Origin of the sequence: Flavobacterium zhairuonense, assembly GCF_004352915.1 — a bacterium.
Classification (GTDB): domain Bacteria; phylum Bacteroidota; class Bacteroidia; order Flavobacteriales; family Flavobacteriaceae; genus Flavobacterium; species Flavobacterium zhairuonense.
In genome coordinates, this window is the sequence record NZ_SJSY01000070.1 from 230,685 (window position 1) to 279,885 (window position 49,201).

General features: G+C 33.6%; 40 protein-coding genes, 1 other RNA gene and 1 pseudogene (1 of these 42 running past the window's edge). 21 read left to right on the top strand and 21 right to left on the bottom strand.

What is annotated here, in order from left to right:
- Nucleotides 1-194, bottom strand: the beginning of a protein-coding gene (locus tag EYY60_RS08680; protein ID WP_132988989.1) for an SIMPL domain-containing protein. Its footprint begins 499 nt before the window's first position; the window shows 194 of its 693 coding nt (coding positions 1-194); its start codon is at nucleotides 192-194; its stop codon lies beyond the left edge, outside the window.
- Nucleotides 195-246: 52 nt separating this feature from the next.
- On the bottom strand, nucleotides 247-894 hold the full coding sequence (locus EYY60_RS08685; RefSeq protein ID WP_132988990.1) for a rhomboid family intramembrane serine protease: 648 nt from the start codon (nucleotides 892-894) through the stop codon (nucleotides 247-249).
- Between the two features lie 111 nt (nucleotides 895-1,005).
- On the opposite strand from EYY60_RS08685, the gene EYY60_RS08690 reads away from it, so the two are divergent.
- The gene (locus tag EYY60_RS08690; RefSeq protein ID WP_132988991.1) at nucleotides 1,006-1,881 is read left to right on the top strand and encodes a lysophospholipid acyltransferase family protein; all 876 of its coding nucleotides are present in this window, start codon (nucleotides 1,006-1,008) and stop codon (nucleotides 1,879-1,881) included.
- A 226-nt stretch (nucleotides 1,882-2,107) separates the two neighbouring features.
- Nucleotides 2,108-3,595, top strand: coding sequence for a glycosyl hydrolase (locus tag EYY60_RS08695; RefSeq protein WP_132988992.1), 1,488 nt, complete (start codon nucleotides 2,108-2,110; stop codon nucleotides 3,593-3,595).
- 68 nt (nucleotides 3,596-3,663) lie between these two features.
- On the opposite strand, the gene glmM is transcribed toward EYY60_RS08695, so the two are convergent.
- Entirely contained in the window at nucleotides 3,664-5,052 is a 1,389-nt protein-coding gene (glmM, locus tag EYY60_RS08700; protein WP_132988993.1) for a phosphoglucosamine mutase, read from the bottom strand.
- A gap of 251 nt (nucleotides 5,053-5,303) precedes the next feature.
- Between glmM and EYY60_RS08705 the strand changes: the two genes are divergently transcribed.
- From EYY60_RS08705 to EYY60_RS08740, 8 genes are all read left to right on the top strand, one after another.
- On the top strand, nucleotides 5,304-5,888 hold the full coding sequence (locus tag EYY60_RS08705; protein WP_132988994.1) for an acyl carrier protein phosphodiesterase: 585 nt from the start codon (nucleotides 5,304-5,306) through the stop codon (nucleotides 5,886-5,888).
- Nucleotides 5,889-5,917: 29 nt separating this feature from the next.
- Nucleotides 5,918-7,600, top strand: a complete 1,683-nt coding sequence (ggt, locus tag EYY60_RS08710) for a gamma-glutamyltransferase (RefSeq protein ID WP_132988995.1) — start codon at nucleotides 5,918-5,920, stop codon at nucleotides 7,598-7,600.
- An 85-nt stretch (nucleotides 7,601-7,685) separates the two neighbouring features.
- Nucleotides 7,686-9,470 (top strand): chloride channel protein, encoded by a 1,785-nt coding sequence (locus EYY60_RS08715; RefSeq protein ID WP_132988996.1) that lies wholly within the window; start codon nucleotides 7,686-7,688, stop codon nucleotides 9,468-9,470.
- Between the two features lie 64 nt (nucleotides 9,471-9,534).
- On the top strand, nucleotides 9,535-10,488 hold the full coding sequence (locus EYY60_RS08720; RefSeq protein WP_132988997.1) for a Fic family protein: 954 nt from the start codon (nucleotides 9,535-9,537) through the stop codon (nucleotides 10,486-10,488).
- A gap of 101 nt (nucleotides 10,489-10,589) precedes the next feature.
- Nucleotides 10,590-13,421 carry an excinuclease ABC subunit UvrA gene (gene uvrA / locus EYY60_RS08725; RefSeq protein WP_132988998.1) on the top strand — a complete coding sequence of 944 codons (2,832 nt, stop codon included), beginning with the start codon at nucleotides 10,590-10,592 and terminating at the stop codon, nucleotides 13,419-13,421.
- Between the two features lie 427 nt (nucleotides 13,422-13,848).
- Nucleotides 13,849-14,577, top strand: coding sequence for an LOG family protein (locus EYY60_RS08730; RefSeq protein ID WP_026730075.1), 729 nt, complete (start codon nucleotides 13,849-13,851; stop codon nucleotides 14,575-14,577).
- A 273-nt stretch (nucleotides 14,578-14,850) separates the two neighbouring features.
- Complete coding sequence (locus tag EYY60_RS08735) at nucleotides 14,851-17,601, top strand: gluzincin family metallopeptidase (protein ID WP_132989031.1); 2,751 nt, start codon at nucleotides 14,851-14,853, stop codon at nucleotides 17,599-17,601.
- 188 nt (nucleotides 17,602-17,789) lie between these two features.
- A complete protein-coding gene (locus tag EYY60_RS08740) occupies nucleotides 17,790-20,201 on the top strand; it encodes an alpha-ketoacid dehydrogenase subunit alpha/beta (RefSeq protein WP_132988999.1) in 2,412 nt (803 codons plus the stop codon).
- Between the two features lie 241 nt (nucleotides 20,202-20,442).
- Here EYY60_RS08740 and kdsB read toward each other — a convergent pair whose 3' ends face one another.
- Both kdsB and EYY60_RS08750 read right to left on the bottom strand, forming a co-directional pair.
- Nucleotides 20,443-21,177, bottom strand: a complete 735-nt coding sequence (gene kdsB, locus EYY60_RS08745; protein WP_132989000.1) for a 3-deoxy-manno-octulosonate cytidylyltransferase — start codon at nucleotides 21,175-21,177, stop codon at nucleotides 20,443-20,445.
- Nucleotides 21,178-21,391: 214 nt separating this feature from the next.
- Nucleotides 21,392-22,204, bottom strand: coding sequence for a class I SAM-dependent methyltransferase (locus EYY60_RS08750; protein WP_132989001.1), 813 nt, complete (start codon nucleotides 22,202-22,204; stop codon nucleotides 21,392-21,394).
- Nucleotides 22,205-22,625: 421 nt separating this feature from the next.
- Here EYY60_RS08750 and EYY60_RS08755 point away from each other — a divergent pair, with 421 nt between their 5' ends.
- The gene (locus tag EYY60_RS08755; RefSeq protein WP_132989002.1) at nucleotides 22,626-23,954 is read left to right on the top strand and encodes an outer membrane protein assembly factor BamB family protein; all 1,329 of its coding nucleotides are present in this window, start codon (nucleotides 22,626-22,628) and stop codon (nucleotides 23,952-23,954) included.
- Between the two features lie 3 nt (nucleotides 23,955-23,957).
- On the opposite strand, the gene ygiD is transcribed toward EYY60_RS08755, so the two are convergent.
- The gene (ygiD, locus tag EYY60_RS08760; RefSeq protein ID WP_132989003.1) at nucleotides 23,958-24,788 is read right to left on the bottom strand and encodes a 4,5-DOPA-extradiol-dioxygenase; all 831 of its coding nucleotides are present in this window, start codon (nucleotides 24,786-24,788) and stop codon (nucleotides 23,958-23,960) included.
- 88 nt (nucleotides 24,789-24,876) lie between these two features.
- On the bottom strand, nucleotides 24,877-26,286 hold the full coding sequence (locus EYY60_RS08765) for an ATP-dependent DNA helicase (protein ID WP_132989004.1): 1,410 nt from the start codon (nucleotides 26,284-26,286) through the stop codon (nucleotides 24,877-24,879).
- Between the two features lie 273 nt (nucleotides 26,287-26,559).
- Between EYY60_RS08765 and EYY60_RS08770 the strand changes: the two genes are divergently transcribed.
- A complete protein-coding gene (locus tag EYY60_RS08770; RefSeq protein WP_132989032.1) occupies nucleotides 26,560-27,381 on the top strand; it encodes a DUF3822 family protein in 822 nt (273 codons plus the stop codon).
- Nucleotides 27,378-27,983: an RsmD family RNA methyltransferase gene (locus EYY60_RS08775; protein ID WP_132989005.1), complete on the top strand. Its 606-nt coding sequence runs from the start codon at nucleotides 27,378-27,380 to the stop codon at nucleotides 27,981-27,983. The genes EYY60_RS08770 and EYY60_RS08775 overlap by 4 nt, the downstream gene beginning before the upstream one ends.
- Before the next feature lie 77 nt (nucleotides 27,984-28,060).
- Here the strand turns inward: EYY60_RS08775 and EYY60_RS08780 are convergent, their stop codons facing one another.
- A complete protein-coding gene (locus tag EYY60_RS08780; RefSeq protein WP_132989006.1) occupies nucleotides 28,061-30,163 on the bottom strand; it encodes a TonB-dependent receptor domain-containing protein in 2,103 nt (700 codons plus the stop codon).
- Between the two features lie 319 nt (nucleotides 30,164-30,482).
- Between EYY60_RS08780 and EYY60_RS08785 the strand changes: the two genes are divergently transcribed.
- Both EYY60_RS08785 and EYY60_RS08790 read left to right on the top strand, forming a co-directional pair.
- Nucleotides 30,483-31,841, top strand: coding sequence for a sensor histidine kinase (locus tag EYY60_RS08785; RefSeq protein ID WP_132989007.1), 1,359 nt, complete (start codon nucleotides 30,483-30,485; stop codon nucleotides 31,839-31,841).
- Nucleotides 31,842-31,851: 10 nt separating this feature from the next.
- Complete coding sequence (locus EYY60_RS08790; RefSeq protein WP_132989008.1) at nucleotides 31,852-32,538, top strand: response regulator transcription factor; 687 nt, start codon at nucleotides 31,852-31,854, stop codon at nucleotides 32,536-32,538.
- 260 nt (nucleotides 32,539-32,798) lie between these two features.
- Here the strand turns inward: EYY60_RS08790 and EYY60_RS08795 are convergent, their stop codons facing one another.
- Nucleotides 32,799-33,347 (bottom strand): hypothetical protein, encoded by a 549-nt coding sequence (locus EYY60_RS08795; protein WP_132989009.1) that lies wholly within the window; start codon nucleotides 33,345-33,347, stop codon nucleotides 32,799-32,801.
- A 179-nt stretch (nucleotides 33,348-33,526) separates the two neighbouring features.
- Here EYY60_RS08795 and EYY60_RS08800 point away from each other — a divergent pair, with 179 nt between their 5' ends.
- The gene (locus tag EYY60_RS08800) at nucleotides 33,527-33,721 is read left to right on the top strand and encodes a hypothetical protein (protein WP_132989010.1); all 195 of its coding nucleotides are present in this window, start codon (nucleotides 33,527-33,529) and stop codon (nucleotides 33,719-33,721) included.
- A gap of 135 nt (nucleotides 33,722-33,856) precedes the next feature.
- Here the strand turns inward: EYY60_RS08800 and EYY60_RS08805 are convergent, their stop codons facing one another.
- Both EYY60_RS08805 and rnpB read right to left on the bottom strand, forming a co-directional pair.
- Nucleotides 33,857-35,104, bottom strand: a complete 1,248-nt coding sequence (locus tag EYY60_RS08805) for a cation:dicarboxylate symporter family transporter (protein WP_132989011.1) — start codon at nucleotides 35,102-35,104, stop codon at nucleotides 33,857-33,859.
- A gap of 31 nt (nucleotides 35,105-35,135) precedes the next feature.
- Nucleotides 35,136-35,465, bottom strand: an RNA gene (rnpB, locus tag EYY60_RS08810) — RNase P RNA component class A.
- A 125-nt stretch (nucleotides 35,466-35,590) separates the two neighbouring features.
- On the opposite strand from rnpB, the gene EYY60_RS08815 reads away from it, so the two are divergent.
- Nucleotides 35,591-35,884, top strand: a complete 294-nt coding sequence (locus tag EYY60_RS08815; RefSeq protein ID WP_132989012.1) for an SH3 domain-containing protein — start codon at nucleotides 35,591-35,593, stop codon at nucleotides 35,882-35,884.
- 56 nt (nucleotides 35,885-35,940) lie between these two features.
- On the opposite strand, the gene EYY60_RS08820 is transcribed toward EYY60_RS08815, so the two are convergent.
- Genes EYY60_RS08820 through EYY60_RS08835 form a run of 4 tightly spaced genes read right to left on the bottom strand, consistent with a single transcriptional unit; the run spans nucleotide 35,941 to nucleotide 38,257 of the window.
- A complete protein-coding gene (locus EYY60_RS08820) occupies nucleotides 35,941-36,420 on the bottom strand; it encodes a cupin domain-containing protein (protein WP_132989013.1) in 480 nt (159 codons plus the stop codon).
- A gap of 51 nt (nucleotides 36,421-36,471) precedes the next feature.
- Nucleotides 36,472-36,921 carry a nuclear transport factor 2 family protein gene (locus EYY60_RS08825; protein ID WP_132989014.1) on the bottom strand — a complete coding sequence of 150 codons (450 nt, stop codon included), beginning with the start codon at nucleotides 36,919-36,921 and terminating at the stop codon, nucleotides 36,472-36,474.
- A gap of 25 nt (nucleotides 36,922-36,946) precedes the next feature.
- On the bottom strand, nucleotides 36,947-37,423 hold the full coding sequence (locus EYY60_RS08830) for a hypothetical protein (RefSeq protein ID WP_132989015.1): 477 nt from the start codon (nucleotides 37,421-37,423) through the stop codon (nucleotides 36,947-36,949).
- Between the two features lie 39 nt (nucleotides 37,424-37,462).
- Nucleotides 37,463-38,257 carry a peptidase gene (locus EYY60_RS08835; protein ID WP_132989016.1) on the bottom strand — a complete coding sequence of 265 codons (795 nt, stop codon included), beginning with the start codon at nucleotides 38,255-38,257 and terminating at the stop codon, nucleotides 37,463-37,465.
- A gap of 137 nt (nucleotides 38,258-38,394) precedes the next feature.
- On the opposite strand from EYY60_RS08835, the gene EYY60_RS08840 reads away from it, so the two are divergent.
- The 3 genes from EYY60_RS08840 to EYY60_RS08850 all read left to right on the top strand — a co-directional run bounded on the left by EYY60_RS08840 (nucleotide 38,395) and on the right by EYY60_RS08850 (nucleotide 40,893).
- The gene (locus tag EYY60_RS08840; protein WP_132989017.1) at nucleotides 38,395-39,051 is read left to right on the top strand and encodes a hypothetical protein; all 657 of its coding nucleotides are present in this window, start codon (nucleotides 38,395-38,397) and stop codon (nucleotides 39,049-39,051) included.
- Between the two features lie 61 nt (nucleotides 39,052-39,112).
- Nucleotides 39,113-40,198, top strand: a complete 1,086-nt coding sequence (dnaX, locus tag EYY60_RS08845; protein ID WP_132989018.1) for a DNA polymerase III subunit gamma/tau — start codon at nucleotides 39,113-39,115, stop codon at nucleotides 40,196-40,198.
- Between the two features lie 350 nt (nucleotides 40,199-40,548).
- Nucleotides 40,549-40,893, top strand: a complete 345-nt coding sequence (locus EYY60_RS08850) for a DNA polymerase III (protein ID WP_235832311.1) — start codon at nucleotides 40,549-40,551, stop codon at nucleotides 40,891-40,893.
- A gap of 103 nt (nucleotides 40,894-40,996) precedes the next feature.
- On the opposite strand, the gene EYY60_RS08855 is transcribed toward EYY60_RS08850, so the two are convergent.
- From EYY60_RS08855 to EYY60_RS08880, 6 genes are all read right to left on the bottom strand, one after another.
- On the bottom strand, nucleotides 40,997-41,575 hold the full coding sequence (locus EYY60_RS08855; RefSeq protein WP_132989020.1) for an NAD(P)H-dependent oxidoreductase: 579 nt from the start codon (nucleotides 41,573-41,575) through the stop codon (nucleotides 40,997-40,999).
- Nucleotides 41,576-41,775: 200 nt separating this feature from the next.
- Entirely contained in the window at nucleotides 41,776-42,336 is a 561-nt protein-coding gene (locus tag EYY60_RS08860) for a Crp/Fnr family transcriptional regulator (protein WP_132989021.1), read from the bottom strand.
- Between the two features lie 3 nt (nucleotides 42,337-42,339).
- Nucleotides 42,340-42,921, bottom strand: coding sequence for a TMEM175 family protein (locus tag EYY60_RS08865; protein WP_132989022.1), 582 nt, complete (start codon nucleotides 42,919-42,921; stop codon nucleotides 42,340-42,342).
- A gap of 127 nt (nucleotides 42,922-43,048) precedes the next feature.
- Nucleotides 43,049-43,939, bottom strand: a complete 891-nt coding sequence (locus tag EYY60_RS08870; protein ID WP_132989023.1) for a Ppx/GppA phosphatase family protein — start codon at nucleotides 43,937-43,939, stop codon at nucleotides 43,049-43,051.
- Nucleotides 43,940-43,970: 31 nt separating this feature from the next.
- Nucleotides 43,971-46,049, bottom strand: coding sequence for a polyphosphate kinase 1 (gene ppk1, locus EYY60_RS08875; protein WP_132989024.1), 2,079 nt, complete (start codon nucleotides 46,047-46,049; stop codon nucleotides 43,971-43,973).
- Between the two features lie 5 nt (nucleotides 46,050-46,054).
- Nucleotides 46,055-46,540 carry a SixA phosphatase family protein gene (locus EYY60_RS08880; protein ID WP_132989025.1) on the bottom strand — a complete coding sequence of 162 codons (486 nt, stop codon included), beginning with the start codon at nucleotides 46,538-46,540 and terminating at the stop codon, nucleotides 46,055-46,057.
- An 821-nt stretch (nucleotides 46,541-47,361) separates the two neighbouring features.
- Here EYY60_RS08880 and EYY60_RS08885 point away from each other — a divergent pair.
- Nucleotides 47,362-49,201, top strand: a pseudogene (locus tag EYY60_RS08885) (hypothetical protein); the annotation flags it as partial.

Sequence of the window (49,201 nt, forward strand, 5' to 3'; positions counted from 1 at the left end):
TTTTCGTCATTTTGTTTTTTGACGTCCTTAGCATTATTCCCTTTTGTTTCAACCGTAGCCGAAATACAAACTTGATCAGGTGCTACTTTTACTTTTCCTTCCCCATTAACATTTATAAGAGGTATTTGTTTGATTTCTTGGCCGTAAGACATAGTCATAAACATGATTGTTAAAAATAATACTAGTTTTTTCATTTTTGTTATATTTTAAATTATTGATAAGGGCATTCCAAAAGTTATGCCAACCTTATAATTTTCCCAATTTTGCCATTCCAAAAAGTATAATAATTGGAATTGCTAGCAGAATCGTCATCAAAGTATGATCTGCAAAAAGCGATGGCATTTTTATCAAAGTAATCAAATAACCGCCCATAGCACCTCCAAAGTGTGCTGTATGCCCAATATTATCATTTTTGGCTTTCATTCCATAAATCGAATACAATAAATATAAGATTCCAAAAAGATATGCCGGCATCGGAAGTACAAAGAAAATTCCTAATGTCATGTCAGGATATAACAAGATTGCAGCATACAAAATTCCGGTCACTGCACCCGAAGCGCCAACTGCGCGATAACTATAATCGTTTTTATGAAAAAACATGGTAAGCAGGTTTCCAAAAATCAAGCTTCCAAAATAAATCATCGCAAAAGAAATGGTTCCAAGCGTATCGATCACTACTGGAGCAAAAATCCAAAGTGTATACATATTAAGAACTAAATGCATTATATCAACATGCAAAAAACCCGAAGAAAGCATTCTGATTTGTTCTCCCGAACGAATGCTTCCAATATGAAATTCATATTTTCTAAAAAAAGCATAATCATTAAAACCTTTATAACTAAAAAGAACATTAGCCACTATAATTCCAACTAAAACAGTATTGAAGGTACCCATAAAAATTATTTAATTTGAAGTGTAAATATAATCATTCCCAATCACAACTTCACCCCAAAGCAAAATATCGGCATCTAATCATTTTTCCTGTATATTTGTAAAAAAAATTACATGCAATTTCTTGTCTATATTTTAGCCTATCCTTTACTTTGGCTTATCTCTATACTTCCATTTCGTTTATTTTACTGGTTTTCAGATTTCGTCTATTTTCTGGTATATCATGTTATTGGTTATCGTCGAAAAGTAGTTCGTGAAAATCTAGCTTTGGCTTTGCCTCATTTAAATGATTCTGAAAGAAAAGTCATTGAGAAAAAATTCTACAGCCACATGTGTGATATGTTTTTGGAAATGATCAAAACCATGAGCATTTCTCCTGAAGAGATGGAAAGACGATTCAAAGTAACTAACCTTGATTTGGTTTTAGATTATGCAAAAAAAGGAAAGAGTGTGATTTTAGTAGCTTCTCATTATGCAAGTTATGAATGGCTGATGACAATAAATCCAAAAATTGGTTTTCAAGGTGTTGCAGTTTACAAAAAACTCGCTAATCCTTATTTTGACAAATTAGTCCGAAAAATTCGTTCTAAATACAAAACCGAAATGATCGAAACCAGAAAAGCAATTCCAACTATGGCCCAAAATCAGCGTGACGGAATATTAAGCATGTATGGTTTGGCGAGTGATCAATCTCCAAAATTAGATCGCATTTTTCATTCTATGAAATTTATGGGAGTTGAAGTTCCTGCGCATACTGGAGCCGAAATGTTGGCAAAAAAATACAACTTGAGCGTTATTTTTGCAGAGGTCAAAAAAACAGGAAGAGGTTTTTATGAAGCCACTTTTATTCCGATTGCTGATAATCCAAAAGATTATCCAGATTTTGAAATCACCGAAATGTATTTAAAAGAAGTTGAAAAGCAAATCCTCGAAAAACCAGAATACTATTTATGGACGCACAAAAGATGGAAACATCGAGTTCAGTCTTAAATTTCATAAAAAGAATCAGAGCCCAAAAAGAAGAAAGACTTTTTGGGCTTTTTTATTTCATGTAAGTTCTCGAAAATCAAAAACTAAGTTTTAAGGCATTAAAACATAATTTTGATGTGTTTTTGTAATGATTTTTCTTGGATTTAAACAAATGCATATTTAGACAAACAATATACATTTGAGGCTGACTAAAACTATCCAAAAAACCATTACAAAATTAATACCCATGATCAAAAAATTATTTTTTACTTTTTTAATAATCTGCATTTCAAAACCCGTTCTCGCACAAAAAAGTCCGAAACGAGGTATTGCCTACGGACAAAACAGCACAGCTGATTTAATGGCTTTAAAACCTGGAATCTCGTGGTGGTACAATTGGGGAAGAATCCCTGAAAATGACACAAATGACAATTACGCTTCTATTGGTATTGAATATGTACCAATGGCTTGGGGGAAATTGAGCGACAGCGAAGTACAGACTTTTATCAACAATATAAAACCAGGTGCGAAATACTTGCTTGCGTTTAACGAACCAAACTTTAATGACGGAGCACGCTTAACGCCACAAGAAGCTGTAAATGCTTGGGCAAATGTAGAAAAAGTCGCTGCCGCAAAAAACCTAGAAATCGTCAGTGCATCTCCTGCTTACAATGGGCCTGACAATTATGGCGGATACAGCGATCCTGTTGCATGGCACAATCAGTTTTTTCTTTTATGTCCTAACTGCAAAGTTGATTATATCGCTTTTCACACTTATGATGCCACGGCAAGTTCTGTTGTAGGTGTTACAGGAAACTTGAAAACGTTCAATCGCCCAATTTGGGTTACCGAGTTTGCAAACCGAGTTATTCAAAGTGAAGCCGACAAAATCAATTTTATGAAAAATGTCGTAAGCAGTTTTGAAAACGATCCAGATATTTATAGATACTCGTGGTTTACTGGTCGTGTTCCTGCAGATTGGACCGATATGCAAGAAGGGCAATTATTAAGTCCCACAAGCGGTGTTTTAAAGCCAATTGGTACTGCATACATAAACGAAACTTATACTGCAAAAAAAATGGACGTTCCCGGAAAAGTTCCTGCAAATAAGCATTACCGCAGAAAAGGAACAGGGCTACAAGCTTCAGGCGATGTTGGCGGTGGCGAGCATGTATCGTCTATTCAAGTTGGTGACTGGAACGAATTTCTATTGAATGTCGCAGATGCTGGAACTTATAATATCACCTTTAGAGTTGCTGCGCCAGTCAACAATGGAAAGTTCGACATACTTGTAAATGAAAATGTTGTAAAAACCGACGAAACTTTTCCTGCAACTGGCGACTGGCAAACTTTTACTAATAAAGATGTAAACGGAGTTTATTTGCCAAAAGGCGAAGTTTATATGAAAATAAAATTCAAATCGGATGGGATGAATTTTAATTATATGAATTTTACTTTGGCCAATTTAGGAATCAATGATCCTATTGCTGAAAAAGATTCATTTACGATTTACCCAAATCCTGTCAAAAATCAATCAACGCTTCATGTAAAATCAGTCAATACTGAGCCTTTATTGATACAAGTTATTGACATGAAAGGAATTGTTTGTTACCAATCAAAAGATCATTTCACGAACGAAGACATTAAAATTGGCGACAGACTTGCATCTGGAGTTTATATTGTAAAAGCCTCTTATGGAAAAATTCGAAAATCAATTAAAATCATTAAATATTAGAACCTCATAACACCAAAAAAGCCTCTTTTGAAATTTCAAAAGAGGCTTTTTGTATTTAAATTGAAAGATTATAATCCTGCAATAACTTTTATTTCGTCAATAATTCTTAATGCTAATTTATCAGCTGCTTCTTGAGAAGACGATTCTGTATAAATACGAATAATTGGCTCTGTGTTTGATTTTCTTAAATGAACCCATTCTTCTGCAAAATCAATCTTAACACCGTCAATTGTTGAAATATCTTCGTTTTTATATTTCTCTGTCATTTGAGTTAAAATCGCATCAACATCAATTTGAGGTGTCAATTCAATTTTGTTTTTGCTCATAAAATATTCTGGATAAGAAGCTCTCAATGCAGAAACTGGCATTTTTTTATTAGCCAAATGCGTCAAGAATAATGCAACTCCTACCAAACTATCTCTTCCATAGTGCAATTCTGGGTAGATAATTCCTCCGTTTCCTTCTCCACCAATAACGGCATTGTTCTTCTTCATTAATTCAACTACATTCACCTCTCCTACTGCGCTTGCCTCGTAGCTACCGCCGTGAGCTTTGGTAACATCTCTTAATGCACGAGAAGATGACATATTCGAAACAGTATTTCCTGGAGTTTTACTCAAAACATAATCGGCGCAAGCAACCAAAGTATATTCTTCACCAAACATTTCACCATCTTCACTGATGAAAGCCAAACGATCAACATCTGGATCAACCACGATACCAAAGTCAGCTTTTTCTTTCACAACCAATTCTGAAATATCAGTTAAATGCTCTTTTAATGGCTCTGGATTATGAGGAAAATGTCCGTTTGGTTCGCAGTATAATTCTACAACTTCAACTCCCATTAATTTCAGAAGTTTCGGAATAATGATTCCTCCTGAAGAATTTACACCGTCAACTACCACTTTAAATTTAGCTTCTTTTACAGCTTCAGCATCAACTAAAGGCAAATTTAAAACCTCGTCAATATGAATATCCATATAAGCGTCATTCGAAATAATTTCGCCCAAACTATCTACATCAGAAAAATTAAAAGCTTCTGCTTCTGCAATTTCAAGAATTTTTGCACCATCGGCACCGCTTAAAAATTCGCCTTTTTCATTTAATAATTTTAAAGCATTCCATTGTTTTGGATTATGAGAAGCCGTCAAAATTATTCCGCCGTCAGCCTTTTCAAGAGGAACAGCAACTTCTACAGTTGGCGTAGTTGAAAGTCCAAGATCAATTACATCAATTCCTAGACCTATTAAAGTATTCACTACTAAATTATGAATCATTGGCCCAGAAATTCTAGCATCACGACCAATTACAACCGTTAATTTTTCTTTTGAAGTATTATTTTTCAGAAATGTTCCGTAAGCTGATGCAAATTTCACAGCATCAACAGGAGTTAGGTTATCCCCAACTTTGCCTCCTATTGTTCCGCGAATTCCGGATATCGATTTTATTAAAGTCATTTTTTCGAGTTAAGGTTATTTTTATTACAAATATAGATAAAGTTGCTAAGGTTCTAAGATACTAAGTTGCTAAGATTTTTTTAAAAGTTGCTAAGGCACTAAGATTCTGGGATACTAAGTTTTTTAATTTATCGTTAAGTATCCATTTTAACAGACACGATTTTATAACAAAATGATTTAAAAAAGTTTTTATACATTTACAAGAACAAGCTCAGATTCTTAGCATCTCAGAACCTTAGAAACTTAAAAAAATGAATTTCCTTGCCCATATATATCTTTCAGGTGATAATGATTTAATCAAAATTGGCAATTTTATGGCCGATGGAATCCGCGGAAAGCAATTTGAAAATTTTCCTGAAGATGTCCAAAAAGGGATTCTTTTGCATCGTTTTATAGATACTTATACCGATTCTCACGATATTTTTAGACAAAGCACTAAGCGTTTACACGAAAAATACCATCATTATGCTGGTGTAATTGTCGATATTGTTTACGATCATTTTTTAGCCAAAAACTGGACTAAGTATTCTGATGAAAATCTGGAAAATTTCATCAATCGATTTTATAAATCATTAGGAGATAATTATTCTATTTTGACTGAAAAAACGCAAGGTTTGATGCCTTATATGATTGAACGAAATTGGCTGTTAAGCTACAGAACTGTCGAAGGAATTCATCAAATCCTCACGCAAATGGACCGACGATCTAAGAACATTTCTAAAATGCAATATGCAAGCGAAGAACTAAAAGAATTTTACAGCGAATTTGAAGACGAATTCACTTTATTTTTTGAAGATCTTCGACTAAATGCACAACAAAAATTAATCTCATTATAAACCAAACCGATTTAAAATACAATCCAGTTATGAAAAAAACTTCGCTTTTACTCTTTTTTATATCCATTTGCGGTTTTAGCCAACAAGCAATTCGTCCAACAGGCTTTACAGCATCAAAAGCGATGGTAGTTTCGGCTCGAGAAGAAGCTTCAAAAATTGGTGCCGAAATCATGAAAAAAGGCGGAAATGCATTTGATGCAATGGTCGCTACAGAACTTGCATTAGCCGTTGCATATCCATACGCTGGAAATCTTGGCGGTGGCGGATTTATGGTTTATAGAAAAGCAAATGGCGAAGTTGGCAGTTTGGATTATCGTGAAAAAGCACCTTTGGCGGCTTCAAAAAATATGTTTTTGGACAAAGATGGAAATGTCATAAAAGGAAAAAGCACCGAAACAGCTTTGGCAATTGGTGTTCCGGGAACAATCGCTGGCGTTTTTGCCGTTCACAAAAAATTAGGATCATTGCCAATGTCTGAAATCCTAAAACCAGTAATAGCACTTGCTGAAAAAGGTGTAATAGTGACCAAAAAACAGCAAAAACAACTTGAAAATTACCATAATGCAATTGTAAAAGCAAATGGCCCAAATACACTTATGGCCAAAGAATTCAAAGAAAATGACACTATAAAATATCCTGCACTGGCCAATACTTTGAAAAGAATTTTAAAAAATGGGCGAGATGAATTTTACAAGGGCAAAACTGCTCAAATTTTAGTTGATTATTTAAAGAAAAAAGGTGGCATTGTAACGCTAAAAGATTTGGCGCTTTATGAAGCAAAATGGAGAAAACCGCTTCAATTTGATTACAAAGATTTAAAAATAACTTCAATGGCTCCTCCAAGCAGTGGTGGAATATGTCTAGCACAAATAATGAAAATGGTTGCCCCATTTTATCTTTCAAAAATGGGACATAATTCGGAACAATCCATTCAGGTTATTGTCGAGGCCGAAAGAAGAGCTTATGCTGATAGAAGTCAGTTTTTAGGTGATCCTGATTTTGTAAAAATCCCAATTAATGGTCTTTTGTCTGATAGCTATTTAAAAGAAAGAATGTCAAATTTCGATTCAGAAAAAGCGACTTTATCATCTGATATAAAAGAAGGAAAAGTGACTTATAACGAAAGTACCGAAACCACGCACTACTCCATTGTTGATGCGCAAGGAAATGCCGTTGCGGCTACGACAACGATCAATGACGGATTTGGATCAAAATATTATTGTGACGAATTGGGCTTTTTCTTAAACAATGAAATGGACGATTTTAGCGCAAAACCAGGGTCTCCAAACATGTTTGGATTGGTTGGAAACGAAGCTAACAGCATTGCACCACAAAAAAGAATGCTTAGCTCTATGACACCAACAATTGTCGAAAAAAATGGAAAACTCTATATGGTTGTTGGCTCGCCAGGTGGCTCTACAATCATAACATCAGTATTGCAAACGATTTTAAATGTTTACGAGTATAATTTGAGCATGCAAGAAGCTGTAAATGCGCCACGTTTTCATCATCAATGGTTGCCTGACCTAATTACTTTTGAGCCAAAAGCTTTTAGTGACACAACATTATCAAATCTAAAAGCGAAAGGATATTTGATCAGCGAAAATACAACGCCAGTAATTGGGAAAGTAGATGCTATTTTGGTTCTTCCTGATAACACTCTTGAAGGAGGTGCCGATTTTCGTGGCGATGACAAGGCTGCTGGATTTTAAACACAAAAGATTTGCATTAAAAAATTAGATAAAATTGAATGTTTAGAGCTAAATTTGCATTTCCCGATAACTTTGTAAAAAAATTATGATAAAGCGACTTTTTCGAAAACTAGAAAGCATTATTGCCTTAGCTCAATCTTTATTGACGCCAAAGCAGTTTATTTTTTTGTCGAGTGTCTTAGTCGGGATTTCATGTGCATTTGCTGTAATTGTTTTAAAGACTTTTGCGCACAGCGTTTTTTCTTTTGCAACCTACATTAATGGGGTTTTAAAATTAAGTTTCATTAACAGTATCTTGCCAATTATTGGTATTCTATTGACTGTTTTTGTTATTAAAAAGGTTTTAAACGGAACGATTGAAAAAGGAACTTCGCAGATTTTATATGCAGTTGCAAAAAAGGCAAGTATCATTCCGAAAAAACAAATGTATGCGCAGATTGTTACAAGCTCTTTAACTGTAGGTTTGGGAGGTTCTGCTGGATTAGAAAGCCCAATTGTGATTACAGGAGCTGCTTTTGGATCAAATTATGCCCAAAACTATAAACTAGCATACAAAGACCGCACTTTATTGATTGGATGCGGTGTTGCGGCCGGAATTGCGGCGGCTTTTAACGCTCCAATTGCAGGAGTGCTTTTTGCAATTGAAGTTCTATTGGTTGATGTGAGTATTTCTGCTTTTACACCAATTATGATTTCCGCAGCTACAGGTGCATTGGTTTCAGCCATTGTTTTAGATGAAACAATCCTTTTATCTTTTAAAAAACAAGAAGTATTCAATTATCACAATATTCCTCTTTATGTCGTTTTAGGAATTTTGACAGGTTTTGTTGCGGTTTATTATGCTCGAAATTTTCAGCGTGTTGAACATTATTTTGCCAAAATGAAAATTGGCCCATACAAAAAAGCTTTAATTGGATCAACACTTTTAGCTCTACTGATTTTCGTTTTTCCAACATTGTTTGGTGAAGGATATGAAAGCATCAAAACGTTATCAGAAAGTGATCCAGGACAATTGTTAGACAACACCTTATTTGCCGATTTTAGAAACAACCAATGGGTTTTACTTTTGTTTGTTGGATGTACAATGATGGTAAAAGTCTTCGCATCAGGACTTACACTCGGAAGTGGCGGAAATGGAGGTAATTTTGCTCCTTCTCTATTTTTAGGCTCCTATTTGGGTTATTTTTTCTCCAAATTAATAAGTCTTACTGGTATATCACATTTGCCAATCAGCAACTTCACTATGGTTGGAATGGCAGGTATTCTGAGCGGATTATTTCATGCGCCACTGACCGCAATATTCCTTATTGCGGAAATCACTGGAGGTTATGGGCTTATGATTCCGCTTATGATCGTTTCGTCTATCAGTTTTGCGATATCAAAACGATTTGAAAAATATTCGCTTGACGTAAAAAATCTTGCCAAAAAAGGTCATGCCTTCACCAGCAATAAAGATTCTAATATTCTATCAACTTTAGATATCGATAGCATCATTCAATGTGATTACCTTACAGTACATCCAGATGAAAATTTAAGCAAACTGGTTGACCTAATTTCGCATTCAAATCAAGTTGTTTTTCCAGTTGTAAACAATGAAAAAGATTTAGTTGGAGTTGTACATTTTAATGATATTCGTGAGATTATTTTTAACGCGTATCGCGTCAAATACACGCAAATTAAAGATGTAATGAAAATTCCAGCTGCTACTATTTCATCATATGACAGCATGGAAATCGTAATGACAAAATTCGAAAACTCAAAATCGGCATTCTTGCCAGTACTTCGAAATGAAAAATACTACGGCATCATTTCTAAATCCATAGCGCTTGAAGCTTACCGAATGAAATTGCGTTCTATGACGATTGAGTAATTTTTAATATCGGATAGGTTGTTTTTTTTGTTTATCCGATATTAAGATGTATCTTTGTAGGATTATGTTTAATATTGATCTAACATACCGAGAAGAATTTCAATCCACTTTTGATAGATTGTATCAAAAAAGGCAGGAACTGCAAAACAGCAGACCATTGCCTAATATTGCTTTAAATAAAATACGTGAAAGTCTTTCTCTAGAATGGACATATAACTCAAACAGTATTGAAGGGAATACACTTAGCTTGCGAGAAACCCAAATGGTTATTCAAGAAGGAATTACTATTAAGGGCAAATCACTTCGCGAGCATTTTGAAACCCATAATCATGATAAAGCTATTGATTATCTCTACTCAATTGTAGATGAAAATTACAAATTACGAAGTATAGATATTCTTTCCATTCATGGTTTGGTAATGCGCTCTATCGAAGAAGATTTTGCAGGAAGAATTCGTAACGGAGGAGTTCGAATTTCAGGAGCCAATTTTATGCCTCCAAATGCCAATAGGGTTTCTGATTATTTAGATGAATTAATAGAATTTATCAATACAAATCCTTTAGGTTTAAATGATATTGAACTTGCCACAATCTATCATCATAAACTGGTCTGGATTCATCCTTTTTTTGATGGAAATGGGCGTACGGTGCGTTTAAGCATGAATTTATTATTAATGCGTTCTGGTTTTCCTCCTGCCATTATTCTAAAAAATGACCGCAAGAAATATTATGAAGCACTCAACCAAGCCAATAATGGAAATTACCAGAAATTGACCCTTTTAATGTGCCAAGCACTCGAAAGAACTCTAAATATTTATCTAGGAGCAATGCCAGGAAGCCCTTATGATTATCAATCGATACAAAATATAGTTAGTGAACCTGATACTCCTTATGGCCAAGAATATGTAAGTTTACTGGCAAGAACAGGAAAAATTGATGCTTACAAAGAAGGCCGAAATTGGTACACCACCAAAGAAGCAATTGAAAACTATATGGCAACCCGAAAAAGAAAACGCTGATTTTAAATCAGCGTTTTTTGTTACTATTTGTAACATAAACTTTTGCTGTCGAGCACTAAAAGAACAAATCAAAGTGGTAACTTTGCGTTTTGCTCAAAATTATGCTAGACAAAGACAATACTATTGAAGTTCTTGGTGCAAGAGTTCATAATCTGAAAAATATCGATATTTCTATTCCGCGTGAAAAACTGGTTGTAATTACCGGTCTTTCAGGTTCGGGAAAATCTTCTTTGGCATTTGACACTATTTATGCCGAAGGTCAGCGTCGCTATGTTGAAACTTTTTCGGCTTATGCCAGACAATTCCTTGGTGGTTTAGAGCGTCCAGATGTTGATAAAATCGACGGGCTTTCTCCAGTAATTGCAATTGAACAAAAAACAACCAGCAAAAGTCCGCGTTCTACTGTTGGAACTATTACTGAAATTTACGATTTCTTAAGACTTTTATATGCCCGTGGAGCAGACGCATACAGTTATAATACGGGTGAAAAAATGGTTTCGTATTCTGATGAGCAAATCAAAGATTTGATTATTCAGGATTACAATGGAAAACGAATCAACATTTTGGCTCCAGTTATTAAAGCCAGAAAAGGACATTATGCTGAACTTTTCCAGCAAATTACAAAACAAGGATTCTTGAAAGTTCGCGTAAATGGCGAAGTTCAGGATTTAGTTTCCGGAATGAAACTAGACCGCTACAAAACTCATGATATTGAGATTATTGTGGATAGAATGGTGATTGAAGACAATCCTGAGACACAAAAAAGACTTTCAGAAAGCATTAATACAGCAATGCATCATGGCGAAGATGTTTTAATGATTTTAGATCAAGATTCAAATGAAGTTCGCTATTTCAGTAGAAATCTGATGTGTCCTACAACTGGAATATCCTATCAAAATCCTGAACCAAATTTATTCTCATTCAACTCTCCAAAAGGAGCTTGTCCGCATTGCAATGGATTGGGAACAGTTCATGAAATCAATGTGAAAAAGATTATTCCGAATCCGAAATTATCGATTAAAAGTGGCGGTTTTGCACCGCTTGGCGAATACAAATCTTCCTGGATTTTCAAGCAATTGGAAACCATTGGAGAAAAATTCGGCTTTAAAATAACCGATCCAATCGAGAAAATTCCAGAAGAAGCAATGCAAATGATTTTGTATGGCGGAAAAGATAAGTTTTCAATCAACTCAAAAGATCTTGGTGTAACCAGAGAATATAAAATTGATTTTGAAGGAATTTCTAATTTCATCAAAAACCAATATGACGAAAGTTCTTCAACAGCTTTAAAACGCTGGGCAAAAGATTTTATGGACGAAATTGATTGTCCAGTTTGCGAAGGATCACGCCTGAAAAAAGAAGCTCTATTTTTTAGAGTCAATGAAAAAAACATCACCGAATTGTGTGATATGGATATTTCAGATCTAACAGCTTGGTTTCAAGATTTAAATAGTCATTTGACAGACAAACAGCTTTTAATTGCTTCTGAAGTGGTGAAAGAAATCAAAGATCGTTTGAATTTCTTGATGAATGTTGGTTTGAATTATTTGGCTTTAAGCCGAAGCTCAAAATCGCTTTCTGGCGGTGAAGCACAACGTATTCGTTTGGCAACACAAATTGGCTCGCAATTGGTTGGCGTTTTATATATTTTGGACGAACCAAGTATTGGTTTACACCAAAGAGACAATGAAAAGCTAATTCAATCTTTGGAACAATTACGCGACATCGGAAACTCAGTTATTGTGGTTGAACACGATAAAGACATGATCGAAACTGCTGATTATGTAATTGATATTGGTCCAAAAGCGGGTAAATATGGTGGAGAAATCATCAGTATTGGGACACCGAAAGAAACTTTAGCTTCAGACACTATTACCGCTCAATATTTGAATGGCAAAATGAAATTTGACATTCCGAAGAAAAGAAGAAAAGGAAATGGCAAATTCTTAAAACTGACTGGAGCAACAGGAAATAACTTAAAAAATGTTTCTATTGAAATTCCATTAGGTCAATTAACCTGTGTTACAGGAGTTTCTGGAAGCGGAAAATCGACTTTGATTAACGAAACGCTTTACCCTATTTTAAATGCATATTATTTTAATGGCGTGAAAAAACCACAGCCTTATAAAAAAATAGAAGGTTTAGAACATATCGATAAAGTTATTGATATCGACCAAAGTCCGATTGGAAGAACACCGCGTTCAAATCCAGCAACATACACGGAGGTTTTTACTGAAATCAGAAATTTATTTACCATGACTTCTGAAAGTATGATTCGCGGTTACAAAGCGGGTCGTTTCAGTTTTAATGTAAAAGGCGGACGTTGCGAAACTTGTGAAGGATCTGGCGTTAGAACAATCGAAATGAACTTTTTGCCAGATGTTTACGTAGAATGCGAAACTTGCCAAGGAAAACGTTTCAATAGAGAAACATTGGAAATCAGATACAAGGGGAAATCAATATCGGATGTTTTGGATATGACGGTTGATGAAGCAGTTCCATTCTTTGAAAACATTCCGAAGATTCATAGAAAAATCAAAACCATTCAGGATGTTGGTTTGGGTTACATTACACTTGGTCAACAAAGCACAACACTTTCGGGTGGTGAAGCGCAACGTATAAAGCTAGCGGGAGAATTGTCTAAAAAAGATACTGGAAATACTTTTTATATTCTGGACGAACCTACAACCGGACTACACTTTGAAGATATTCGCGTTTTGATGGAAGTAATCAATAAATTGGTTGATAAAGGAAATACAATTCTAGTAATCGAACACAACATGGATGTTATCAAACTTGCAGATTATATTATTGATATTGGCCCAGAAGGCGGAAAAGGCGGTGGACAACTTGTTGCAAAAGGAACTCCAGAAGAAGTGGCGCAAAACAAAAAGAGTTATACAGCTAAGTTTTTGAAAAAGGAATTAGCGTAAAGACTATTTCTTGAAAAATGGATGGACCAAAATCTATTCACATCGAACGTCTGACGGATTTCAATCCGTCATTTTTTTGATAATTGCCTAAAAATAAAATTTTAAGTAATAACTAAACATTATCTCTGGATTACTTTTAGATTATAAACCTTCCTTTTTGTAACAATTCTAATAAAAAGTGTTAATTTAGCATCCGCCTTTTTTCAAAAATTTGAGCTTTAAACAAAAATATTTCAATTAAACCAATTGTTCAATTGAAACCAACTCTAGCCCTGATGGGAGCGGCATCTCCCGATTTAGAAAAACAAGGCTTTTGAGCCGTAGCTTTTTGTTTATCGGGAATATAGCGGACAGCAGGAATCAGCTCCTTCTTGTTACTATAAAAAATGACAGCTTTAAATAAAAATAATAAATTAAAATACCTAAAATGAGATTAGAAGATTTTGATAATGATGAAGATAAAGTAATCCAAGACAGTTTAAAACAAAAGACTTGGAATGAAATTAAATCCAATGACAGCTGGGCAATTTTTAAAATTATGTCTGAGTTTGTCAATGGTTATGAAAGCATGGGGCGTATTGGTCCTTGTGTTTCTATTTTTGGATCGGCAAGAACAAAACCAGATGATAAATACTATCAATTGGCTGAGAAAATTGCTTTTAAAATCAGTAAAGCTGGCTACGGCGTAATTACGGGAGGAGGCCCGGGAATTATGGAAGCTGGAAATAAAGGCGCACATTTAGGAGGCGGAACTTCTGTTGGTTTAAACATTGAATTGCCTTTTGAACAGCATTTTAACCCTTATATTGATCACGATAAAAACTTGAATTTCGATTATTTCTTTGTGAGAAAAGTAATGTTCGTTAAATATTCACAAGGTTTTGTGGTTATGCCAGGAGGTTTTGGAACTTTAGACGAAATGTTTGAAGCGATTACTTTAATCCAGACTAAGAAAATTGGAAAATTCCCGATTATATTGGTTGGAGTGGAATTCTGGTCGGGATTGATTGACTGGGTAAAAACGGTTTTGGTAGAAAAAATGCATACCGTTAGTCCAGAAGATTTGAACTTGTTTAAAGTAGTTGACACTGAAGACGAAGTTGTTGAAGCTTTAGATAAATTCTACAAGAAATACGATTTGAGTCCGAATTTCTAAAATATTTTTTTGCCACATAAATCAGTAAGCAATTTGAGTAATCGCTTTAATGCCAACTTATTTTGCTTATAATATGATTAAATTTTAAGAGCTGTTTTTTAAAACAGCTTTTTTTATGCTATTTTTACAAAAATCCAAAAGATCTTGATACACGTAACTTAAGATATAATTATACTATTTTTGCGCCACTACTTGAAATCATTATATAAAATTTTTATCCTGATTTTTGTTTTATTGAGCTCGGTAAAACAATATGCACAACATCAATCTAAGATGGAAGTGGCGGTTAATCTTGACCTTAAAACACTTAATGTTAGGCAAGACATTACGTACTATAATACTTCCAACGATTCTTTGGATGCAATTGTGCTGAATGATTGGAACAATGCTTTTTCTGATAAAAACACGCCATTAGCTCGACGTTTTTCAGATGAGTTTTATAGAGGTTTTCATGTTGCAAAACCTGAAGAAAGAGGAAATACGACTATTTTGAATCTTACTGATTCTGATGATTTAGCACTTGAATGGCAAAGAACAGATAAAAACCCTGATTTTATTATTATCAAACTAAACAAAAAACTGTATCCAGGCGAGAAAATTGATTTACATCTAATTTATATTTCAAAAATTCCAAGTGCAAAATTCACACATTACGGTTTTGACCAAAATGGAGGCATGATTTTAAAAAACTGGTTTTTGAGTCCTGCCCGATTTGAAAATCATTATTTTGTAAAAAACAATAATTTCAATCTTGACGATATTGCAAATGCTGTGGTCGATTATCAGGTTGAAATAAAACTTCCTGCAAATTATTTCATCAGTACTGATTTGGATTCGGTTTCAAAAGACGAGTCAAATTCTTCATTTACAAATTATGTTTTTTCTGGAAACAACAGGACTGATTTCAATGTTATGATTGAGAAACAAAACAGTTTCAGAAGCTATACAAATGGAGATTTGGAAATAGTTTCAGACTTGAAAACAAAGAAATTGAATGAAATTCAAAGAGCCATAATCATAAACAGAGTTGCTACTTTTGCAAATGAATTTATTGGGAAATATCCGCATTCAAAAATCTCAGTTTCACAGGCAGATTATGACCGAAATCCGTTTTACGGACTAAATCAGCTTCCTTCTTTCATCAGTCCGTTTTCAGACGAATTTATCTTCGAAATTACTTTTCTAAAAACCTATCTGAGCAATTATCTAAAAAACTCCCTAAAACTAGATCCGAGAAAAGACAATTGGATCTATGACGGAATTCAGATTTACACCATGATGAAATACATGGAAGAGCATCATTTGGATCAAAAAATGCTTGGAAGACTTTCGGATATGAAACTTTTTGACAGCTACAACATTACCAATTTGACTTTTAACGAGCAATACAGTTACTATTATATGCTGATGGCTCGAAAAAATCTAGATCAACCACTTGGAGATCCAAAAAATACACTCATCAAATTCAACGAACAGATTGCTAGTAAATACCGCGCAGGATTGAGCTTAAGCTACTTAGATGATTATTTGAATCATAATATTGTACCTGAAAGTGCGCAAGAGTTTTATGCCTTGAATAAAACACAACAAACAAACCGATATGATTTTGAAAAAATTCTTACCGAAAATAGTCCAAAAAAAATTGACTGGTTTTTTAGAACTATTATCGAATCACGCGATATTATAGATTATAAATTTACTGATGTTTCAAGAACAAAAGACAGCGTTCAATTTTCAGTAAAAAACAAAACAGGAGTTTTTGCTCCTATTCCGGTTTATGGAATCAAAAAAAATGAAGTTGTTTTTAAAGAATGGATTGAACCGAAAAATAATGATTCAGTTTATCATTTCAGCCGAAAAAATGCAGATAAAATCGTCTTGAATTACGATAACGAAGTTCCAGAATACAATCAGCGAAACAACTGGAAATCATTAAAAACAATTGCGATAACAAATCGTCCGATCAAATTCAATTTTGCAAAAGATTTAGAAGATCCGTACTATAATCAGATTTTATATATTCCGACTTTAACTTACAACTATTATGACGGTATAACGCCTGGAATTCGCTTTCATAATAAAACCATACTAGACAAACCGTTTTTGTTTGATATTAATCCAGCTTATTCAATCAAAGCGCAAACCATATCAGGTTCTTCGGCATTTTCTTGGAATCAATATTATCGAAATAGCACCCTTTATAATGTACGATATTCTATCAGCCAGAATTATTTTCATTATGCTCCAGATGCGACTTATTTGCGATTAAATCCAATGGTACAACTGCGCATTCGTGAAGAAAACTTCAGAGATAATAGAAAGCAACTTATTATGTTTCGCCAAGTAATTGTAAATCGTGAAGCAAGCGAATATATCACTGATAATTCAAAACCAAATTATTCAATTTTTAATGCCCGATACTCAAATACTAAAACTGAGCTTGTCGATCATTTCAGTTATATGAATGATATTCAGTTTTCTGGAGATTTTGGAAAACTGTCTGGAGAAGTTGAATATAGACGTTTATTTGAAAACAATCATAAACTAAATTTACGATTATACGCGGGAGCATTTTTATATAACACAACAAATTCAGATTATTTCAGTTTTGGTCTAGACAGGCCAACAGATTATTTATTTGATTATAACTTGTTTGGAAGATCCGAATCAACAGGATTTTTCAGCCAGCAGTTTGTATTGGCCGAGGGTGGATTTAAGTCGCAACTGCAACCTTCTTATGCCAATCAATGGATGACGACCTTAAACGCTAGCTACGCTATTTGGAACTGGGTTGAAGTGTACGGAGATATTGGATTTTTGAAGAATAAGCATGATGCAGCGTTTTTTGCATATGATAGTGGTATTCGTTTAAACTTGGTTCCAGATTATTTTGAACTCTATTTTCCAGTCTATTCGAACAATGGATGGGAAATTTCTCAAAGTAAATACAACGAAAAAATACGATTTGTGATAACTTTTTCTCCAAAAACATTAGTCAATCTTTTCACTAGAAAATGGTTTTAATTGAATAAATTTTAAACAAAATGTTGAATTATTTTTAAACAAATCGATTTTTTACTAAAAATTACATAAATAAAATACGTAGTTTTTTGATTTTAAATACAAATAATTAAATTATATTTATTTTAAAGAATTATGATTATTGATTGTTTTTAAGTAATTTCGCAGTCTCAACATGACCATTAAAGATTATGATAAAAGAAATGAACAATACTACATTGACATTTGAAGATTTCAAAACTGAGGTATTGAACGACTACAAAATTGCAGTAACTAGCCGTGAATGTAGTCTTTTAGGTCGTAAAGAAGTATTAACCGGAAAAGCCAAATTTGGGATATTTGGAGACGGAAAAGAAGTACCGCAACTTGCAATGGCAAAAGCCTTCAAAAACGGTGATTTTCGTTCTGGATACTACCGCGATCAAACTTTTATGATGGCGATTGGCGAACTAACTCCAAAACAATTTTTTGCTGGTTTATACGGTCACACCGATTTAGATTTTGATCCAATGTCTGCCGGAAGACAAATGGGCGGACACTTTGTAACGCACAGTTTAAACGAAGACGGTTCTTGGAAAGACTTAACAAAACAAAAAAATTCAAGTTCAGATATATCACCTACAGCAGGACAAATGCCGAGATTGCTAGGTTTAGCTCAAGCTTCTAAAATTTACAGAAATGTTGACGGAATTACCATCAAAGACAAATTTACTGTAAACGGAAACGAAGTAGCTTGGGGAACTATTGGCAACGCAAGTACATCTGAAGGTTTGTTTTTTGAAACCATAAATGCTGCTGGAGTTTTGCAAGTTCCAATGGTAATGAGTGTTTGGGATGATGAATACGGAATTTCGGTTCACGCCAAACATCAAACTACAAAAGAAAATATTTCTGAAATTCTAAAAGGATACCAACGCGACGAAGATTCTAAAGGTTACGATATTTTTAGAGTAAAAGGCTGGGATTATGCTGAACTGGTTTCAACATATGAAAGAGCTGGCAAGATCGCCCGCGAAGAACATATTCCGGTTTTGATTCACGTAAATGAGTTGACACAACCTCAAGGACACTCTACCTCTGGTTCGCACGAACGCTACAAAAGCGGAGAAAGATTAGCTTGGGAAAGAGATTTTGACTGTATTCGTCAAATGCGTTTATGGATGATTGCAATCAATATTGCATCGCCTGAAGAACTTTCTGAAATTGATTTCCAATTGAAAAATGAAGTATTACAAGCTAAAAAAGACGCTTGGAATTCATTTATCAATCCAATTATTGAAGAACAAAACAATCTTTTGGCTTTATTGGAACAAATTGCAGAAGCAAGCGTTAATCATAAAGACAGAATCAAAAAATACATTTCAGAATTAAAAGCGATTAAGGCACCTTTAAAAAAGGAATTGCTTGTTTATGCAAGAAAGATTCTTCGTTTTATTGAAGTTCCAAACAGCAAAGTAATTTTAAGAGCTTGGATTACTCGATTTTTAAATGAAACTCAGGAAAAATTCAGCAGTAATTTACATTCTGAATCAGATAAAAATGTTTTCTCAGTTCAAAAGGTACTTCCTGAATATGGAGAAAATGCTAAAGCTGATATCGACGGAAGAATGCTTTTGCGTGATAACTTTGATGCCTTATTTGCTAAATATCCTGAAACTTTAATTTTTGGTGAAGATGTTGGAAACATTGGTGACGTAAACCAAGGTCTAGAAGGCATGCAGGAAAAATACGGAGAACTTCGTGTTGCCGATGTCGGAATCCGTGAAGCAACAATCATTGGACAAGGAATCGGAATGGCTTTGAGAGGTTTGCGTCCAATTGCTGAAATTCAGTATTTAGATTATTTATTATACGCTATCCAAATCATGAGTGATGATTTGGCTACATTACAATACAGAACGGTTGGAAAACAGAAAGCACCATTAATCATTAGAACTCGTGGACACCGTTTAGAAGGAATCTGGCATTCTGGTTCTCCAATGGGAATGATTATCAATGCAATTCGCGGTATTCATGTTTTGGTTCCAAGAGACATGACTCAGGCGGCAGGATTCTACAATACACTTTTAGAATGTGATGAACCAGCTTTAGTAATTGAGTGTTTGAACGGTTACCGATTAAAAGAAAAAGCACCTATCAATTTTGGTGAATTCAAAACGCCAATTGGAGTTGTTGAAACCATGAAAGAAGGCCCAGATATCACTTTAGTTTCTTACGGATCAACTTTAAGACTGGTTCAGCAAGCTGCAACAGAATTATTAGATTTAGGAATTGATTGTGAGGTTATTGATATTCAATCTCTACTTCCTTTTGATGTGAACAAGGATATTGTAAAAAGTATTGCAAAAACAAATCGTTTGTTAGTAATTGATGAAGATGTTCCGGGAGGAGCTTCAGCATTTATTTTACAACAAATTCTGGAAGAACAAGACGCTTACAAATATCTTGACAGCAAACCGCAAACGCTTGCTGCAAAAGCCCACAGACCTGCTTACGGAACTGACGGTGATTATTTCTCTAAACCTTCGGCAGAAGATATTTTCGAGAAAGTGTACAGCATGATGAATGAAGTTAATCCTTCTAAATTTCCTAGTTTGTACTAAGATTTAGAATGTTTTAGATAAAAGAAAAGCTCCAAAATTTTGGAGCTTTTTTTGTTTTTTTTTGTCATCCTGAGGAACGAAGGATCACACTAGAAACTCCGCACAGAATGTCGCCAATCTTTGTGGAATCCCGCGTGTGATTTCTCCTTCGTCGAAATGACAAGATTGTCGATAAAGGTCGAAAAGAATTAAACAATTATTAATTTCAACTACAAACTATCAACCATCAACCATCAACTAATTAAATATCCTTCAACATCATTCTCGCCTTCTCTAAATCCTCTGCCGTATCAATCCCAATTCCAACATGTGTTATCTCAACCATTTTAATACGTTTTCCGAATTCCAAATAACGCAATTGCTCTAACTTCTCAGAAGCTTCTAAAGATTTCATTGGAAGGCTGTAAAAGTCTAATAAAGCCTGTTTTCTAAAAGCATAAATTCCGATGTGCTGAAAGTAACGAACTCCAACATTTTTCTCTCTAGGATAAGGAATTACAGATCTTGAAAAATACAATGCAAACTGCGATTGATCTACAACCACTTTCACATTGTTTGGATTATTGATTTCATCTTCCTCTATAATTTCACGCATTAACGAAGCCAAATCAATCTTTCTATCCGGATCATTCTTAAAAACAGATAAAACTTGTGCTAAAGGTTCTGCTTCAGTAAATGGTTCGTCTCCTTGCACATTCACAACGATATCAACATCTAGATTGGCCACAGCTTCAGCAATTCGATCGCTTCCTGATTCGTGTTCTTTGATACTCATAATGGCCTTTCCCCCATTAGAAACAATTTCATCAAAAATCAAATCAGAATCAGTTACTACAAAAACATCATCGAATAATTTTGTCGAAACAGCCGCTTCGTAGGTTCTTAGAATTACTGTTTTGCCTCCTAAATCCTGCATTAGTTTTGCAGGAAAACGTGTTGAAGCATATCTGGCTGGAATTACCGCTATTATTTTCATTCTTATATTTTACTGAGTTTAAAAAACTCAAAATTTAGTAATTTAATTTTCACTAGTTTTAAGTGTTTGCAAATATGCAAAAATTACTTTTAAATTTTCTGTTTTTCTATTTCTGTAAAGGATGAAAATCGTGTCCAAGAATTTTCTGTCTACTAGCAAACAATGCATTGATTATTATCAACAACTTTCTTATCTCACTTATTAAAACGAAAAATTAAACCGAAACTGTAACCCGAAGATAAGTTGCGGGAATTAATGTAGAATTTTTGTCATTACTTTGGTTTTGACTATTAACTAATCCCTCAAGTTTAGCATACAAATCCGAAGTTTTCCCATTTTGTTCTGCAGCTTCAAAAGCATTCATAGTTGGGCCATAGTACGTTTTTAATCGATTTAGCCACTCCGAAGGTGGAAATGTGGCCTTAAATGTAAAGGTATCTCTCTCAAAAGAAATATTTTCTTTAGGAACACCCGCATTTGTGAATCTTTCGATTACGTTATCCTCAATACCCCAAAGCATTGGGCTTACAAAACCCTCAGGAGGCGGTGGTGTAAATTCAGCACTAATTTTCAAGATTTGTGCAATCAACGTTGGATCTCCCGGTATCCAATTCCCCATAATAATTTTGCCTCCAGGTCGTGTGACACGAACCATTTCTTTAGCAACATCCAAAGGTTTTGGAGCGAACATTGCTCCAAAAATGCTCATTGTAACATCATAAGATTGATTTTTCAACTCATTCAAATCGGTTGCGTCGCCTTCTTGAAATACAATATTATCCAATCCTTCCTTTTTTGCTCGAAGATTGCCAGCTTCAACTAAATTTCTTGCTATATCAACACCTAAAACATTGGCTCCTAATTTTGCCGAAGGTATTGCGGTTGTACCATCTCCACAGCCGAGATCTAAAACATTAGTATTTTCTTTTATTCCAATTTTGGCAACCAATTCCGCACCGCTTTCTCTCATAGATTCTGCAACACGCGTAAAATCGCCTTTTTCCCATAATGCTTTGTTTGGATTCATCTTAATTTTATCAGTGATTATAGTGCTGATGCCGCACTTTTACTTAATTCGTAAACATCTTCTATCATCTTTTAAATTATCACCAGTTAATCACAAAAGGCATTTAAAAAACTACTTAAAAAGAAGACACAAACTAAACAATCAACTGACAAACAATTACTTACACAAAAATAAACAAATTTAGACGAAACATTTTACTATCTCAACAAATTTATTTTTTAAACAAATTGTGTAGATTATAACTTTTAGACCGTAATTACATAAATGGAAAAAGATTAGAAAACTTTGAGATGTTCTTTACCTATTTCCATATAAAACCAAATATATAATTGACAGCGCTTTCTAAAATATTTTTATAACATTTTCATTAAAGCATTGTTATTTAATTTCTTAGAATATTTTTATTTTTATGTAAAAAAACATGAAAAGAATCTTTACTTCTATCCTACTCTATTTCTTTTTAATTTTTACTTCCAATACTTTTTCTCAGAATAAAACCCTCAACGCATTTACAAATCGAATTTTTGATGGAAAAGGTTATCGACCATTGACTGATTTAAAATGGAAATTTAAAACAGATGGAAAAATCTTTTCCTCCCCAATTGTTAAAAACGGGGCAATTTACATAGGAAGTGAAGACGGTTTTTTATACTGCATCAATGAAAAATCAGGAAACACCAACTGGAAATTCAAAACCAATGGCGCAGTTCACAGCTCGGCTTGCATCAATAATAATATTGTTTATTTTGGAAGCTTTGACGGGTATTATTATGCTGTAAATGCAACAACCGGAAAAGAAATCTGGAAGTTTAAAACCAAAGGCGAACATTGGTACCAAGAAATTGGAATGTGGGGAATGAAACCAAACGACCTATTGATGAACGATTTATGGGATTTTTATTTATCATCGCCCGTTATTTACAAAGATAAAAATACATCTTTAGTGATTTTTGGAAGCAGTGATGGAAATATGTATGCTCTCGACTCAAAAAACGGCACTTTAAAATGGACTTTCAAAACCGATGAACCTATTCACAGTACTCCTGTTATCGAAAAAGAGAATTTGTATTTTGGAGGATGGGATGGAAATTTCTACGCCTTAAATTGCGAAACCGGAAAAGAGAAATGGCATTTTTCAACTGAAGTCAAAACTGGATTTAAAGGTATTCAGGCTTCTGCTGTTGTTGCAGATGGGTTGGTTTATTTTGGCGCCAGAGATCCTTTCTTGTTTGCGCTTGATGCAGAAACCGGAAAATTAGTTTGGAAATACAATGCCGAAAATTCCTGGATTTTAAGCTCGGCTGTTGTAAAAGACAATACAGTTTATATTGGAACTTCTGACACTTATGCATTATTGGCGCTTAACGCAAAAACCGGACAAGAAAAGTACCGATTTAAAGGAAACGGCTATATTTATTCTTCGCCAGCGATTTCAGGAAACACAGCTTATTTTGGTGATTTTAGTGGCAACTTTTTTTCTTTAAACTTGCTTTCCAACGGAAAAGAATCTGATTTTGTAAGTACTGAAAACAGAAAAAAATATGCTCCTGAAATTTTAAACAACAATCATCTCGATTTTACATACGCTTCCAAACAAGCCGATTTATCGGTTTATGCCGAAAACCAAAAAGTAATGGATGAGTTTTACAAATTAGGTCCAATTGTTTCATCGCCATTCATAAACAACAATACCATTTATTTTGGAAGCGCAGATGGTTATTTATATGCCTATAACTTAAAAAGACAATAAAGCTTACAATATTTTTACCGAAGTCATACTCAAAGAACCTGCTAATAATTTATCATTGAAAAGTTCCATTTCATCAGTTTTGTCTTTTAAACCCAAAGTATAAAGCAATGGCAAATAATGATCTGGAGTAGGAATCGCCAATTGAACGGCTTTATTCATTTTTTCGAAATCAATCAAAGGCTGAAAATTTCCGTCTAATAAATAATTATTAACTGTTTCTCTGGCTTCAATTGCCCAATCGTAACCATAATTGTCTTTATCAAAATTCCTAAAATCGACCATTCTAAGATTGTGTACAATATTCCCGCTTCCAATGATTAAAACACCTTTATAACGAAGCTGTTGAAGTTTCTGAGCCAATTCAAAATGATATTGACCAGATTTAGTATAATCAATACTTAGCTGAATTACCGGAACATCGGCATTTGGATATAAATGTTTGATTACGCTCCATGCTCCGTGATCCAAACCCCAATGTTCATCTAATTCGACCATAACGGGATCTAAGAGTTTTTTAGTTTCAACTGCTAATTCGGGACTCCCTTTTGCAGGATATTGCACATCAAAAAGTGCTTGCGGAAAACCTCCAAAATCATGAATGGTTCTCGGCATTTCCATCGAAGTTACTTTTGTTCCTTTGGTAAACCAATGCGCCGAAACACACAAAATAGCATTTGGCTGTGGCAATGTTTTTGCCAAATCACGAAAACCAGTCACAAACTGATTTTCTTCAATAGCGTTCATAGGGCTTCCGTGTCCTAAAAACAGAACCGGCATTTTATCTGTATTCGAAAACGTTGATGAAATCGAATGTAAGTCGTTTAGTGTTGTCATTGTAAAAGTATTTTAAATACTAATTTCACAAATTTCCACTAATCTATATTGTCTAAAAAAATTCGTGCTAATTCGTGAAATCAGTGTTTTATTCCTCAAAACTCTCGTCTTTAAATCCTATCAAATATAACTTATTTTTGGCACGTGTCATAGCTGTATAAAGCCATCTTACGTAGTCGCGATCAATTCCGTCCGGCAAATAAGGCTGTTCGATAAAAACAGTATTCCATTGCCCGCCTTGCGATTTGTGGCATGTGATTGCGTATGAGAATTTCACTTGTAATCCGTTGAAATATTCGTTTTCCTTAACCTTCTGAAATCTCTTGTATTTCGTTGGTTCGTCTTCATAATCTTTCATCACTTCTTCGTACAAACGATTCGATTCTTCATAAGTCAATGACGGCGATTCGCTTTTGATCGTATCTAAAATCAAAACTGTTTCAAAAGGAATTTGGTTTGGATAATCGACCATTCTGATTTTGACTTTCGCAAAAGTAAAACCGTATAATTCTTTGATTCCAAACATTTCCAAAACTTCAATAATATCTCCATTGGCAATAAAACCAGCCTCATCCGTTTCTTTTAGCCAGAAATAATTGTTCTTGACAACCATCAAAAAATCACCAACCGAAAGTTCGCTTTCCTTAAATAAAATTCGGCTTCTAATTTGTTCATTGTACTGATTTGCTCTTTTATTTGATCGCACAATAAAAGCAGTATCTTCAATACTATAATTGCTATAAGCTGTATTTATTGCATCTTGAATATCGTAACCATCTGTCAAACGAACGATATCTTTAAACTTTTTTACATTGAATCTGAATTCGGTTATAAAACTTTCTTTCAGCAATTCACGAAGTTCTGTGGCATTAAACAAAATCCCTGAATTTTCTTCTTGACGCATTACTTCGTCCAATTCAATATGTTCGATTTCTTTATCATAATGAACGCCTAAAGTCTGAATATCAAGTGCCGGACTAATATCTAAATTAACCGGAGGCAACTGCGCGGTATCTCCCAAAAGAATCATTTTGCAATTATTTCCAGAATATACATAATTGATCAAATCATCCAGAAGCGATCCGCTATCGAGCGTACTATCTGAAATCATAGAAGCCTCATCGACGATAAAAACGGTATTTTTATGTTTGTTGACTTGTTTGGTAAAAGCCACTCCACCTCCTGATGACTTTTTAGGAAAATATATTTTTTTATGAATGGTAAAAGCCGATGTATTTGAGTAATTCGAAATCACTTTTGCCGCGCGACCTGTTGGCGCAAGCAAAACAAATTTTTTATTGATTTCTCCAAGATTATTTACGATCGTTGAAATCACGGTTGTTTTTCCGGTTCCGGCATATCCTTTCAGCACAAAAATGGTGTCATTTTTAGGTTCGGTTAGGAAAATTGCGATTTTCTGAAAAAAAATATCTTGTTTGTATGTAGGTGCAAAAGGGAATCTTTTTTGTAAAACGCTGTAAAACAATGTTGAATTCATAAGGTAAAATTGGAATACAAAGTTCGTCTTTTTTAATGGCAAAATCAATTATAAACCATGTAAGTCATATAAGAAAATTTAAGCTCTCGCTTAAGTTCTTTACTTTATGGACTCATATAACTTATATGGTAAAGAAACCTTAACCATATTTTAAAATGTTTTTAAAATTGTTTTTTGAAATTGCAATTATTATTGTTGCTTTTTAATTTGTAAGTTTGTGGTCGCTTAAATTCTTTCTTGATTCAAAAACAGGTAACGGATTGTAAATCAGATATGTCATTACAAAATACTAACATTACTTCTAAAAATTATAAAAAACTTTCTATTCAGGTTTCTCTGACTGGATTTTCCTATTGCTGTTTCGATACTTTAAACAATGTCATTACATCGTTTAAAGAAATCAAGTTTGACATTTCAAACAAAAGCACAAAAATTGAAGATCTTTTTACTGAAGCTTTCAAAAACAATTTGGAATTGAAGGACACTTATGATGAAGTGATGGTGATTCATAATAACAATCTTTCGACTTTTGTTCCGACAGCTTTATTTGATGAAGATTATCTAGGAAGTTATTTGCAATACACTACAAAAGTTTTTGAAACAGACTTTTTTACATTTGATGAAATTTCAAATTATCACATGAATTCTGTTTACATTCCGTATGTGAATATCAATAACTTTTTGATTGATAATGTTGGTTCTTTTGACTACAAACATGCAAACAGTATTTTAGTCGAAAAAATTTTAGACAATTCAAGAAACAATGACGAAAAGAAAATGGTGGTCAATTTCAATCCTGGCCATTTTGAAGTAATTGTGGTTCAAAACCAAAAACTTCTGTTTTTCAATTCATTTGAATATCAAACCCCTGAAGATTTCATATATTACCTACTATTTACTGCCGAACAATCGAACTTAAATCCGGAAATTTTTCCGCTCGAATTATTGGGCACGATAGACCAAAACGATCCTTTTTATGCCATTGCGTATAAATACATTCGTAATATATCCTTCATGGATGTAAGCACTTTACAGCAAAAAAACAGCTTCTCTTTAACAGAAAACCAAAAACATTATATTTTATTCCAATCATGAGAATCATTTCAGGAAAACACAAAGGACGTCGAATTTCTCCCCCAAAAAACCTTCCTGTTAGACCCACAACTGATATGAGCAAAGAGGCATTGTTTAATGTCTTGAACAATCATTTTAGTTTTGACAGCTTAAAGGTTTTGGATTTATTTTCAGGAACCGGAAACATTAGTTATGAATTTGCATCGCGTGGCAGTGCACCAATAACTTCTGTGGATGGAGATTTTGGATGTGTAAAATTCATCAAACAAGTTTCATCAGAATATGATTTTGATATTGCTGCTACAAAAAGCGATGTTTTCAAATTTTTGGAAAACTGCAAAACTTCTTACGATATTGTTTTTGCTGATCCTCCATATGGTTTAGATCAAGCAACTTTTGAAAAAATCGTAATGACGGTTTTTGAAAGAGATTTGCTTCATGAAGATGGAATGATGATAATCGAACATTCAAAATATACTAAATTAGATCATTTAAGTAATTTTTCTTTTCAGAAAAGCTACGGAGGTTCTTATTTCAGCTTCTTCGAATTAAACTCAACTGATGATGATGAGGAACTTCCTGGAGATTCTCCAATAAAAATCACAGAAGAAGACGAAGGATAGTCTTCTTTCAATATTTAAATTTTACAAATCCCAAATTCCATCCCGAAGCGTCGGGAGAAACTTGGGATTTTCTATTTTCATCGTACCCGGTTTTCATTTTCATCAACCGTTTTTTCTTTGTACTTCGAATCCTTTATTTTTCCGAAGGAATAACGAACTGCAATCGAAACCTCATGTGCATCAACCAAATATCTTGAACCTGAACTTACATTGTTGACGGCAAAACTTTCGCTGTAAATCGTTTGTCTAAAAACATCATTAAAATTTAAAGCGCAATTCCAATTTTTGCCAAATGTTTTGTTCAACGACATATCTAAAACAAAATTGGCTTTTCTTTCAAAAATGCCGTCATTTTGCGCTGTTGTTCCCCAAAAGGAAAAAACATAAGTAAAGTTTTTAGGCAACTTAAAAGAATTATTTGAGTAATAATACAAATACGGTTTTGATATATGCATTAACGCTGAGTTGTCTTCAACTTTGCTTTTTATAAAAACCAACGAATTGGTTGCTGTCCAGAATTTATACGTAAACGGAAGTGTAAAATCGATTGTAAAACCGGTTTCTCGTTTAAAATTAACATCCGTAATCATCAGTACATTTGTTTCGCTATTAAATATAAAAGTTTGATTCACGACATTTTTAGTTTGATAATAGCTTATTTTAACCGATTTCTCTTGATACTGAAAAGTACCCGAAATTTCGTCTGTAAATGCCGGACCTAATTTAATACTGCTTCCATATAAAAAATACGGATTTATATACGTTGCAATTTGGCTTATGGACGAATATTTTGGCCTCACAATATTTTTTGCATAATTTATATTGACATTTTTTGCACTGTCTATTGCAAATGAAAATTGTGCTTTCGGAAATAAATTGGTGTAGTTTTTATCAATTGAAGGCAATAAATCTGTTTTGTATTTTGCATAGACGTTTGTGTTTTCAGCTCGTAATCCAACAGAAAAATCAACTTTTTTCAATTTTCCAGAAAACTGAATGTACGCAGCTAAATTTTCTTCTTTAAAATCATAATTTAAAGTCTCATTTTCATATTTCTCAAAATCAAAAATGTCTGAATCCGAATTCGATTTTGCTTTTAAATACAAACCGCCATATTCTAAATTCATTTCATTTTTAAACTTTTTTTCCAAATCAATTCTTCCCGAAAAAACATCGACATTAAATTTCTGATCTCTGTTTTGCGACAATTCAAATTCGGTTTCATTAAAATTATTCTCCACCAAACTCCATAAATGCTGATTAAAATTGGAATATTGAAAACCAGCAAAAAGTTGTGTGTCGATAAATTTTAATTTCTTGGAATAATTGATAAATGCGTTCACAAAATTTTTGTCGCTCGAATTATCACTCCACGTCAAAACGTTGTTTGCTGCATTCTGGTCTTTATTAAAAGTGAAAGTATTGATGCCGAAATTATCATCTCTCAGTTTGCCGTTTACGCTCGCAGAAAAATAATCTTCGTCATTTATCTTATAAAATAAACCACCACCAAACACATATTCTTTTACATGTGAATTTGCCGTTACATCATAATTTGAAACAATCGAAGCTTCCGGAATTTCATAGGCGGTACTATGATTTTCCCACGGATTTCGTCTATTAAAATTAAAATTAGCTTTCCATTCTAATTTGTTTTTCTTGAAACTTGAATTGAATCCGAGGTAATTATTGAAATGCTTTTTAAAAGAAGCTGTTTCAGAAATTTCAGTTCGAAAACTGTCTTTTTTACTAAGTTTTCGGGTAATCAAAATTACGGCACGACCTTCGGCTTCATATTTTGAAGATGGATTCTGAATGATTTCAATTGTTTTAATATCGGCGACAGCCAAAGCATTCAACTCATTCATTCCAACTTTTTGATTATCGATATAAATCAATGGATTTCCTTTTCCCACAATTGAAATATTTTCTCGATCTGAACTAACTTGAACTGTTGGCAATTTAGAAAGCAAATCAACCGGATTTGGAATCGTATTGTAAATTGAATTGGCGACATCAACTTTAATATTTCCGTTTGAATTTGTAAAAGTCTTTTTGTTTTGAGTCACAACAACTTCACTCAATTTTTGGGAAATGGAATCTTTTGCCGTTTCATTTTGAGCTTTGGCAAAAAAAGAAAAAAGAAAAAGCAAAAGAGCCAGAATTAGTTTCAATGGCATATAAATGATATTTAAAATGGATTAACAATGCAGCAAAAGTGCTTTGAAAAACCAATTCTGAAAGTTAATTGGAGGTTAATGCTGAGTTAATCTCGATTTTGTTTTATAAAAGCATTATTTTTGGGTGGAGAAAATTGGCACACTGTTGACGCGGGTTTAGCCGATTTACACAAATTGATTTTTTTCTCTCGCAGATTTTGCAGATTCAGCAGATAAATTTAAATCTGCTGAATCTGCAAAATCTGCGAGAGGTTATAATAAAAAACAGCAAAAATCAGCTCAACCAGCCTTATCTGTAGTCCATAATTTCAAACAAGTAATGAAACAAAGAATCAATTTATTAATCGCATTTTCAGTAATCGCACTTATTGTTTTGACGACTGTTCAATGTTATTTGGTAAAAACGGCTTACGATTATAAAGTAGCCGAGTTTCATACGCAGATAAAAAATGAAATCGCTCAAATTACCAACAATTACAGCGACATCGATTCGGTTTTGGTTGCTAAGAAAGAAGCGCTTTACAAACAATTATCTGAAAATTATATCAAAGGAAAAAACAGCCGTTTAGATGTTAAAAATGCGGTTTTAGAAAAACAATATCAAAGTACGTTAACCCACCAAATTCAAAGAAAATTTGAAAGAGACCTTCCGAATTTCAAAATTGATTTTGCAATTGTACTCAATAAATTCATTGTATATAAAAACACTCAAAAAGCCGATACAATTTTCTCTGAAAAACCATTTATCGAAAACAAATTATACGGAAATCTGTCTTCGTTAAATCATGCTTTTTTGGTTCGGAATTATGTCGGAACCACAAACGGAACATTTGAAAATCAAGAATATCAATTGCTGACCGAAGATTCAATGTACGTTTCGGTAATTGATTGGGAAATGATTATTTTAAGACGAATGACTTTTATTTTGGTCCTCTCTTTGTTTTCAATTCTAACACTAATTTCGCTATTTGTTATTGCGATTAAAGCCTTGATAAAACAGAAAAAAGTGAGTGATGTAAAAACTGATTTTATCAATAATATTACGCACGAACTTAAAACACCATTAGCGACTTTAGGAATTTCGACAAAGATTTTAGAACAGAAAAACATTCGTGAAAACGATGAAAATTTCAACTCTATTTTAAGTACCATTTCACGCCAAAACAATCGCTTGCAAAATTTGATAGATCAAGTTATGGCAAATTCTTTAGCGGAAAATGAAATCGAACTTCAAAAAGAAAAAATTGAAACAGAGGATTTTCTGCTTTCTATTGTAAATGATTTTAAAATTACGTTTCCAAAAATCAATCTAAAAACCGATTTTCAAACACAAAAAACGATTTTGACTTTGGATAAATTTCATTTGACCACAGCGTTTTTGAACGTTTTGGAAAATGCTGTAAAATATGGCTCAAATACAATTACAGTGAAAACAAGAATAGTCGAAAAACAATTTTCTATAAGTTTTGAAGATGACGGAATTGGTATTGCCAAAAACAAACAAGCGTTTCTTTTTGAAAAATTTTATCGCGTTGAGCAAGGAAATCTACACAATACAAAAGGTTTAGGTTTAGGATTGTATTATGTTGATCAAATTGTAAAAGCGCATCAAGGTTCTGTAAACGTTATCAGCGATTTAGGAAAAGGAACTCAGTTCACTATTTTATTAAAAGTTTAATTCCCTTATTTTGAAAAGATTACTTTTAGCCGAAGACGATTTTGATTTTGCTGCGATTTTAAAACAGTATTTAGAACTGCATCAATTTGAAGTAATATGGGCAGAAAATGGCGAAATGGCTTTGGATTATTTTAAAAACCAAACTTTTGACATTTGCGTTTTTGATGTCATGATGCCCAAGTTGGACGGATTTTCATTGGCCGAGAAAATAATTACCATCAATCCAGAAATTCCATTTATTTTTCTAACAGCAAGAAAGTTAAAAGAAGACAAAATCATAGGCTTAAAATTAGGCGCTGATGATTATATAGTAAAACCTTTTGAAGTCGATGAACTGGTTCTGCGTTTGCAGAATATTTTAAAAAGAATTGAACAAAAAAGAAGTCTAGACGGAAATAACATAATCGAAATTGGTTCGTATGTTTTTGACAACGAACGTTTAACACTCAATAATAAAAATCACGTGCAGCAACTTACCGAAAAAGAAGCAGCACTTATTGAATATTTGTCCCTAAACCATAATCAGTTATTGAAAAGAGATCAAATTTTAATGTCGGTTTGGAAAAAAGACGATTATTTTTCAGGAAGAAGCATGGATGTCTTTATCAGCAGATTAAGAAAATATTTCAATTCAGATCCAAAAATCAAGATTGAAAGTGTTCGAAATATTGGATTAGAATTTAAAATAGAAAAATGACTTTCTCAAAAGGACAGTTCGATTGAATAAGTGTAATACTTATAAAACATATTTTGCAAGCACAACCCCAGCGGGGTAAAATATTTATAGAATTTCTATGCGACTAATGAAAAAGCTCCAGCGGAGCGAAACAGATTTAGTTTGTAGAAAAAATGTCGCTCCGATGGAGCTTTATATTGTAAACATCAATACTTTTCTATAAATATTTCGCTTCTCCTGAAGCTCACAAAAAAAGCTGTCATTTTGAGACAGCCTTTTATTTATTTTTTATTTCCAATTACCCAGCCTAAAGTAAAGTTTCCAGCAGGAAAAAATTGAGTTTCATACTTATCAAATTGAACTCCGGGACCAACACTGAATTCTAAATTGAATCTGCCTTTATAAGTTCGCTGTAATCCCCAAAGTGCCGCAACTACTGTTGATGGAACATAATTAAAATGCTCTGAATTTCCTGTAAGAGGTTTAAAGTAATAAGATGCATTTAATGCTAAATAATTGCCTGAATTATACTCCGTTCTTTTGCCTTTATTTGCTCTTTTTTGCAAATTATAATAATGACGAAATTGTTCTGTAATTAGTGGTGCAATATACGTATTTGATTCTCCGTAATAGTCACTGTAACTATAGCCTAGCCCCAAAGCTACCTCTGAATAAAGTGTATTTTTTTCTGAAAATCCATGTTCATAGATAAATCCAGGAAATAACACATTTATTTTAAATTGATTTTTTTCAACTGAAACTGAAGCTTCGTCTTGGGCATGAACATTAAAAACTGCAAAAAGCAACATCAAAAAGTAAATTTTCTTCATATAATGGTTTATCGATTAGTGTGCGTAAAAATAGTATTTAATCAATACGAAATGCTTGATAACAAAACTTTTTCTTACAAAATAATCCCTTGAAATCATATAATCTTCATAAGTAATTGTATAACAGCATTTAACAACAACAAGGATAAATTTGTTATACAACTTTAAATATATTGATCATGAACCTAAAAAGATTTTTCGGAGGATTGCTAACGGTCCTTGGAATAATAGGACTTATTTATACAGCAATGATTTTTGCAGATACAACTGGAGGAACCAGAGATATTAAATCATTAATTATTTACGGAATTTTAGGAATCGTATTTTTTACGTCAGGAATCAGCTTGGTTCGAACTACAAAAGACGAGTCTTAAATTAAGTTGCAAAGGGACAAAGTTGCAAAGAAGCAAAGTTTTTTTCTCGCAGATTTCGCAGATCTGGCAGATTATTTTAAATTTAAATCTGCTCAATCTGCAAAATCTGCCGGAAAATCAAACTAAAATAGGTTTTTATGTGTCCAGAGTAGTCAAATCTAATTCGGTAAAATCTCTTTCCGTTTTTGAAATTATGATTGTGGCAACCGTGTTTCCAATTAAATTGGTAATTGCTCTGGCTTCACTCATAAATTTATCGACGCCTAATAAAAAAGCCAAACCTTCAACAGGAATTTTATGAAGGGCTGTCAATGTCGAAGCCAATACAATAAAACCACTTCCGGTCACGCCCGCTGCTCCTTTTGAGGTGATCATCAAAATTCCGATTACGGATAAAATTTCGAAGAAACTCAAATGTACATCATACAATTGTGCCAAAAATATGACCGACATCGAAAGATAAATCGAAGTTCCGTCAAGGTTAAAAGAATAACCTGTAGGAATCACCAATCCCACAACCGATTTACTGCAACCCATTTTTTCCAGTTTTACCATAATGCTCGGCAAAGCGGCTTCTGAAGATGAAGTTCCCAGAACCAGCAAAAGTTCTTCTTTTATATATTTTAAAATCGAAAGAATGCTGATTTTATAATATCTCAGAATACTTCCCAAAACCAGAAAAACAAACAAAGCCATTGTCAAATAGACACAAAGCATCAATTTTCCAAGCGGAATCAAAGTTGCCAAACCAAACTTACCGATTGTATAGGCCATTCCTCCAAAAGCGCCAATTGGTGCCAAATACATCACATATTTTAAACCCGTAAAAACAACATTCGAGATTCGTTCTAAAACTAAAATCGTTTGTTCTCTCTTTTGATAAAAATTCAATGCAATGCCGCATACAATTGCGGCAACCAAAACCTGCAAAGTAAAATTCGAAAAGAAAAACTGCAACCACGAAAAATGTTCAGCCGAACTGCTTGTATATTGGCTCGCATCTCCAATTGCCAATCCCGATTTATCAATTTTTCCTGGCTTAATCAAATACGCGACTGCAACGCCAATTGCCAAAGCAACAGTCGAAACTACTTCAAAATACCCCAAAGCTTTAATCCCGATTCGTCCAACTTTTTTTAGATTTCCCATTCCGGAAATTCCCAAAACAATTGTCAGAAAAATAATTGGGCCAATAAAAAGTTTGATGAGATCAATAAAACCTTTTCCTATTTTTTCCATTTCAATGCCATTCTCAGGCGAAAAATGACCCAGCAAAATTCCAGCAATAATTGCAATCAAAACCCAGAAAGTCAAGTTTGTAATTACAGTTTGAAAAAGGCTTTTTTTGATTTTCGGTGTAGGATTTGGAGCAGAAATATTCATGAGGTTCAGTTAGATAGTTTCACAAATATATAAAAAAAGCAGACCTATAAGCCGGATTCTGTTCTTGCCTCATTTTGCAACAAGGCAATACCTTATCATTTATCTAGATCCCAAATTACTTTGGGACTCAAGCTACCTACCCTTCAACAACGGACGAGAAGCCCTTAAATGCTGATATACTTGGTATTTCACCGCATAGAGTTTACCTGGTTTCACTACAGCATTACCTGTACATACTTTCTGTTGCACTTGTCCTTGCCTTATTTCTAAGACCGACGGGTGTTACCCGCTATGCTTCTCTATGGTGTCCGGACTTTCCTCCCTCCCGATGAATCGGGACGACGATAAGGCGGTCTGCGGTGCAAAAGTAACACTTTATGAATGAAGAATAATGATTTTAAATTTTCTATTTTATGAATTTTATCATAACTTTTTAATTTTAAAATAGTTATCTTTAAAATTCCATAATTTTTAAATTCAGTTATCATGAAAAGAATGTATCATTACGCAACTGTTTCAAAGGCTTTAGATCAATTGAATGAGAAAGGATTTACATGTGATTTTAATCGAAATGCTGACGTGATTAAAAAAAATCCTGAGAAATTTGAAATTGTTCATGTGTATCGATACGAGGGGGAATCAGACCCAGGCGATGAGGCAGTTGTATACGGAATTAAATCAACTTCTGGAAAAAAAGGAGTTTATGTTGCTGGCTTTTCAGCCGATTCAGATCAAGAAACCGCAAAGTTTTTATTTGATTTAAGTATTAGGGGAAGGTAGTTTTTAATTTAGTTTTCAGTCTCAGTTTTTTAATCTGAGACTGAAAACTAAAAACATTAATCCAAATAGTCCGGCGGAAACATTTCTTGTCCGTATTTTATAAAAATAGAGTTTATTTTTTCTTTCTTTTCAATTTCAGAAGCTGAAGAATTCGTTTCCATATAACTGGCAATTTCTTCAAACAAATCATCTAAACCAGCGGGAGTAACTGTACATAACAATTTAGCAGGTTCGTTGCTCAGATTTTTAAATCCATGTACAATTCCACCTTTTGGAATATTGACAAAAGCATTTTTCTTGGCAATATAAATCCCTAATTCCGATTTAAAAGTAACCTCGCCCTCCAATACAAAAAAAGTTTCTGCAAAATTAGCGTGCGCATGGGGATTTGGCCCCGCTCCCGGCGGAACCGACATTTCAATTACTGCATATTCACCATTGGTTTCTTTTCCTGAAATGACAATACGGTAATTTCCTCCGGCAATATTCAGTTTATGTCCTTGGGTTTCGTCTACGGTTATAATTGGATTTTTCATTTTGAGCCTTATTAATCTTTCCTAAATTATTTCCACAGAAAATAAAACTGCTTATTCATGTTGTGTCACATCATTATATTGCCAAAGCACATTGATGATTTTCCATTCGCCATTTTCTTTCACAATATGCATATAATCAATCCATGCATCGGCGAGCAATTTAACTGAAGCCGTTTTAGCCGAAACATCTAATAATTTAATTTCTTTTCTCGGATTTTTGGGAAATTTATCTCCTTTTACATTATAAGTCTCAGCCAAAATAACCATATTTTCTGCGAAAAATTCTGAAATATAATCTTTTTGTGCTGTCTTGTTTCTAAAAACCGATCTTTTCACCATTCTCGGATGCAAAGCGCTTTCCATCAATTTCGGATTTGGAGTATGCTGTGCTTCAATATAAGCCAAAGCAACTCGCTTGATATCTAACGAATCCTGTTTCGTTTGTGCTTGAATTTTAAAGGAACAAAATATAATCGCACTGAGTATTAAATATTTTTTCATATTAAAATGGTTAAGAATTTATGATCTAAGAACTTTTCAAAACTTTTATTAATTCTTCCATCTGAAACATTTTCATTTTCACAACAGATTCTACTTTAATATCATTAGAAGCAATAATTAAAACCCCTTCGTTATCTTCTTCATAACCAACTGACGCCGCATAAAAATTCGGATTAGAAATTATCGTTTCTTTTTTCCCATCTTTAAACCAGCCATAATTTGCTTCATAAATAACTTTATTTTCAAGTATTTGAATCGTTTCTTCACCATAAGTGTTCCAGAGAGCAATTCTTACCATATAAAATCCAATTAATGAAAATATTCCTATTCCGATAAAATAACCTATCCGTAAACCACTTCCGCTTGCAATGCCAAAAATTGTTCCGACAAGAGGAAAAATAAAAAAAGAGAAAGCCAGTAAAAACATCACTACTCTAACAAAAAATGGTGATTTTTTTACTTTAAGATTTAAGATGTTGTTTTGGTAGTGATATTGTTGCATAAATTTTAATTAAGTATTCTCGTGATTTTAAATAAAATATTAACTTCCAAGCTTGCCATATCTTTGAGTATCCGAAAAATACAGAACGATTTTTTTGCCATTCTTTCTGTAAGGATAAAACAATTCATATCTCCCATTGTAATTGCTGTATCTTAATTCGTCACTGTTTTTTTCAAAAACACTTTCTAAATAATCCCTTTCTTCTTTTGTGGTTTTATAAAGAAATCTGTTTTTCTGCGGCTGTATTGTATCTTTTAAATTTCCTTCGTAATAATCATCAAAACCTAAATAAACTGGAGAACCTTTTATTGAATCCTTTACAATTACAGTTACGCTTGGAAAGTTTTTATCTGTTCCAGATAAGATCTCTAAAATATCTGCTGTTTCTTTAATGTACTTTTCAGAAAAGCTATAATTTACTAACTTATCACTATTGGCTTTATTTACAGCAATAATAGACTCTGCCGATTTAATCATTAATTTTTCTTTTTTGGCAGCTGTCAAATAATCGCCACCAAATAAAATAATCGCTATTAATGGAAAAATCAAAACCAAAATCATAATTCGCCATCTATTTGATTTTGAATTTACAACATCCAGATTATGTTTTTCGGCAATTCGGGTTAAATTAAACATGATATTGATGATCAATGAACCTGTCATTAGAGCAAGAATCCCTAAAACACTTAAATAAAAAGATTCGGTCATATTTTCCCTAAAAACTTTTAATCCAAAAACCTGAATCAAGATAAAAGTGAAAACCCAATAGACTAATAACATTATCGAAATAATGCCAATGACGTTGCTTAATCTTACTATTTGTTTTGCATTCATAAATTATCGAATTGTTGTTTTGTTTATAGATTATTTTACTTTCGGATTAAAAATAACACATTTTTTATTACAAAAATTCAATTTAGAAATGAAAAAAATAAACATAAAAGATTATTATTGTATTCAAAACCAACTTTATGAAGTTTAAGTATATTTTTGTTTTTGTATTCTTTTTTATTTACTACAAGTCATTTTCTTGTGATTGTAAGACAATTGACCGAAAAAACATTATAGAAATAGGATTGAAGCATGAAATTGTATTTTACGGAGAAGTTATAAAAGTAGATTCAATAAAAAGAATGTACACTTTTAAAATCATAGAACTCTTTAAAGGAAAATACAATTCTCAATTCATTACTCAAAAATATTCTGGCAATTGCTCTGTTATTCCCTCTCTAAAACAACTTTGGATTGTTTACGCCAATTTTAATGACGATAAAACTATCGAGGTGAGTGGTTGTTCTCTAAGTACCGGATTTCAACCTTATGGGAGTGACTCCATGCCTTCTCCTCCAGAAATCAAAATGTCTCAAAAAACAGATGATCAAATAAAATCACTATCCTTTTATGTTTGGGAACTGAAATTTGAAAATCGAAATTTGCAAGATTGGATTTATCAACTTGAGAAATTAAGGGCATACAAAAAATCGCAAAATGTTTTTTTAGAAAAAGAAAAAACTGAAACGAAATTGGAAATTTATAGTCAATACATCATCATTTCTTTGATTGTCAATACCGTATTATTTCTAAGTTTAATCTTTGTAATTTTAAAGAAAAAGAATTTCGTCAAATAAGTAAAATCGACTTTAAACAACGAAACAAAAGTCATATATTTGCTATCGAATAAAAAAGAATATGGAACAATTTGTAGTATCGGCACGTAAATATCGCCCGCAGACCTTTAAGGATGTCGTGGGACAAAAAGCCATTACCAACACTTTGTTGAATGCTATTGAAACCAACCACTTGGCTTCTGCTCTTTTATTCACAGGACCACGTGGAGTTGGAAAAACAACTTGCGCGCGTATCTTGGCTCGAAAGATAAACCAGCCTGGATATGACGATCCTACTGAAGATTTCGCATTTAATGTTTTTGAATTGGATGCCGCTTCAAACAACTCAGTTGATGATATTCGTAACTTGATTGATCAAGTTCGAATCCCGCCACAAACCGGACAATACAAAGTATATATCATTGACGAGGTTCACATGTTGTCTTCGGCTGCTTTTAATGCTTTTTTGAAAACATTAGAAGAACCGCCAAAACATGCTATTTTTATTTTAGCGACAACAGAAAAACACAAAATCCTTCCAACGATTTTATCGCGTTGCCAAATTTTTGATTTCAAAAGAATTACAGTAAAAGATGCCAAAGAACATCTAGCAGATGTTGCTGAAAGTCAAGGAATCGTTTTTGAAGATGATGCACTGCACATTATTGCTCAAAAAGCCGATGGCGCCATGCGTGACGCATTATCAATTTTTGACCGTGTAGTTTCATACTGTGGAACAAACCTGACGCGTCAAGCCGTAACTGAAAACCTAAATGTTTTAGATTACGAAACCTACATTACAGTAACCGATTTGATTCTGGAAAATAAAATTCCAGAACTATTAATTGCATACAACGACATTCTGGCTAAAGGTTTTGACGGACATCATTTTATCGCTGGCCTAGCTTCTCACTTTAGAGATTTATTGGTAAGCAAAACACCTTCGACTATTGCATTACTTGAAGTTGGAGAACAAGCGCAACAAATGTATGGCGTTCAATCGCAAAAATGTTCTCAGGACTTTTTATTAAAAGGAATTGATATCGCAAACGACTGCGATTTAAAATACAAATTGAGTCAAAATCAGCGACTTTTAGTTGAATTATGCTTGATGCAATTGGCCTCTATCAACTTTGATGGAGAAAAAAAAAAGTTGAGCAATTCATAATTCCGCCAACTTATTATAAAAACGGAAGCTTTTCTATAGTTGAAGTTCAAAGTCCAAATGCCAAAGTCCAAAGTACAACTGAAACTTTAAAAACGGATGAAAAAGTCAATGTCAATCAAAATGACAATGGCAATGCTGTACCTGTAAATACTACAAATACAACTCAAGTTTCTCCTGAACCTCAAAAAGTTCAAACTCCAGAAACACCAAGAGCTGACCTGAGTGGTCCTCAAAAAGTTTCTGCTTTTTCTCTTGCCAGCATCCGCAAGAAAAAGGAATTAGAACAAAGCAGCAAATCGTATGTCAAGCCTACTTCTGTATTGCCTACGGAAGAGTTTAACGAGACTGATATGCGCCTTCATTGGAACAAATATGCGGAGCGTTTAGGGCAAAAAGGTTTGAAGATCATGGAATCTATTCTGTTGATCAATGACCCGGTTTTAGAAGGAACGAGAATCACTTATGAACTTCCAAACGAGGGTTCAAAATTGGAATTTGAAAGCCAGATGAATGCCTTATTAGGACATTTAAAAGGTCATTTGCACAATCATGACATTACCATTGAAGTAATTGTTAATGAAGAGGCACAAACTAAACGAACTTATAACAATCAGGATCGATACAATCGTTTTGTAGAAATCAACCCAAATATTGAGCTCTTGCGCTCAACATTTGGATTGGATTTAAAAGATTAATATTTTCCTACAGCCACGACTCAAGCGATAGCAAACAGGCGAAGCAATTCACGAATTAGATTATTTATTTCAACAAGTCACTATTGCTCGAATCGTCAAAAAATTATCGATTAGCAAGTCCGAAATTATAGACTTTTTCAAGCCATTTTTTTCTTTTATTTTCATCTGAACCTTTAATAATTCCGATGTAGCTGACTTTTACGGGCTTTATTCCGCAGAATTGCAAGGTTGATTTTTTTAATTGATTTACACTTGGTCTTCCAAAAGATAATCGGTAAAACCAGCCTGGCTGATCTAAAGTTGTAATAATATGAGCTGTTTTGCCTTTCAATAGTTTATCCCACCAAACTGAGTTTTCTCTGTATTGGAAAGCCATTCCTGGCAAAAATAAACGATCGATAAATCCTTTTGTAATCGCAGGAAGTCCGCCCCACCAAACAGGATGAATCCAAACCAAGTGATCGGCTCTTTTGATTTTCTCCCAAGATTCAAGTAAATCAGGTTCCAATTCAGTTCGTTTTTGGTAACCAAACTGCAAATTCGGATTGAATTTTAAATCTGCAATTGTAATGGTTTCTACCTTAGCGCCAGAAGCAATTGCACCATTTTTATACGATTCTGCAATTCCAAAATTAAAACTCTCCGCGTTTGGATGACCGTTTATAATCAGTATTTTTTTCATATCTAAGTTTTTATCAAAAATACCGTTCGTGCTTTTTCTTTTACTGGACAAATGTCCTAAAAATAGATGCAAATTATTTGTCTCGCAGATTTAGCAGATTAGGCCGATCTAAAAACAACTTATAAATTTTCGCAGATTTATACAATATAACAATAAAAAACAAATCTGCTTAATCTGTAAAATCTGCGTGAAACCAAAAATCAAACAACCGCTTTTCTGATTCGGCTTAAATGTCTTGGCGTAATTCCTAAATAAGAAGCCAAATATTGAAGCGGGATTAGCTGTATGTATTTTTGTTGATTCTGATACAATTCTTCGTAGCGCTGAGCACCAGATAATTTTTGAAAAGAAACCATTCTTTTATGCAAATTAACAAACTCTAATTCGGTTAATTTTCTTCCGATTTCCTGCCAGTTAAAACCAGATTGATATAATTTTTCTAAAGCTTTGCGATCTAAAATCTGCAGTTCGGTTTCGGCAAGAGCCTGAATATTTTCTTCTGCTTTTTCTTGCGTAATAAAACTGGCAAACGATGCCATAAATTCATTTTCAAAAGCAAAACAATTCGTTATTTCGTCTCCCTTATGATTTACAAAAAACGACCTCAGAATACCTTTTTTGATGAAAACAACTTCATTGCAAACTTGATTTTCAGTCAATAAAAGTTCGCCTTTTTTAAGCGTTCGAAATGTAATTAGGCTATCTAAAAGTTCTAATTCTTCTGAAGAAAAATCTTGAATGGACTGAAAAACGGTTTTCATGAATTAGTCGTTAGAATTAAAAACGCGTTCAATTCTTTTATCTGGAATAAGCCACAACAATGCCACAATAAAATAGGCAGCACCAGAAATCCACTCGTTGTAAAACGAAGCAACAATTCCGATGATATATAAAACCGCCGAAGCTTTTCCTTTTAAATCTTTGCCGAGCGCTTTTCTCAAAGGAGAATCATCACCTTCATTACACATAATTACATATTGCAAAATCACGTAGGCAATTGCGCATAAAAGCAAAATAATTCCGTAAAACGCCATTGATGCTTTCTCAAAATTATGTTCTCCCATCCAACCTGTCGAAACTGGAATCAATGAGAGCCAAAACAACAAATGCAGATTGCTCCAAAGCACTTTTCCGTTTACTTTAGACAGACCATGAAGCAAGTAATGATGATTATTCCAATAGATTCCAACATAAATAAAACTCAAAATATAGCTCAAAAATTTAGGAATAAGCGGTTTTAAATCGGCAAACTCATGACCTTCTGGAACTTTTATTTCCAAAATCATGATTGTTATAATAATTGCCAAAACACCATCACTAAAGGCTTCAAGTCTAGTTTTATTCATTTGTTATTTATTAAAGTGCTATTTATAAAAAAAGTTTGCCACGACTTTCACAAATTAGCATTAATTTTTGAATCTTTTTGAAGTATTAATTCGTGCTAATTTGCGGAATTCGTGGCAAAAAAATAATTTATATTTTACCGTAGTACATTGCTTTTACAATTCCGTCAGAAAGTCCAATTTTTGGCACATAAATCTGGCGCGCTCCACTCCATTTCATTGCATTCAAATAAATGCGAGTTGCGTGAATGATAACGTCGGCGCGGTCAGAATTCAAACCTAATTCGGCAATTCTTTGTTCGTAGGTCAATGAATTCAGGAACGCATATTGTGAATTGATATAAATGTATGAAAGCGGTTTTTCCTGCTGTTTTCCAGACATTTTAAACAATTTATTGATGTTTCCACCAGATCCAATCAAAGTAACTTCGTCATAATCTGCAGTATTGGTTTTAATCCATTTTTCGATTTCATCCCAAACTACGTCGCAAACCATATTATTCAACAAACGAACTGTTCCCGCTTTGAATGATCTTGAATTGATCATTTTTCCATCTGAAAAAAGAGTAAACTCTGTACTACCGCCTCCAACATCTACAAAAAGATAGGTTTCGTCTGTCTTTAATAAATGATGCAAATCTGTAGAAGCAATAATTGCTGCTTCTTTTTTGCCGTCAATAATTTCGATTTTAATATCGGCTTTCTTTTTAATCAAAGCCACAACTTCTTTGGCATTATACGCTTCACGCATTGCCGAAGTAGCAAACGCCATATAACGCTCTACTTTATGTACTTTCATCAAAAGATTGAATGCTTTCATGGCATCAATCATTCGATCGGTATTTTCTTGTGATATTTCTCCAACGGTAAAGGCATCTTGTCCCAAACGAATTGGCACACGGACAAGCGAACTTTTATTAAATTGCGGATCTTTCCCTTCTTGTTCTACAACATTCGATATCAGAAGCCTCATGGCATTTGAACCGATATCTATTGCTGCAAATTTTCTAATATTAATCATGCTCACTTATGATTTGAAAAATTGGTTTTAATTAATTTATTTTTTGTGGAACCGCTTCTGCTACCTCAATTTTGTTTTGGTAATATTTATAGGTTTCAAATTGCGCTCTAAATGGGGCATGATGATTTCGAGGCTTATATTTGTTATCTAATTTATAGGAATGATATCGCACTTTAACATTCCCTTTCCAAGCAATATTAAAATTATCAATCAATTCTTTTTTGATTTCGAGATCATAAATTGGGCAGGTAACTTCGACTCTTCCGTCAAGATTTCTAGTCATAAAATCGGCAGACGAAATGTAAACTTCAGTTAAACCCGCATTTCCAAAAATATAAACTCTTGAATGCTCTAAATAATTATCTACAATACTTATTGCTTCAATATTTTCGCTCATTCCAGGAATACCAGGAATCAAAGAACAAATTCCTCGAACCTGAAGCTGGATTTTAACTCCAGCATTACTCGCTTCATAAAGTTTATCAATCATTTTAAAATCAGACAAACTATTCATTTTTAATTTGATATGCGTTTTTCTGCCAGCAAGTGCATGCAAAATTTCGCGATCGATCAACTTAATGAACTTTGTTCTTGTGTAATGTGGCGACACAATTAAATGCTTGTATCTGTGCACTCTATAATTTATATCAAAGAATTCGAATATTTTTGAAGTATCTTTTAAAATCCCTTGATGGCAAGTAAAAAGCGTTACATCTGTATAAATTTTAGCTGTAGATTCATTGAAGTTTCCAGTTGAAATAAAGCCGTAACGACGTGTTTTTCCTTCTTCGATTCTTTCGATCACACAAATTTTACTGTGGACCTTCAAGCCTTTAATTCCGAAAATAAGCTCAATTCCTTCCGTTTGCATTTGCTCCGCATATGAAATATTGCTTGCTTCATCAAAGCGTGCTTGAAGTTCGATTTGAACTACAACTTTCTTTCCGTTTTTAGCAGCATTAATCAACGAACTTATAATCTGTGAATTCTTAGCCAGACGATATAAGGTAATTTTGATGCTGGTCACTTTTGGATCTAAAGCCGCTTCACGTAAAAATTTGGTCAAATATGAAAATGATTGATAAGGCGCATGCACCAAATAATCTTTTTTGTTGATTTTCTCTAAAATACTTCCATCCAAACTCAAACCTGGAACTGGCAAAGGTTCATTTGGTTTATACAATAAATCGTAGCGCCCTAGATTTGGAAAATCCATATAATCACGGCGGTTGTGATACCTTCCACCCGGAATTATACTATCTGTTTCTACAATTTTCATTTTTTCCAAAAAGAATTGCAGCGTATCTTCTTCAATTAAATTGTCATAAATAAAGCGCACAGGCTCTCCAATTCGGCGGTCTTTTACAGAGCTAGAAATTTTTTCGAGCATACTTTTGCTTAAGTCACTGTCAATATCTAACTGCGCGTCACGAGTGATTTTGATCATGTGTGCTGAAACACTTTTATAATCAAAAATATTGAAGATGCTCTTAAGTTTATAACGAATAACATCATCGATCAATATTACATATTGCTTTTCATCTTCTGAAGGGAGGACGACAAAACGGTTGATGTTTTTTGGAATTTCGATTAAAGCATAACGAACTTCATCTGTTGCCAATTCTAAACGAACAGCCAAATAACCTAAAGTATCTTTTAAAACTGGAAAAACCGCCAAGTCATTCAGAATGATTGTTACCAATTCTGGACTCAATTTTTGTGTAAAAAAGTCTTTTAAGAAACACTCCTGTTTTTTGGTAATTTGGGTTTCATTTATAATAAAGATATTCTCCGCTTCTAGTTCGGCTTCAATATTTCCAAGAATACGCAAACTTTCAGATTGTTGCTGAATTACGATTTCGGTAATATCCTTAATTAATTGGTGAGCAGAAATTCCGCCTAAATACTTCTCGCCAGAAATACCCGAGAGACTTAATCTTCGAATCGCAGCATACCGAACTCTGAAAAACTCATCTAAATTGTTTGAAAAAATTCCAACAAAACGCAGTCTGTCTAAAAGTGGAACCGTGTTGTCTGCAGCTTCTTGAAGCACTCTTGCATTAAACGCTAACCAACTTTTTTCTCTATCGATATATTTCTGTTCGTACACTTTATTTATTTTAAATCTTTGGGGAAAATTGTTTTATGTGTCTTGCCTTTATTGAGAGCATCCCAGCTTTCTGTATCAAATTGCAGGGAAACAAAACCTGAAGTTGGGACATTATCTATAAAAACATCCCCAAATTTATTAACAAAATTTGTAATAGCCTCGTTATGTCCAAAAAGAATAACGCTTTCTAAACTATTATCACACGATTTAATAACTTTTTCGAGTTGTTTGTCATCAAAAGTATAAAGATCGTCTTTGAAAACAATGCTTTCGAGGGGGTATGAAATATTTTGAGCAAAAATAAGAGCCGTCTCCGCAGCACGTGCAGCGGTACTACTCCATATAATATAAGTTTTCGGTAGATATTTTGAAATATTTGAAGACACTTCATGTGCATCTAAAATTCCTCTTTTCATTAAAGGTCTGTCAAAATCTTTAAGAGGCGCTTCCCAGCTTGATTTTGCGTGTCGTATTAAAATTAAGTTTTTCATAAAAGACAATATTTAAAAATACATACATAACGAGAAAACTGCTTTCTAAGTTCTAATTTACAAAAGAAATTTTAATCATTTCCCTTTTTTTATTTCTGTTAACATTATAACAAAATTTTAACAAGAATTTGAAAGTTTCAAAGCAGTAAGATTTAAAAAAGTAAAAAATGAGATTTTTATTATTTTATGTACTTCATCTATAAAATTAGTATTTGGTCGATATTATACAATTCTTTAAAATTTTAACCAAATACCTGATTATTAATCATTTAATCGTTATAAATAAAACTCAATATCATGAATAAATCAAAAAAAAATTAGGAAAATTTCTATTTTTTTTTGTGTTGTAAAAGTGTTTTTGAGTCAAATTTTTGTAAAAAAACAACACTTCAACGAGTTTTTAGGTTAGTTATAGATAAAAAAAACATATTACAAAAACTCTAATATAACTTTGATTTTGTTAAAATATTAAATATATCACAAAACAGAGAAACAATTTATAAGAATAAAAAGGTGTCACTTTAAAGGTCCTAAAGAGTGTCAAAATTGTAAGTTATTTTTTTGTTAGAAATGTACGATGTGATTAATAACCTATTTGTCCCAGTTAAAATAAATAGAACCGTTTTTCCATCTTCTGAGATTTTATTAAACATTAACCTAAAACCTTAAAAAAATCACTGTATTCTATTTTTTACAAGCCCCTAAATCTATTCCATAATTTTTTATTAAGAACAAGCCTTGACAATTTATAATCACTTGAAACGGATTATAACTCAAAGAATCTCAAAAAAAATTTACTAAAGATTAAAAAAATAGAGATTATGAAAAACATTACTTTAATTAACTTGAATATTAAATACGTTTATATTACGTTGCTTTTAATATTTATTACAAGTGGCTATTCTCAAAATACATATGATGGCAATTACTGCCCTGGCCCAGGTGCAGTTGGTGATGAATATGCGACTGGAACGGTTTATAGCACAGTATTATTAGCTAACCCTTCTTCAACATGTAATATTGGAACGATTCGCGCTAAAGTTGATACCCAAAATCAAGTTCTAAGATTAGGTATGGACATTGGTAATGGTGGTTCGGCACTTTTTAGATTGTACTTAGATACCGATAATAATTCTGCAACAGGATTAACCTCAGATTCATTTGGAGGAACCATTAGTGTAGCTGGTGCTGAGTATATCTTAGAAATTAATTCTAACGGAAGTGGCTTTACTTTATATACGGGAAATGGCAGTGTTAAAACTCAAACTAATGTTATCCCAGCAGGTCTTGCTGCTCAGGCAGGTAAGGCCAATTGTAATTCTGGTGCTACATTTTTAGAGTTTAATGTTCCTTTTGGAAGCTTGGGAATTAACATTTGTGATCCCAATAATCCTGGTGTAATTAACGTTACAAAATTAGCTTCTGTTAGTGGTAACTCTCCTAATTCAAGTCTATGTACAAATACTCCACTTACTTTTGGAATTCCACTAAAAGGAACAGTTGGACCCAACTCAACTATTTGTTCAGGAGCTAGTGCTGCTTTAACAATATCAGGTCTCAATGCTAATTCTAATGTAATTAAATGGCAATCATCTGTTGCACCATTTTCAGTGTGGGTAGATATTGCTAATACTACAGGTTTAACCGGTTACAATACAGGTAATTTAACAGAAACCACAAAATTTAGAGCAATATTTTCTAATTCAGGTTTATGCTCTGGAAGCAATATTGCGACAAGTGAAGCAACCGTGACGGTAAATACTCCAACCGCTTGTTCTATTACTGGCACTAGTGGTCCTGTATGTTTATCTTCTTCTAATGTATATGCGGCTCCAGCCGGTATGACATCCTATTCGTGGTCTTTGCCTCCGGCAACTGCAAATGGCGCTACAATTACATCTGCTACAAATTTACAAAACGTAACGGTTCAAGCTGGTTCTACTTGTAATACAACGTTTAAATTATTATTAACTACTACTTTAAATGGATGCAGTTCTACTTGTGAAAAAATAGTGACTGTTAACGACACGACTGCACCAACTTGGACAACCCAAGCAGGCACTTTAAATGTTACTTTGCAATGCAGCGATGCGGCAGGATTGACAGCTGCACAAAATCAGGCTCCTGTTGCCACAGACAATTGTGCTGGAACTGTAACCTATACAAAAGTGAGCGGAACTTTCGCCGCTGGGACTTGTGCCAATTCTGGAACTTACACCAACACTTGGACCGCTAAAGACGCCTGTAATAATACTTCAACAGTTTTTACTCAGGAGATCACTATTCAGGATACGACTGCACCAACTTGGACAACCCAGGCTGGCACTTTAAATGTTACTTTGCAATGCAGCGATGCGGCAGGATTGACAGCTGCACAAAATCAGGCTCCTGTTGCCACAGACAATTGTGGTGGAACTGTAACCTATACAAAAGTGAGCGGAACTTTCGCAGCTGGAACTTGTGCCAATTCTGGAACTTACACCAACACTTGGACTGCTAAAGATGTCTGCAATAACACTTCAACAGTTTTCACACAGGTAATCACCATTCAGGATACTACTGCACCAACTTGGACAACCCAAGCAGGCACTTTAGATGTTACTTTGCAATGCAGCGATGCGGCAGGATTGACAGCTGCACAAAATCAGGCTCCTGTTGCCA

Bases quoted from the DNA above. Each gene is read 5' to 3' on its own strand.
- EYY60_RS08690 (WP_132988991.1), top strand. From the start codon at position 1,006: ATGCAATTTCTTGTCTATATTTTAGCCTATCCTTTACTTTGGCTTATC.
- EYY60_RS08840 (WP_132989017.1), top strand. From the start codon at position 38,395: ATGAAGTTTAAGTATATTTTTGTTTTTGTATTCTTTTTTATTTACTAC.
- EYY60_RS08735 (WP_132989031.1), top strand. From the start codon at position 14,851: ATGGAAGTGGCGGTTAATCTTGACCTTAAAACACTTAATGTTAGGCAA.
- EYY60_RS08835 (WP_132989016.1), bottom strand. From the start codon at position 38,257: ATGAATGCAAAACAAATAGTAAGATTAAGCAACGTCATTGGCATTATT.
- EYY60_RS08705 (WP_132988994.1), top strand. From the start codon at position 5,304: ATGAATTTCCTTGCCCATATATATCTTTCAGGTGATAATGATTTAATC.
- kdsB (WP_132989000.1), bottom strand. From the start codon at position 21,177: ATGAAAATAATAGCGGTAATTCCAGCCAGATATGCTTCAACACGTTTT.
- EYY60_RS08775 (WP_132989005.1), top strand. From the start codon at position 27,378: ATGAGAATCATTTCAGGAAAACACAAAGGACGTCGAATTTCTCCCCCA.
- EYY60_RS08820 (WP_132989013.1), bottom strand. From the start codon at position 36,420: ATGAAAAATCCAATTATAACCGTAGACGAAACCCAAGGACATAAACTG.
- EYY60_RS08740 (WP_132988999.1), top strand. From the start codon at position 17,790: ATGATAAAAGAAATGAACAATACTACATTGACATTTGAAGATTTCAAA.
- EYY60_RS08755 (WP_132989002.1), top strand. From the start codon at position 22,626: ATGAAAAGAATCTTTACTTCTATCCTACTCTATTTCTTTTTAATTTTT.
- EYY60_RS08750 (WP_132989001.1), bottom strand. From the start codon at position 22,204: ATGAATCCAAACAAAGCATTATGGGAAAAAGGCGATTTTACGCGTGTT.
- EYY60_RS08730 (WP_026730075.1), top strand. From the start codon at position 13,849: ATGAGATTAGAAGATTTTGATAATGATGAAGATAAAGTAATCCAAGAC.
- EYY60_RS08800 (WP_132989010.1), top strand. From the start codon at position 33,527: ATGAACCTAAAAAGATTTTTCGGAGGATTGCTAACGGTCCTTGGAATA.
- EYY60_RS08855 (WP_132989020.1), bottom strand. From the start codon at position 41,575: ATGAAAAAAATACTGATTATAAACGGTCATCCAAACGCGGAGAGTTTT.
- EYY60_RS08860 (WP_132989021.1), bottom strand. From the start codon at position 42,336: ATGAAAACCGTTTTTCAGTCCATTCAAGATTTTTCTTCAGAAGAATTA.
- EYY60_RS08720 (WP_132988997.1), top strand. From the start codon at position 9,535: ATGTTTAATATTGATCTAACATACCGAGAAGAATTTCAATCCACTTTT.
- EYY60_RS08785 (WP_132989007.1), top strand. From the start codon at position 30,483: ATGAAACAAAGAATCAATTTATTAATCGCATTTTCAGTAATCGCACTT.
- EYY60_RS08880 (WP_132989025.1), bottom strand. From the start codon at position 46,540: ATGAAAAACTTAATTTTAATACGACACGCAAAATCAAGCTGGGAAGCG.
- EYY60_RS08685 (WP_132988990.1), bottom strand. From the start codon at position 894: ATGGGTACCTTCAATACTGTTTTAGTTGGAATTATAGTGGCTAATGTT.
- EYY60_RS08830 (WP_132989015.1), bottom strand. From the start codon at position 37,423: ATGCAACAATATCACTACCAAAACAACATCTTAAATCTTAAAGTAAAA.
- dnaX (WP_132989018.1), top strand. From the start codon at position 39,113: ATGGAACAATTTGTAGTATCGGCACGTAAATATCGCCCGCAGACCTTT.
- ggt (WP_132988995.1), top strand. From the start codon at position 5,918: ATGAAAAAAACTTCGCTTTTACTCTTTTTTATATCCATTTGCGGTTTT.
- EYY60_RS08770 (WP_132989032.1), top strand. From the start codon at position 26,560: ATGTCATTACAAAATACTAACATTACTTCTAAAAATTATAAAAAACTT.
- EYY60_RS08850 (WP_235832311.1), top strand. From the start codon at position 40,549: ATGCGCCTTCATTGGAACAAATATGCGGAGCGTTTAGGGCAAAAAGGT.
- glmM (WP_132988993.1), bottom strand. From the start codon at position 5,052: ATGACTTTAATAAAATCGATATCCGGAATTCGCGGAACAATAGGAGGC.
- EYY60_RS08805 (WP_132989011.1), bottom strand. From the start codon at position 35,104: ATGAATATTTCTGCTCCAAATCCTACACCGAAAATCAAAAAAAGCCTT.
- EYY60_RS08780 (WP_132989006.1), bottom strand. From the start codon at position 30,163: ATGCCATTGAAACTAATTCTGGCTCTTTTGCTTTTTCTTTTTTCTTTT.
- EYY60_RS08765 (WP_132989004.1), bottom strand. From the start codon at position 26,286: ATGAATTCAACATTGTTTTACAGCGTTTTACAAAAAAGATTCCCTTTT.
- uvrA (WP_132988998.1), top strand. From the start codon at position 10,590: ATGCTAGACAAAGACAATACTATTGAAGTTCTTGGTGCAAGAGTTCAT.
- EYY60_RS08715 (WP_132988996.1), top strand. From the start codon at position 7,686: ATGATAAAGCGACTTTTTCGAAAACTAGAAAGCATTATTGCCTTAGCT.
- EYY60_RS08815 (WP_132989012.1), top strand. From the start codon at position 35,591: ATGAAAAGAATGTATCATTACGCAACTGTTTCAAAGGCTTTAGATCAA.
- ygiD (WP_132989003.1), bottom strand. From the start codon at position 24,788: ATGACAACACTAAACGACTTACATTCGATTTCATCAACGTTTTCGAAT.
- EYY60_RS08825 (WP_132989014.1), bottom strand. From the start codon at position 36,921: ATGAAAAAATATTTAATACTCAGTGCGATTATATTTTGTTCCTTTAAA.
- EYY60_RS08795 (WP_132989009.1), bottom strand. From the start codon at position 33,347: ATGAAGAAAATTTACTTTTTGATGTTGCTTTTTGCAGTTTTTAATGTT.
- EYY60_RS08865 (WP_132989022.1), bottom strand. From the start codon at position 42,921: ATGAATAAAACTAGACTTGAAGCCTTTAGTGATGGTGTTTTGGCAATT.
- EYY60_RS08870 (WP_132989023.1), bottom strand. From the start codon at position 43,939: ATGATTAATATTAGAAAATTTGCAGCAATAGATATCGGTTCAAATGCC.
- EYY60_RS08695 (WP_132988992.1), top strand. From the start codon at position 2,108: ATGATCAAAAAATTATTTTTTACTTTTTTAATAATCTGCATTTCAAAA.